At 40.4% G+C, this 57671-nt stretch carries 46 protein-coding genes and 1 pseudogene (1 of these 47 running past the window's edge); 19 read left to right on the top strand and 28 right to left on the bottom strand.

What is annotated here, in order from left to right; all coding sequences use genetic code 11:
• From ACM0OY_RS04155 to ACM0OY_RS04125, 7 genes are all read left to right on the top strand, one after another.
• Window positions 1-550, top strand: partial view of a PspA/IM30 family protein gene (locus tag ACM0OY_RS04155; protein ID WP_414567626.1) — the 3' portion only. Its footprint begins 239 nt before the window's first position; 550 of the gene's 789 nt are visible here — the last part of the coding sequence; the start codon falls outside the window, past its left edge; it ends in the stop codon at window positions 548-550.
• Between the two features lie 843 nt (window positions 551-1393).
• The gene (locus ACM0OY_RS04150; protein ID WP_414567625.1) at window positions 1394-2482 is read left to right on the top strand and encodes a Rieske 2Fe-2S domain-containing protein; all 1089 of its coding nucleotides are present in this window, start codon (window positions 1394-1396) and stop codon (window positions 2480-2482) included.
• Between the two features lie 888 nt (window positions 2483-3370).
• Window positions 3371-4174, top strand: coding sequence for an SDR family NAD(P)-dependent oxidoreductase (locus ACM0OY_RS04145; RefSeq protein ID WP_414567624.1), 804 nt, complete (start codon window positions 3371-3373; stop codon window positions 4172-4174).
• 264 nt (window positions 4175-4438) lie between these two features.
• Entirely contained in the window at window positions 4439-4729 is a 291-nt protein-coding gene (locus tag ACM0OY_RS04140; protein ID WP_414567623.1) for a Nif11-like leader peptide family natural product precursor, read from the top strand.
• A 106-nt stretch (window positions 4730-4835) separates the two neighbouring features.
• On the top strand, window positions 4836-5123 hold the full coding sequence (locus ACM0OY_RS04135; RefSeq protein WP_414567622.1) for a Nif11-like leader peptide family natural product precursor: 288 nt from the start codon (window positions 4836-4838) through the stop codon (window positions 5121-5123).
• 178 nt (window positions 5124-5301) lie between these two features.
• On the top strand, window positions 5302-8610 hold the full coding sequence (locus ACM0OY_RS04130; RefSeq protein ID WP_414567621.1) for a type 2 lanthipeptide synthetase LanM family protein: 3309 nt from the start codon (window positions 5302-5304) through the stop codon (window positions 8608-8610).
• Window positions 8607-8930, top strand: coding sequence for a hypothetical protein (locus ACM0OY_RS04125; protein WP_414567620.1), 324 nt, complete (start codon window positions 8607-8609; stop codon window positions 8928-8930). Before ACM0OY_RS04130 ends, ACM0OY_RS04125 begins: the two co-directional genes overlap by 4 nt.
• 90 nt (window positions 8931-9020) lie before the next feature.
• Here ACM0OY_RS04125 and ACM0OY_RS04120 read toward each other — a convergent pair whose 3' ends face one another.
• The 9 genes from ACM0OY_RS04120 to ACM0OY_RS04080 all read right to left on the bottom strand — a co-directional run bounded on the left by ACM0OY_RS04120 (window position 9021) and on the right by ACM0OY_RS04080 (window position 18989).
• The gene (locus ACM0OY_RS04120) at window positions 9021-10175 is read right to left on the bottom strand and encodes an HlyD family efflux transporter periplasmic adaptor subunit (RefSeq protein ID WP_414567619.1); all 1155 of its coding nucleotides are present in this window, start codon (window positions 10173-10175) and stop codon (window positions 9021-9023) included.
• Between the two features lie 297 nt (window positions 10176-10472).
• Window positions 10473-13097: a DNA mismatch repair protein MutS gene (gene mutS / locus ACM0OY_RS04115; RefSeq protein WP_414567618.1), complete on the bottom strand. Its 2625-nt coding sequence runs from the start codon at window positions 13095-13097 to the stop codon at window positions 10473-10475.
• Window positions 13098-13183: 86 nt separating this feature from the next.
• Window positions 13184-13828, bottom strand: a complete 645-nt coding sequence (locus ACM0OY_RS04110; RefSeq protein WP_414567617.1) for a DUF4276 family protein — start codon at window positions 13826-13828, stop codon at window positions 13184-13186.
• Window positions 13822-14994, bottom strand: coding sequence for an AAA family ATPase (locus ACM0OY_RS04105; RefSeq protein ID WP_414567616.1), 1173 nt, complete (start codon window positions 14992-14994; stop codon window positions 13822-13824). Before ACM0OY_RS04105 ends, ACM0OY_RS04110 begins: the two co-directional genes overlap by 7 nt.
• A 130-nt stretch (window positions 14995-15124) precedes the next feature.
• Entirely contained in the window at window positions 15125-15274 is a 150-nt protein-coding gene (locus ACM0OY_RS04100) for a hypothetical protein (protein ID WP_414567615.1), read from the bottom strand.
• A 51-nt stretch (window positions 15275-15325) separates the two neighbouring features.
• A complete protein-coding gene (locus ACM0OY_RS04095; RefSeq protein ID WP_414567614.1) occupies window positions 15326-15649 on the bottom strand; it encodes a hypothetical protein in 324 nt (107 codons plus the stop codon).
• Between the two features lie 8 nt (window positions 15650-15657).
• Window positions 15658-16914 carry an AAA family ATPase gene (locus tag ACM0OY_RS04090; protein WP_414567613.1) on the bottom strand — a complete coding sequence of 419 codons (1257 nt, stop codon included), beginning with the start codon at window positions 16912-16914 and terminating at the stop codon, window positions 15658-15660.
• Between the two features lie 125 nt (window positions 16915-17039).
• Entirely contained in the window at window positions 17040-17687 is a 648-nt protein-coding gene (locus tag ACM0OY_RS04085) for a response regulator (protein WP_414567612.1), read from the bottom strand.
• A gap of 90 nt (window positions 17688-17777) precedes the next feature.
• A complete protein-coding gene (locus ACM0OY_RS04080) occupies window positions 17778-18989 on the bottom strand; it encodes a sensor histidine kinase (RefSeq protein ID WP_414567611.1) in 1212 nt (403 codons plus the stop codon).
• A 276-nt stretch (window positions 18990-19265) separates the two neighbouring features.
• On the opposite strand from ACM0OY_RS04080, the gene ACM0OY_RS04075 reads away from it, so the two are divergent.
• Complete coding sequence (locus ACM0OY_RS04075; RefSeq protein ID WP_414567610.1) at window positions 19266-19979, top strand: calcium-binding protein; 714 nt, start codon at window positions 19266-19268, stop codon at window positions 19977-19979.
• Window positions 19980-20184: 205 nt separating this feature from the next.
• Here the strand turns inward: ACM0OY_RS04075 and ACM0OY_RS04070 are convergent, their stop codons facing one another.
• Window positions 20185-21765 (bottom strand): alkaline phosphatase D family protein, encoded by a 1581-nt coding sequence (locus tag ACM0OY_RS04070; protein WP_414567609.1) that lies wholly within the window; start codon window positions 21763-21765, stop codon window positions 20185-20187.
• 338 nt (window positions 21766-22103) lie between these two features.
• Here ACM0OY_RS04070 and ACM0OY_RS04065 point away from each other — a divergent pair, with 338 nt between their 5' ends.
• Window positions 22104-22643 (top strand): PEP-CTERM sorting domain-containing protein, encoded by a 540-nt coding sequence (locus tag ACM0OY_RS04065; RefSeq protein ID WP_414567608.1) that lies wholly within the window; start codon window positions 22104-22106, stop codon window positions 22641-22643.
• A gap of 428 nt (window positions 22644-23071) precedes the next feature.
• The gene (locus tag ACM0OY_RS04060) at window positions 23072-24526 is read left to right on the top strand and encodes a sensor histidine kinase (RefSeq protein WP_414567731.1); all 1455 of its coding nucleotides are present in this window, start codon (window positions 23072-23074) and stop codon (window positions 24524-24526) included.
• Here the strand turns inward: ACM0OY_RS04060 and ACM0OY_RS04055 are convergent, their stop codons facing one another.
• The 3 genes from ACM0OY_RS04055 to ACM0OY_RS04045 all read right to left on the bottom strand — a co-directional run bounded on the left by ACM0OY_RS04055 (window position 24527) and on the right by ACM0OY_RS04045 (window position 28283).
• Window positions 24527-25837, bottom strand: a complete 1311-nt coding sequence (locus ACM0OY_RS04055) for a YcjF family protein (protein ID WP_414567607.1) — start codon at window positions 25835-25837, stop codon at window positions 24527-24529.
• A gap of 815 nt (window positions 25838-26652) precedes the next feature.
• Window positions 26653-27204, bottom strand: a complete 552-nt coding sequence (locus ACM0OY_RS04050; RefSeq protein ID WP_414567606.1) for a response regulator — start codon at window positions 27202-27204, stop codon at window positions 26653-26655.
• 371 nt (window positions 27205-27575) lie between these two features.
• Window positions 27576-28283 (bottom strand): rhomboid family intramembrane serine protease, encoded by a 708-nt coding sequence (locus ACM0OY_RS04045; protein WP_414567605.1) that lies wholly within the window; start codon window positions 28281-28283, stop codon window positions 27576-27578.
• Between the two features lie 190 nt (window positions 28284-28473).
• Here ACM0OY_RS04045 and ACM0OY_RS04040 point away from each other — a divergent pair, with 190 nt between their 5' ends.
• A complete protein-coding gene (locus tag ACM0OY_RS04040) occupies window positions 28474-30603 on the top strand; it encodes a tetratricopeptide repeat protein (protein ID WP_414567604.1) in 2130 nt (709 codons plus the stop codon).
• A gap of 322 nt (window positions 30604-30925) precedes the next feature.
• On the opposite strand, the gene ACM0OY_RS04035 is transcribed toward ACM0OY_RS04040, so the two are convergent.
• Both ACM0OY_RS04035 and ACM0OY_RS04030 read right to left on the bottom strand, forming a co-directional pair.
• Complete coding sequence (locus ACM0OY_RS04035; RefSeq protein WP_414567603.1) at window positions 30926-32653, bottom strand: protein kinase domain-containing protein; 1728 nt, start codon at window positions 32651-32653, stop codon at window positions 30926-30928.
• Window positions 32654-32977: 324 nt separating this feature from the next.
• On the bottom strand, window positions 32978-33862 hold the full coding sequence (locus tag ACM0OY_RS04030; protein WP_414567602.1) for a GNAT family N-acetyltransferase: 885 nt from the start codon (window positions 33860-33862) through the stop codon (window positions 32978-32980).
• 597 nt (window positions 33863-34459) lie between these two features.
• On the opposite strand from ACM0OY_RS04030, the gene ACM0OY_RS04025 reads away from it, so the two are divergent.
• Window positions 34460-36706: a DUF1796 family putative cysteine peptidase gene (locus ACM0OY_RS04025; RefSeq protein ID WP_414567601.1), complete on the top strand. Its 2247-nt coding sequence runs from the start codon at window positions 34460-34462 to the stop codon at window positions 36704-36706.
• 157 nt (window positions 36707-36863) lie between these two features.
• Here the strand turns inward: ACM0OY_RS04025 and ACM0OY_RS04020 are convergent.
• A pseudogene (locus ACM0OY_RS04020) lies at window positions 36864-37228 on the bottom strand (ACP S-malonyltransferase).
• Window positions 37225-37599, bottom strand: coding sequence for a DUF433 domain-containing protein (locus tag ACM0OY_RS04015; protein WP_414567600.1), 375 nt, complete (start codon window positions 37597-37599; stop codon window positions 37225-37227). The pseudogene ACM0OY_RS04020 and the gene ACM0OY_RS04015 overlap by 4 nt, the downstream one beginning before the upstream one ends.
• Window positions 37600-37876: 277 nt before the next feature.
• Here ACM0OY_RS04015 and ACM0OY_RS04010 point away from each other — a divergent pair, with 277 nt between their 5' ends.
• Both ACM0OY_RS04010 and ACM0OY_RS04005 read left to right on the top strand, forming a co-directional pair.
• The gene (locus ACM0OY_RS04010; RefSeq protein WP_414567599.1) at window positions 37877-38125 is read left to right on the top strand and encodes a helix-turn-helix domain-containing protein; all 249 of its coding nucleotides are present in this window, start codon (window positions 37877-37879) and stop codon (window positions 38123-38125) included.
• A 44-nt stretch (window positions 38126-38169) separates the two neighbouring features.
• Window positions 38170-39156, top strand: coding sequence for a DNA-methyltransferase (locus ACM0OY_RS04005; RefSeq protein WP_414567598.1), 987 nt, complete (start codon window positions 38170-38172; stop codon window positions 39154-39156).
• Between the two features lie 17 nt (window positions 39157-39173).
• Here the strand turns inward: ACM0OY_RS04005 and ACM0OY_RS04000 are convergent, their stop codons facing one another.
• The 5 genes from ACM0OY_RS04000 to aroB all read right to left on the bottom strand — a co-directional run bounded on the left by ACM0OY_RS04000 (window position 39174) and on the right by aroB (window position 44988).
• A complete protein-coding gene (locus ACM0OY_RS04000) occupies window positions 39174-39767 on the bottom strand; it encodes a restriction endonuclease (protein ID WP_414567597.1) in 594 nt (197 codons plus the stop codon).
• Window positions 39768-39800: 33 nt separating this feature from the next.
• Window positions 39801-41321 carry an acyl-CoA synthetase gene (locus tag ACM0OY_RS03995; RefSeq protein ID WP_414567596.1) on the bottom strand — a complete coding sequence of 507 codons (1521 nt, stop codon included), beginning with the start codon at window positions 41319-41321 and terminating at the stop codon, window positions 39801-39803.
• A 274-nt stretch (window positions 41322-41595) separates the two neighbouring features.
• Complete coding sequence (locus ACM0OY_RS03990) at window positions 41596-41898, bottom strand: threonine dehydratase (RefSeq protein ID WP_414567595.1); 303 nt, start codon at window positions 41896-41898, stop codon at window positions 41596-41598.
• 146 nt (window positions 41899-42044) lie between these two features.
• The gene (locus tag ACM0OY_RS03985; RefSeq protein WP_414567594.1) at window positions 42045-43157 is read right to left on the bottom strand and encodes a hypothetical protein; all 1113 of its coding nucleotides are present in this window, start codon (window positions 43155-43157) and stop codon (window positions 42045-42047) included.
• Between the two features lie 718 nt (window positions 43158-43875).
• Window positions 43876-44988 carry a 3-dehydroquinate synthase gene (aroB, locus tag ACM0OY_RS03980; protein WP_414567593.1) on the bottom strand — a complete coding sequence of 371 codons (1113 nt, stop codon included), beginning with the start codon at window positions 44986-44988 and terminating at the stop codon, window positions 43876-43878.
• A gap of 162 nt (window positions 44989-45150) precedes the next feature.
• Here aroB and petL point away from each other — a divergent pair, with 162 nt between their 5' ends.
• Window positions 45151-45246, top strand: a complete 96-nt coding sequence (petL, locus tag ACM0OY_RS03975) for a cytochrome b6-f complex subunit PetL (protein ID WP_096538651.1) — start codon at window positions 45151-45153, stop codon at window positions 45244-45246.
• A gap of 81 nt (window positions 45247-45327) precedes the next feature.
• Here the strand turns inward: petL and bioB are convergent, their stop codons facing one another.
• Window positions 45328-46335 carry a biotin synthase BioB gene (gene bioB / locus ACM0OY_RS03970; protein ID WP_414567592.1) on the bottom strand — a complete coding sequence of 336 codons (1008 nt, stop codon included), beginning with the start codon at window positions 46333-46335 and terminating at the stop codon, window positions 45328-45330.
• A gap of 299 nt (window positions 46336-46634) precedes the next feature.
• On the opposite strand from bioB, the gene ACM0OY_RS03965 reads away from it, so the two are divergent.
• The 3 genes from ACM0OY_RS03965 to ACM0OY_RS03955 all read left to right on the top strand — a co-directional run bounded on the left by ACM0OY_RS03965 (window position 46635) and on the right by ACM0OY_RS03955 (window position 50271).
• Window positions 46635-47210 carry a GNAT family N-acetyltransferase gene (locus ACM0OY_RS03965; protein WP_414567591.1) on the top strand — a complete coding sequence of 192 codons (576 nt, stop codon included), beginning with the start codon at window positions 46635-46637 and terminating at the stop codon, window positions 47208-47210.
• Between the two features lie 86 nt (window positions 47211-47296).
• On the top strand, window positions 47297-48754 hold the full coding sequence (locus tag ACM0OY_RS03960) for a protein adenylyltransferase SelO (protein WP_414567590.1): 1458 nt from the start codon (window positions 47297-47299) through the stop codon (window positions 48752-48754).
• Window positions 48755-49095: 341 nt separating this feature from the next.
• Window positions 49096-50271, top strand: a complete 1176-nt coding sequence (locus ACM0OY_RS03955; RefSeq protein ID WP_414567589.1) for a TIR domain-containing protein — start codon at window positions 49096-49098, stop codon at window positions 50269-50271.
• Between the two features lie 401 nt (window positions 50272-50672).
• On the opposite strand, the gene ACM0OY_RS03950 is transcribed toward ACM0OY_RS03955, so the two are convergent.
• The 5 genes from ACM0OY_RS03950 to ACM0OY_RS03930 form a co-directional block, all read right to left on the bottom strand.
• Window positions 50673-51938 (bottom strand): site-2 protease family protein, encoded by a 1266-nt coding sequence (locus ACM0OY_RS03950; protein ID WP_414567588.1) that lies wholly within the window; start codon window positions 51936-51938, stop codon window positions 50673-50675.
• A gap of 237 nt (window positions 51939-52175) precedes the next feature.
• Window positions 52176-53900 (bottom strand): ABC transporter ATP-binding protein, encoded by a 1725-nt coding sequence (locus tag ACM0OY_RS03945; RefSeq protein WP_414567587.1) that lies wholly within the window; start codon window positions 53898-53900, stop codon window positions 52176-52178.
• 225 nt (window positions 53901-54125) lie between these two features.
• Window positions 54126-54647, bottom strand: a complete 522-nt coding sequence (locus ACM0OY_RS03940; RefSeq protein WP_414567586.1) for a hypothetical protein — start codon at window positions 54645-54647, stop codon at window positions 54126-54128.
• 450 nt (window positions 54648-55097) lie between these two features.
• Complete coding sequence (locus tag ACM0OY_RS03935; RefSeq protein WP_414567585.1) at window positions 55098-55721, bottom strand: exopolysaccharide biosynthesis protein; 624 nt, start codon at window positions 55719-55721, stop codon at window positions 55098-55100.
• 281 nt (window positions 55722-56002) lie between these two features.
• Window positions 56003-56608, bottom strand: coding sequence for a DedA family protein (locus ACM0OY_RS03930; protein WP_414567584.1), 606 nt, complete (start codon window positions 56606-56608; stop codon window positions 56003-56005).
• Window positions 56609-56746: 138 nt separating this feature from the next.
• On the opposite strand from ACM0OY_RS03930, the gene ACM0OY_RS03925 reads away from it, so the two are divergent.
• On the top strand, window positions 56747-57529 hold the full coding sequence (locus ACM0OY_RS03925) for an ABC transporter permease (protein ID WP_414567583.1): 783 nt from the start codon (window positions 56747-56749) through the stop codon (window positions 57527-57529).
• Window positions 57530-57671: the final 142 nt, after the last annotated feature.

Raw genomic sequence — 57671 nt, 5'->3', positions numbered from 1 at the left:
AAAAGGTGATGAAAATCTAGCACGACAAGCCTTAGAGCGCAAGAAGACTTATACTGACACTAGTGCAGCGCTCAAAGCTAGTTTAGATACACAAACTACTCAAGTTGAAACCCTCAAGCGCAATTTAATCCAGCTAGAAAGCAAAATTTCTGAGGCCAAGACCAAGAAAGAAATGCTCAAAGCTCGGATCACCACTGCCAAAGCCCAAGAGCAACTACAAAATATGGTGAGTGGGATGAATACCAGCAGTGCGATGTCTGCCTTCGAGCGGATGGAAGAAAAAGTCTTGATGCAAGAAGCCCGTGCCCAGTCAGCAGGAGAGTTAGCAGGAGCAGATTTAGAAACCCAATTTGCTCGGTTGGAAGGTAGTAGTGATGTTGATGATGAATTGGCTGCTTTGAAAGCGCAGATGCTACCACCCGCCACGCCAGTAAGTCAACCACAACTACCGCCTCAACAGCCATCCCAACAACAAACCACTGCTCCTAAGTCTAATGATGTAGTTGATGCCGAGTTGGATTCCCTACGCAAACAATTGGATCAAATGTAAAATTGGCAAAAAACTTATTTGAGCCAGTCCCACGCCAGTTGGTTGTGGGATTTTACGTTTTTAATGGGCAATGGGGAGTGTGGGAGGGGTGGGAGGTGTATGAGGATGGAAAGAAATCTTTCCTCCTTCTCCCCACACTCCCCCATCTCCTCATCTCCCTACACTCCCCTTAAAAGCAGTTTGTTATCCTGAGCTAACACGGTAGATTTCCCTTTTTTTGTGATGATTATTACATAATTGCAATATTTAATTGTCGAATAATTTAGCAGTTCATAGGTAACATTGCTGCACCAGAACCTTGTCATTCAAATTAAAAGTTATAACAGGGAACTGGCAATAGGCAATAGGCAATAGGCAATAGGCAATAGGCAATAGTTAACAGACTTGAAAGTCTATTGGTCTATGGATTTTACGGTCGGCGTCCTCAACTATGCTTTAACTACATATATAGGACTCCTATTTGATTTTTGAGAAGCTAGGTACACTTAATCTTCTAGAATCCTTCTGCCTGTTGCCTTTTGCCTCTTGCCTATCTACGCAAATAATTTCAGTAATCAAACCGGATTCCTATATATAGCAAAATCTCACAATCAGTAGCTAAAATTTTTATCTAATCAGAAATTGTACTGTGTTGGGATCTTAAAAATATTTATCGTGAGTCTATTGCAGCTTATGTAAGCTTCTATTGAGTTGCCATAATTTTAACATTTTTAACTTTAGATATTCAATATTTAATTTCAATTTATTGAGTAATTCCTTGACCTAGTACTGAAAGTAACTGTTTGTTTATAGTTCTCATGTTACTTCTAGATCAACCGCTTCACTGCAAGTGAAATTATAAAAATGAATCTCAACTCGCAGACTTTTAACTCAACCCGTAAACCTAAAAATTTTAATAATCCCGAGCGTTTTATTGAAGGATGGTATTGGGTAATGCCCTCTCAAAATCTGCGGGTAGGTGAAGTAAAACCTGTCACAATTTTGGGCAGAGAACTAGTAATTTATCGTGGTAAAGACAAAAGAGTAGTGACCTTTGATGCCTACTGTCCCCACATGGGTGCTCATCTTGCTGAAGGGAAAGTTGAGGGTAATGCACTACGTTGTTTTTTCCACCACTGGAAATTTGATGGTGAAGGGATGTGTATTAATATCCCATGTTTAGATACGCCGCTTTCTTTGAAGTTACAATCTTGGCCGACTGCTGAAAAGTACGGGATGATTTGGATTTGGACTGGACAAATACCACAACAACCTCTACCTTTTATTCCAGAATTAGAACAAAAAGAGTGTGAGATTGCCGTCCATTCTTACTTCTTAATGAATTGTCACCCTAATGTGGTGATGATTAATGCGATTGATGCTCAGCACCTGAATACAGTTCACAAATTGCCTGTAGAAGTTCTTTTTGAAAGACAGCAGCTCAACGAAAATGCAATTATTTTCACCAACACTGCGCCTCTCAAAGAAAATTTATTTCTCATCAAGCTCATCCGTCTTTTCTACAAAAATACCATTACTTACAGTATTTGCTATTGGTACGGCAGCATCGGTATTATAACAGTTGGCCCCGATTTTCTCCATGTTCACATGATGTTTGCTGTGCGCCTTCATGAAGAGGGAAAAGCTGAAGGTCAAATTCTGTTGATGGTTAAAAAACGTAAGGGGTTTTTTGGTTGGTTATACAATCGAGTTGTGCTGTGGTTGACTAAAATTGCAGGTAAGTACTTTCTTATGGGTGACATCAAAGTTGTGCAAACTATTCAGTTTGATTTGAAAACCCCAATTAAGGCAGATCATTCAATTATGCAGTTCATCAATCATGTTGAAAAACAGCAGTCTCGAATGTGGGGGACTTGGGAAGAAACGCGATCGCACGATGCTGAGAGTAAGGCTAAACGTGAACGATGGCGAGATAGTATGAGTAATGACTAATTTCAGAATTCAGAATTCACGAGTCAAGAGGGAAAAAAGCTTTAGGTCTGATTTTCAGAATTAAGCATTTTACTTCATTTGGTTGCAAACTTCTAGAATAGCTAAATAAAAGTTAAAAGTTGAAACGAATTACTTTTAACTTTTAATTTATTTTCTGCTGGACTACGATATAAATAAAAAGAAGTGGCAAAGCCACTTCCTAATTCCCAGGTAGAACCTAAGTCATGAGTATAACGACTACAAAAAATTGAAATAGTATAAACAAACACCAATTTGCTGAAGATCTCTGTTTTGCTAGTTTTCTGAGTTAGAAAATTCTGATTTATATCATGCAAATAACAGCATACTTAACTGGGCAATGATTTTGTCAAAAGCTGCGAGGATGTGTTGCGGATTTGCATAAATTTTGATTAGCAGTGTAATTTGTTTTGGTGGATAGGTGGTGCGATCGCCATTAATAGTCTGTCCTTTATTCTTGTTTACATAAGTTATATTTTAGGCAATTCCTGTAGAATATTTTTGGAATCTAGTTTTCTTAATTTTGAATTTTGTTAGCGTAGCGTTAGCGAGTCCGCGAGCGTCATTTTGAATTTTGAATTGGTATTACGTTCCCTTTGACATATTCAGCTAGTGACCTAGCCCCAATTTATGATGTTAATTGATAATAAAAGCTAGAGTCTGCATGAACAGGAAAACAGCGGACACTGAACTAACAAAAGTAAGCTAAAAGACACAAACGGCGATACTTCCTCGGAAAGAGGTAATCAGGCTATTAGCTCCCTAGAATCAAAAGTGTTGAAAAGACACATTCCATAGAAGACGCTGTGTTAGCAATACATCAATAAGCTACAGCAACTATGGAGTTATTACATAGGAGTTTGAACGGTTATGAACAAATCCTTAACCCGACCCTTAGCTGTGGTGACGGGTGCTTCTAATGGCATCGGTTACGAACTCGCCAAACAGTTTGCTGAAAAAGGCTTCGATCTGGTAGTTACAGCGACTGGACAGAGTATCAATCAAGCCGCTCAAGCTTTTGAGAATTTAGGTGTCCAGGTTGAGACAGTGCAGACAGATCTCGCTACGTATGAGGGAGTTGAAGCACTCTACAACCAGATTAAGGCAACTGGGCGACCAGTGGATGCGATCGCTATTAATGCAGGTGTCGGTGTCGGTGGTGAATTCGCTTCTGAAACCGACTTGAAAGATGAACTAAATTTGATTGACCTGAACGTTGTGTCATCTGTACATTTGGCCAAACGAGTAGTAAAGGATATGGTCGAGCGCGGCCAAGGTAAGATCCTGTTTACATCGTCAATTGCTGCCTTAATGCCTGGTCCGTTTGAGGTAGTATATGCAGCTTCCAAAGCGTTTATACGCTCCTTTTCTCAAGGACTACGCAACGAGTTGAAAGACACAGGCGTGACTGTTACCGCACTGATGCCAGGACCTACCGATACAAATTTCTTTCATCGCGCAGGTATGGACGACACCAAGGCAGCGACAGACCAAAAGGATGACCCAGCTCTTGTCGCCAAGGAGGGTTTTGAAGCACTAATGGCAGGCAAGGATGAAGTGATTGCAGGTTCCCTGAAAACAAAGCTTCAAGGTGTCGTCAGCAGGGTATTGCCTGAAACTGTTAATGCTCAACAGCACCGTCAACTCACTGAGCCAGGATCGGGTAACAACTAATCGCTGCAAAACAGTCATACTAACCCTAGCTTTTCCACCCACCACGAAAAGTCAGGGTGGACACAGGTAAAAGCAGAAAGTAAAGCTTGCCGGTTCTAGATTCGGCAAGCTTTTACTTTGTGCCAAAATATTTTTCTCTAATGGTAGCAATCTCCCCTAGTTTTCCCCTATTACTCTCTAAATTGAAATCATAAGAGCAGAGAACACCGCACAAAACAAGCGTCAAATCTCTAAATTCAATTAAACAAAACAGAGGATACGGTTATGTTACAACAAATCAAAGAATTACTTCAAAACGCCCAACTACAACAACAAGTAAAAGCAGCAGCTAACCAAGCAGAAGCCATCAAGCTACTAGCGATCGCCAGTGCAGAAAAAGGTTATAACTTCACAGTAGAAAGCATATCTCAAGTAGTGAGAGAGTTAACATCTATGGAATCTGGCGAACTGAGTGAAGAAGAATTACTCAGCGTTAGTGGAGGGATGATGGCTGACACCGGTCATGGCCACATGTCATGTTGTACTGATTGTCCAGCCGGAAATGGTCAATGTTGATATTTGAAGACTTAGGCAAAAATTTTACAAATGCAGAGAACAACGCATAATACAAGCAAAAAATCTCTGCCAATTAATTAAGTAAAGTAAAAAGGAGAAGACAATTATGTTACACCAAATCAAAGAACTGCTGCAAAACGTACAACTACAACAGAAATTAACAGCAGCAGCTAACGAAGCAGAAGCCATCAAACTATTAGCGATCGCTGGTGCAGAAAAGGGTTATAAATTCACAGTTGAAGGGTTGTCTCAAGTACTGACAGAACTAACCTCTGTAGAATTCGGCGAACTGAGTGAGGAAGAATTACTCGGCGTTAGTGGAGGGTTGATTAACACCGGTCATGGCCACGCGTCATGTTGTACTGATTGTCCGGGAGGAAATGGTCTTTGTTGATATTTCAGGACTTAGCTAACAACATTCTTCGTTGAACTTGGGTGTAGGGGGAGGCTTCGCCGAGAAAAGGGGAAGAAATCACTAACTCCTACTCCACGGCAGTTGCACTCAATGAGGGAACCTCACCACAACTGCCTCCCCTGCTATCTTCCTCTTCTGCCCTTGTCGAGCCAGCATTATGAAAAATCCAGTTATAGCTAGACCAGATGTCCCTTCGTCTCAAGCGAATTTCACAACTATTGTTGCCAATGCCAGTTTTCTTTGGGAACGTCTCCATACAGAACGATTTGTAATTGACATTAATTCAATTAACGAAACAGAAATTCAGCGTCGGCTTGATCGCTGGTGTCAAATCGTAGGCGACTGGAACACTTTAGATAAACGCTTACAGTGGGAAAACTTAGATCTGGCTAGCATTCGTCCTCGCTTGGGAAGCATCGACTGGAATGTGCAAGCAGCATTGCCAGCATGGGCAGAAACTTTGCAACAGATTATGCAAACGGCAAAGGAATTTGAGCTTGCACTGGAAAAAGATTTACCAATTAATCCAGAAAATCCTATTCCCTTTGAAGATATCTTGCTGCCTGCGATCGCAGTTGCCAGACAGCAACTTTTGACTCAACTTGGTTCTGGACAACTAACTTCAAAAAGCTTACCTTTATCAGTTATTTCCAAAGCTGCTTATGGAGAATTAGAGCGCAATTTGCTCCAGCGATTGGCAGGACTTTGTACCAAGACGCTGAATTTTGAATTTTCTCAAGTTCGTCCATTTGGCGAAAATTTGCTCAACTTGTTAGGAGTAGGAACCCAACAGAGCAACAATAAAACTCATTATAATAAGTTTGTCAATCAACTCCTAGAAGATGGATTGTTGACTCTATTTAATAAATATCCAGTACTCGGTCGATTAGTAGCAACAGCAGTCAATTTTTGGGTAGAGTCTGCGGCTGAATTTCTCCAACGTCTGGCTAAAGATAAAACAGATATTCAACGAATCTTTAGCTCAAAAATTGATAGCTTAGGCAAAGTTACCGAAATCCAAACTTCCCTTTCCGACCCACACAAGCGTGGGCGAACAGTTATTTTGCTCACCTTTGAGTCTGGACTCAAACTCGTATATAAACCCAAAGATTTAGGATTAGAAGTTGCTTATAACCAATTTTTAGATTGGTGCAATCAACACAGTCAGCTTTTAGATTTCAAAGTTATCCAGGTGCTGAACCGAGATAATTACGGTTGGGTAGAATATATTACACATCAACCCTGTAATGATGAAGCCGCTGGAGAACGTTTTTATCAGCGAGCTGGGATGTTGTTGTGCGTGATTTACGCTTTGCGGGGAACAGATTGTCACCACGAAAACTTAATTGCCAGTGGCGAACATTTGGTGTTAGTTGATATGGAAACATTGCTGCACCATGAAGCCAATTTGATTGAAAACTCACCACATAGCCCAGACTTTGAGACAGCCGCAGAACAACAATTCTGGGAATCGGTGTTACGCACTGGGCTTTTACCGCGTTGGGATTTTAGTAGCGATCGCCGCATTGCCTATGATGTTAGCGGACTAGGTAGTACAGATTCTCAAAAAGTTCCTCATAAACGACCCAAATGGCTACGTATCAATACCGATGATATGCAGCTGCATTATGAGTCTGTCAGTATGTCCGTGGGAAAAAATGTGCCGCGCTTAGGTGAGATAGCTTTGTCAGCCAGCGATTATCAAGCACAGATTACTGCCGGCTTCGAGGTGATGTATCGTTTTTTGATGACACATAAGGATATATTACTGCTTCCTGAAAGTCCTTTAACTGCGATGCAGAACCAGCAAGTCCGCTTTGTTTTCCGCAACACTCGCATCTACAGTGCCATCTTCCAAAAAACTTTATCACCCGATTACCTCAAACACGGCGCAGACTATAGCATCGAATTGGATCGCCTCAGTCGTGCCTTTCTAGTTGCTCAAGACAAACCCAATGCTTTGCCGATTTTGAATGCAGAACTGCGAGCAATGGAACAACTGGATATTCCGTTTTTCACGGCGAATACTGCTAGCGATGAACTGAGTGCGAGCAATGAGGTATCGATTGGGCAATACTTTAAGCAACCTAGTTACCAACACGCCCTGAATCAGTTGCAGGCAATGGATGAAATTGACCTAGCTCGACAAACGGCGATTATTCAAGGCTCATTCCATGCTAAGGTAGCGCAGACTCCTAGCCAAGACATTCAGCAATGGAATGCTGAATCGTTACCATTGCTGAGTTCGGCAGAATTAATTGCCGAAGCCAGAGCGATCGCCACTGACTTGGAAATGACAGCCATACCAGATCCCGATGGCAGTGTCAACTGGATTGGCTTAGGTTATGTGCATGAAGCAGAGCGATTCCGATTGCAAGTTTTGGGCCACAATCTTTATGAGGGACGCACTGGAGTTGCCTTGTTTCTGGCAGCACTCAGTCAGGTAACTAACGACTCACGTTCCCGTGATTTGGCATTAAAAGCACTACAACCGTTGCGTCGGCAGATTCAAACCCTGAACCTAGAATCTCAGCAACTTATGGCTCGCCTCATGGGTATCGGTGGCGGAACGGGTTTGGGTTCGATAATTTATGGTTTGGTGAAGGTAAGCCAATTCCTCAAGGATAAGACGCTGTTGCCAGATGCTCAAGCATTAGCAGAGTGGATGACACCAGAGTTGATTGCTGCGGATAAAAAGCTAGATATCATCAGTGGATCAGCTGGAGCCATTCTGGGGCTATTGTCCCTTCACAGAGTAACAGGGAATGCAACAGTTTTAGAGAAAGCGATCGCCTGTGGAGAGCATTTGCTCAAGCATCGAATCAGCTACGAAAATGCTCCCAAAGCTTGGCAGACCGTAAGCGAAAAGCCCTTAACTGGGTTCTCCCACGGAGCAGCTGGGATTGCCTATGCTTTGCTACAACTCTACAGCGTGACTCAAAATCAAGCTTATTACGAAGCAGCGATGGAAGGCATCGAGTATGAGCGCAGCGTCTTTAGTGAAACCCATGCCAACTGGCCTGATTTTCGCAGCCTGGAACCCAATCAGCCACCAAGCTTTCCGGTTGTGTGGTGTCACGGTGCAGCGGGGATTGGCTTGGCGCGTTTAGGTTGCGTCAGACTTGGAGAAATTCCCGGAATCGAACGCGAAATTGAAATTGCCCTGCAAACCACCCAGAACTATGGATTAGAAGCCAGTGACCATTTGTGCTGTGGCAATTTGGGTCGAATTGAAACGCTGTTAGTCGGGGCGCAACGCTACTCGCGCTCTGATTGGCGTCAAACTGCCCTCCAGAATGCCACCAATGTCGTAGCTAAAGCCAAACGAACTGGAGCATACCAAATGTTCGTTAATTTACCTAGTTCAGTATTCCACCCTAGTTTATTCCGGGGTACAGCCGGAATTGGCTACGAGTTTTTACGGTTAGCTACCGATGATTTACCTTCAGTGCTGTTGTGGGAATGAGCCTACTCCCCTATGGCGGGAAGGGATTACTAACAACTGAAGAGATAGAATCGCGGCTGTTTGAGTTAATCAGTCCGGGTACATTTGCCAATCTCAAAGGGGTAAAAGACAAAGAACGTAGCTTACGCGATGCCTACGGGGGGCTATGCCTACGTGTACTAACTCTACCAGTGATGGCAGCAATAGTATTAAGTCTAGTGTATCGACAAATACAGCATTTAACGGATGTGCTGCGTTGCTTGGAAGTTGAAGGATTGTTGTGGGTTGGCCCATCCCACAAAAGTTTCATCAGTCTATTAGTTTCATTTGAAGTTAATTAAAAATTGTTGTGGGTTGGCCCATCCCACAAAAGTTTCATCCCATGTTCTACTGATTATTAGCTATTTTGACTCCTGAATTCAGAATTTTCATTAACGAATTTGAATCGATGCTCTTACCTGTAGCTTATTTAATGTTCTCACTCGCTCGCTGTCATTTGGATGGAGACGAATTTTCACTTTCACAATTCTGACATCTGCTTTAGCAGAGGGGTCATCATTCACGATTCCTGGTTTGTCAATTTGCAATCCAATGCGATCGACAATTCCTTTAACTTCACCAGTGAAGCCTCCATATTCACTGACAATGATTGCTGGCTGATTTACCTTAATATATTGAATATCGCTTTCATAAACTTCAGCCATCACATACATTTGTTGTGTTTGGCCAATGTCAACAATGCCACCACTACCAACAACTTCACCAGCTTTCGCGTTGACACTTAAGATTTGCCCTGCTACTGGTGCTTGCACATAGGTAGATTCCATGTCAACTTTTGCTTTTCGCAATTGAGACAACGACTCATTCAACTCTGCTTTGGCTACAAGAATATCCGTTGGCTTCACATGCTTGACACTTTCGAGAGTTGCTTGGGACTCTTTAACACGTTCTGAGCGTGTACTAACTTGTTCGCTCAGGTTTGCTTTTGCTTCCTGCAACTTTTTTTTCTCAATCTCTACTTGCAAACGTCTGGTTTCCGTGTCGGCTGCGGAAACAGCGCCTTCTTGCGAGAGAACCTTATACCGTCGATAATCATTTTCGGCTTTACGTAGTTCCACTTGCTGACGGGCAATAATCGTTGTTTGAACCTTTACGCCTTCAACTAACTGAGCTTCCATTTCTGCAACTTTCTTGCGTTGGGCTTCAATTTGGCCAAACTCTTCACCAGCCTGGACTTGAGCTAAACGCGATCGCGCCACAATCACTTTCGCTCTAGCATTTTCCACAGCTGCTTGATGCTGGTTCAAGTTGTCCATAATCGCGATGATTTGGCCGACTTGAATGCGATCGCCTTCTTTGACACGCAGTTCTGCCAAACGCTGGTTAGATGCCGGAGCAGACAGATGAATGATATCTCCTTCGGGTTCCAAACGCCCCAAAGCTGTTACATGACTTATAGTCTGTTGATTACTTGAGATTTCCTGGAGGTTGTTTTGGTTGGTGCTGAAATATCTATGTGAATTCAGGGCAAAAATAGTAGAAATACCAGCAACACCAATAGATAAAAGTAAAGCGATCGCTTTCATGTTAAGTATAGATTTAACTTACCGAGGTACTTATTTTGCCCATTCTGTTTACAGAAGATAAAGGCAAGCATGAAAGCCTATCAGTAATATTATGTCCGCTTGATTACTTATTAAACCCGAACAACCCCACCCCTTAATCCCCTAAGAGCTTGCGGGGCTACGGTGTACACACAAGTCTGATTCAGTTTTATCCTAATACACTTGGGATTAGCGAGAAAGCCCTCATGTAGAGACGCGATTTATCGCGTCTGATAGACCAAGTATCTCCAAGAATAATCCTTACTAGTCAATCAACATTTATCCATCCAAATTTTGCAAACCCATCGCAATCTTACTATGTTTCTCAATTTGCCCCATCACTTGTTTTGCTCGTTGAATCACTACTGCTGGTAAACCCGCCAATCTTCCCGCTTCAATTCCGTAAGATTTATCTGCGCCTCCTGGTTGAACTTGGTGCAAAAAGATAATTTGGTCGGGTAATTCTTTCACTGTCACTTGATAGTTAGCCACATTCGGCAAAATACTAGCTAGTTCATTTAGCTCATGGTAATGAGTTGCAAAAATCGTTCGCGCCCGAATTTCCATTGCGATATATTCTGCCACCGCCCAAGCAATAGAAAGACCATCAAATGTTGCCGTTCCCCGACCAATTTCATCTAACAATACCAGCGACCTAGATGTGGCATGATTGAGAATATTTGCCGTTTCATTCATTTCCACCATAAATGTAGATTGACCCGTTGCCAAATCGTCCACTGCACCGACGCGGGTGAAAATGCGATCGCATATTCCCAATCTGGCAAATCTAGCTGGTACAAAACTACCAATTTGTGCAATTAACTGAATTAATCCCACCTGACGTAAATAACAACTTTTGCCGCTGGCGTTTGGCCCGGTGAGGATAATCAAATCGGGATTGTCCTTGGTCATTTGTCCTTGGTCATTTTGGTCTTCTGCTAATGACAAATGACTAATGATTAATGACTCTTGACCCAATTGCGTTGAATTCGGCACGAAGAACCCCGCAGGTAAAGACTGTTCTACCACTGGATGACGACCATCAACAATGTTGATTTCTCTTCCTGACAACATTTCTGGACGACAGTAACCTTGCTGCACCGCCAATTCAGCTAAGCCGCACAACACATCTGCGGCCGCCACTGCACGGGAAAGATTGCGAATTACTTCGGCTTGTTCTGCGACTTCTTCCCGCAACGCCGTAAAAATCTCGTATTCCAATTGATTTAAATCATCCCGCGCTGTGAGAATTCGGGCTTCCCGTTCCTTCAAATCTGGGGTGATGTAGCGTTCCTCATTGGTCAAGGTTTGCTTGCGAATGTAATTAGTGGGTACTTGGTCGGCTTTGGCGCGGGAAATACTGATATAGTAACCAAAGGTTTTGTTAAATCCTACCTTTAATGTGGGAATTCCCGTCTTCGCTCTTTCGTCAACTTCCAAATTAGCAATCCATTGCTGGTCTGCTTCTACAGTCGCTTTCCGGTTATCTAGCAGGGAATTCACGCCAGGACGAATCAATCCGCCTTCTTTTATATGTATTGGTGGCGACTCTACAAGATGGGTATGTAATTTTTGTGCCAATTCTTCTAAAATTGACGGTACTTTTTGTAAAGCTTTCAAAAATGGCGATCGCGCATCCGTAACTAAATGGGACAATTCCGGTAAGCGCGAAAGAGAATCTGCCAATGCTGCTAAATCTCTAGCATTAGCAGTACCAGAACCCGCCCTTCCCGTCAGCCTTTCCAAGTCATAAATTTGTCGTAATAGCTGTCGCAAATCCTGACGTAGCGGTGTATTTTCCATCAATTCTTCGATGGTATCTTGTCGCGCCCGAATGCCTTTAATATCGATTAATGGTTGCAATAACCACCGCCGCAAGGCACGCCCACCCATCGCTGTACTCGTTCGATCTAATGCCCAGAGTAGGGAACCGTGATATGTGCCATCGCGGACAGTTTGAGTAATTTCCAGGTTACGGCGAGTTTGATTATCTACAATTAAATAGTCAGTAACTGTGTAAGTACGCAGTCTTTGGAGGGAAACTGTGTTTTCTTTTTGAGTATCTTCTAGATATTCGAGAAGACCACCAGCCGCACGCACAGCCAGGGGAAGATGATCGCAACCGAGTCCTTCGAGCGATCGCAGTTTAAATTTCTGCAATAATCTAGGTCTAGCTTCGCCTTGAGAAAAAGGAACTTGCGATCGCAAACTATAACAAAATGATGGTGGCAAACACTCCGGTAAATGCGGCGAAGTTTCTCCCGGACGCAGCAAACTACCCAAATCAGGCGCATTTGTGGGAACCAACACCTCGGAAGGTTGCAAGCGCATTAATTCTTGTGTCAGATGTTCTAAATCACTGCCTTGAGTGGTGACGAATTCCCCTGTGGAGATGTCTGCATAAGCTAAGCCCCAATGATTTGCGGCAATTACTACTGCTGCTAAGTAATTATTGCGACTTGATTTGAGCATTCCTTCTTCTAGCAAAGTGCCAGGAGTTAGGATGCGCGTTACCTCCCGCCGCACCAATCTTCCGGTAGCTTCGGCTGCATCTTCTACCTGGTCGCAAATTACCACCGCATAGCCTTTTTCCACTAGCATCGTGGCGTAGCGTTCCCAAGCGTGGTGCGGAACACCGGACATGGCTACCCGTCCCTGGTCTCCAGCTTGTTTACTGGTGAGGACTAATTCTAATTCTTGCGCTAGTTTTACAGCATCTTGGAAATAGCATTCAAAGAAATCTCCTACCCGATACAGCAATACCGCGTGAGGATATTTATCCTTCGTCTCGACATAATGCAGGTACATTTGACTTAGCTTACTGCGATCCACCTGTTGATGGTCAGAAATAAAAGTACTTGCATCAGGCTTGGTAGATGGAGTTTCAGGGTGAGAGGCGGTCATAGATGCTATCGAGTTACGCACGGAAATTCCACAATATCCGATGATAACGTGATGTTAGAGGCAAAGGGCGATCGCTCAAGATTTTTTTACTCTTGGCTGGGGTTGTTGGTTGATACAGCCATTTTTGCTGTTAGTGTGGTAAAGAGGCGATCGCAGTATGGCGAAGCTTGACGTACTTTGTCCACGTCCAACAATTCTAAAAGCTTCGAGGCATGTTTGATTTTGTGGTACTCCCCCTTTGTAGTGCTACGAGTGGCGGCTTTTAAGCTTGGTTCTAAACTATCTTTGTCGATACTCTCCACATTAGCATTCTTGGAAATAGCATTTTCTTTAAATCCCTGTCCGTAAAATGTTTTGAGAGTTGCCATATCACTCATAAACCAAGCTTCCATTGCTTGTACCATTAAATGGCAATGGCTATCATCAATACTTGGTGGTGTATCCCAATTATCCCTAGACTTGAGATGTTCCCAAGGAGACTGTGTGGTAACAGATGCTTCTGCATCAACAAGCAACACATTAAAGGCTTCTGGATGAGATTTTAAAGCATTCCTAAAATCACGTAATGCATTATTACGAGAACCGCATATAGTAATATCCCATTTAATTTTTTGACTTTTAGCTATTTCCACAACTGGTTTGAAAAATTGGCTAAATCCTTGCCTAATTAAAGCTTTCGTATTCTTTCCATCTCCACCACCTTCTATATAAATTCTCACCTCTTTTACCATCGATTTCCCCCAATTTCACCCATTCGCCAGAGGTCGCCAAGAGTATAATTTTCTAGCCAGTTTTTCAGTTTATCAGGTTCAAGGCGGCGGAGGTGAGAGCCTTTTTCATCGCGTTCGCATACCAGTACTGATTCAGGATATTCACTCAAAGCAGAAACTAAAGCATCAGAATGGGTAGTGACTATGATTTGAGTTCGCCCTGATGCTTGGATTAACATTTCTGCAATAGTAGGTAGAATATCTGGATGTAAACCAATCTCTGGTTCTTCAATACATATAAGTGGCGGTGGAGTTGGATCGAGTAGTAAAGCCATTAAAAATAAATAACGGAGTGTACCATCAGATAAACGATTTGCGGGAATTGGTTGAATAAGACCCTCTTCACGAATAAATATCTGTACTGTACCGCCATATATTCTTACATCCAATTCCTCTGCTGTTTCATAAAATTTATTCAGGTTTTCTATAATTTTTCGACTACCAATTTTGTATTCCAAATCTTTTAAAAACAAACCTAAATTACTTCCATCTTCTAGTAAAGGATGTTCGGGTAAGTCAGTTTTTTGAGCATTTTTTGGTTCTGAATATCGCCCTATTTGCCAGTGACGATATAAACAAATTCTTGAAAACTCAGTGCTGAGATAAGAGAGTTCTGGATATAAATCCGGGTCTGTTTTCTGAGATAAAATAGATTGGTCTAACTTCACATTAATTGGATTAATATATAATTTTCCTCTACGCAAATCTGGGTAGCCGCTGTTATAGCGATAGTAAGGGATTACGCTATTTTCAAGAGAAGTTGGGAATTTATTTTCTATTACTTCATCTATCAAATCTAGCCTTTGTCTCGTAGCTGTGAAACTCAACTCATAGCGTAAGGGGTGGGATATTTGAGGATAATTTAAATTAGCTTCTATTTTGGCTATTGGATTTTCTTGTCCACCCTTCCACAGAAACGCGCTAATCCCTCCCCCTTGCCGAAATGGAGCGGGTAAATCTTTTGCTGTCGCCCGTAAAATACCCATTGCTTCAATTAAATTAGATTTACCTGAAGTGTTAGCACCAATTAAAACATTAAGTGGTTGCAGTTCAATTTCTTCACCTTCATTTCCATAGGAAAGAAAGTTTTCTAATCGAATAGAATGGATAAATATTTTACCGTCCATTATATTTACCTATTTAGGTAATCATTTATATTTTATTAATGTCATAGTTAGTAGTAACTATGCAGACAAATTCTATAATATCCGATGATAACGTGATGTTAGGAGTAAGGGGCGATCGCTCAAGGTTTTTTTACTCTTTTTTGCGACTGCTTCGACGCGTAGGTGCTTGTGGTGGCGGTGGTTCCTGTGATTTTAGCTTGTCATCATCAGTCAGAAACTCTACATGGAAACCCTTTTGGTGATAGTGCCAACCCAAGATGACAATACTAGCATCACCCATAGAAGTCTTTTCTACAGCTTGATTGGGGAATTTAGCCGCTAACTCTTTTAATTATTCTTCTTCCCAAAGAACAATTTGCTCGCGGAACTTAGCCCAAGGTGTGGTTTCATCAGCTGCATAAGTTATGATTTCGGCAAATTTTTGAGCTGCTATACGTTTACTTTCTGAATTTGCTGTTTTAGCCTGTGCAATGTGATTACCTGTTTCTATAACAGCAGCTAAAGGAAGTACCAGGGTTGTTCCTGTGGCAATTTCTGCCTCAATTTTTTGATTTACACGCTGATAATCCCAATCATTATTACCAGCAGTTTCTCTACCTGGAACTTGTAACCAAACACATAAAAGCGAGGTATCAATGAGTAGCACCTTTCTCATATTAGTAACTATTCATTACGAGAAAGGCTTCTTTCAATTGCACCCTTAGTTGTCATATCGCCTAAAGAATATGATGCGAACAGCTTAGAAAAATTATCAATATCTTCTAAAAGAGTAAGTTTGCTTTCTCCAGTTTCTTTATCGCGGTGTGCAACAACCACAAAAGGAACTATCTCCGGGCCTAAAGCATCAAGCAAAGCTGGGTTATGGGTAGTAAGTAGAATATCAATTTTTCTTTTGCTACCAATTTCTCTTAGTATTCTCACAAGTAATTCTGCACGCGAGGGATGAAGACCATTATCTATTTCTTCAATTACTATTTGGCTACCTTCTGGTCGCGTAAGTAATGCTGTGAGTATTGCTATAAAACGGAGAGTTCCATCAGACATGGTTTTAGCATCTATTAATGTTGTTTCTCCAGGTTTCCATTCTTCTTCACAGTAGAGCATTGCATCAGTTTTAAGTCTTCCGACTGGTTCTGCAAATACTTTTTTAATATCACCTTCTGGGAAATGTTTAATATACGCTGATAGAGCCGATTCAACTTCGGCTTTTTGTCCACTATCCAATGCCGCTAGTACACCTGCAATATTTGAACCGTTGCTTTCTAGTTTTTCATCAAGACGTGAATAATCACGCATTCTATAAGGTATGGGATTTAAAGTGAAAAGATTTTCTAGACTAACAACAATAGCGTTTTTAGCATTTTTGGTCACAGATAAATAGTAATTTTTAATATCTTCTCGATTGTTTATATTTACTTTTGTATTCTTAATATAAGAATTGCTATTCAAACGAATATCACCCCAAGAGATAATCTCCGAACTAGTTAATCCACTTTTATTAGCAAAACTGAGATTTTCAATCGTATATTTCTCTTTAATTTTATTTTCATTGTCTTCATTGAAAAATTGTATTTCAATATATTCTTCTATAACTCTTAATTGAGGTAGTGTCTGTACTTTAATAACATACAAATAATCTGTCTTATCATTTTCGCCTGCAATCAAAATTTTTAATGTAAATTCTTTTTCCGGTTTAAGTGCAGCCCATTCTACACCACCACGAATAGATGAAAGTATTTTATCTCCAGCTAAAGCAGCTTCAATATTCTCACCTCGTGCTATTCTTTGTAAGAATTCTAAAGCTTCAACTACATTAGATTTACCACTGGCATTTGTGCCAACGATAACAGTCAAAGGGTCAAGTGGAAGCTCTGCATAACGGAAACTTTTCCAGTTTTCTAAGATGAGTTGCTTAAGCATGACCAACTCCAAAACTCTACCTACTTAAATTTAGCTCTTATCAATGGCGATCGCTCAAGTTTATCCTCTTACTGCGATCGCCACTAACAAGAGCTTTTAATTATCAATAAATTATCCAAAAAAATTTAACAGGTATAAACAGAATTAGCATAAATCGCCATCTGCGATCGGTTACGCAAATTGAGGCGGCTTAAAAGGTGAGTCACATGAGTTTTCACCGTCCCTTCGGCAATATAAAGTTCTTGAGCAATTTCACGGTTGGTTAAGCCTCGGCCAATCAAGCGCAACACATCTCGTTCGCGGGGGGTTAACTCAGTTAATTCTTTCTTTTCTGGCTTGGATTTAACAGGCTCTGGCTCTGGGACATTAGCCATCAGCTTTTCCATTAGCCCTGGCCCTAGTTGAGTATATCCCGAATGCACAAACCGAATCGCCTGTGCCAACTCTTGGGAAGGCATATCCTTGAGCAAATAGCCCCTCGCTCCTGCACGGATGGACTGAGCGACATACCTATCATCATCAAATGTACTTAAGACTAAAACTTTGGTTTCTGGATACTGCTGACAGATAATCCGTGTGGCTTCTCTACCATCCATCACAGGCATCCGTACATCCATCAATACTACATCCGGTTGTAAAGCAGCTACCTGCTCAATGGCTGTTTCACCGTTATCAGCAGTTCCTACCACTTGCAAATCTGGTTCCAGCGTTAGCATGGCTTTCAGACCTTGGCAGATTAGACTTTGATCGTCCACTAGTAACAAACGAATCATGTCAAGTGCAACTTTACTTAAGTAACAACTATTTAATCTACCAACGCGAGGAGTAGAATTTCTGATTATTTTTCAGATATCTACGTGTCGTTAAATACTTACTGATTTATCTGGCGATCGCAATGGCAGTTCAACTGTTATCCTACAACCACAACCAGGCTGGGTTTCTAGATGGAAGTAACCTTCTAAAGCAGCGACTCGTTCTTGCATTCCTTGGATTCCAAATCCAGTAATTTTTTCGTTGAGATCGAATCCCCTACCGTTATCCTCAACTCGCAGGTTTATCCTGTTGTCGGTAGCAACAATCTCAATTTTGACTTCTGTGGCTTGTGCATATTTGCAAATATTAGTCAAGGCTTCCTGAACAATTCGGTATAAGGTTCTGACCACAGGCAATGGTACAATTACTCCCAAGTTGATTTTAGTACTGGGAGACAAACCAGTGCCTTGACGAAAATCTTCCACCAAAGATGCGATCGCATCTTCTAAAGGTCGCTCATCTCGTACATCTTCTCGCAATGCCCTAACAGATTGGCGCACCTCCTTCATGGCCATTTCTCCTAGTCGTTGAGCTTGGGTCAAAAATGACTCAGCTGAGACAGGGTTAACAGACCAAAGTCTGATTGCCGTTTGGATTTGCACGTTGAGAGCTGTCAGCGCGTGACCTAAGGAATCGTGAATCTCGCGGGCGATGCGGTTACGTTCCTGCACTGCTGCGAGGTCTTCTATTTGCAAAGCATACTGTTGCAGTTGCTCGTGGGCAACAGTGAGTTGTTTGCGCGTCTTTTGCTCCACTAGCAATATATTTACCAATTGCAAAACCAAGAATAATCCTAATGCAAACATCAGCATCTCAGCTAATTGATGCATCCAAAATCGCTGTTGTTGTTCCGGTGGCACCACCTGGACAACGGTTTGCAGATATTGTCCTTGATGCACCAAAAATAGAATAAAGCACAAACCTGCCACAACTAAGCGCCCGCGTGATGCAAACAAAAAGCAGCTGCGAATCAGCACAATTAAATACAGCGTGGGTAATATATGGAGATATCCCAATACTGTGCCGCTAAAAATCAAAATCATGGCGATCGCAGTATAGAACACTTTGACCCAGAAATGACCGCTTGGTAATCTCAAACCCATTAAACCAAGCAAGACCAAGATTAGCACATGTTGAACTGGTATACTTCGATTTTCCAGACCTTCAATTACAGCGAGTGAACCGCAACAAGTGAGCATCACCCATTCGGTATAAAGCAAAAAGCGAAAAGGATTAGGGCGGATGGGAAGTAACAGACTCATAGGAGTAGCTGGATGCAAAGCTTTCTTTTATTAATACTCTTAACTGTATCTTTAACACCACAGCAATTCATAGGTTTATAACTTTCGTTGTGGCAAATGTTTTAACCCACGACTAAAGATATAGAGATATTTACTTAGAAAAAAGCAAAGGTCAAAAAGAATTTATCTAATTAGTTGTGCTGGTATTCGAGACGTTTTTCAGATGTTTATCTTTTGTGAAACCTCTACGATAAATGCAGTTCACACAACATGAATTTGCAATTATCAAGGATAAGTATGGCAAAGATTATTGGAAATGACGGCAACAATATCGCGTTTGGTACAAACTACAACGACTTTATTGATGGCAAGGGAGGAAATGACTTTCTCTATGGATTTGGAGGTAATGATACTCTTGAAGGTAGAAATGGAAACGATAACCTTTACGGTGGTAACGGCAATGACGTTTTAAGAGGTGGAGCCGGCAGCGATTTCTTAGATGGTGGTCGAGGTGTTGATGTACTCACAGGCGGATTTGGTAGAGATACTTTCGGCTACTACGATTCCCCGTTTGCTAATGGTTATACAGTGAAAAGTCCCAACGGTATTAGTGTGTTGAATCAGCCAGATAAAATTAGCGACTACCAAATCGGTTTTGACAATTTCGTCTTTGAAACTGGGCAGCTTGGGCTTGATTTTGGTGTTCAGGTCAAATACAAGGAAGGGGTTAGCTCTAAACTATCTGGTAATGCGAATGTATTAGTATTGCTCGATGCATTTCCAAATGCTGCCGCTGCTGCTAAAGCGATTGCTAATAATAATGCGATTACATCGGATGAAGGAATATTTGTTTATTACAACTCTACACTTGGCATTTCAAGAGTAGTGTATTCTAATGATTTAGATGACGGCGGAGCAATCAGCGTTCTGGCTAATCTGACTAATCTTACAAGCTTGTCTAACCAAGCTAAGTTTTCGAGTGCTGACTTTTCTTTTATCACCCTTACTTAACATTAACAATCTCTAATTTAGGCGAACTACCTAGAGCTTTATTCATCGTCTAAACCAAAAAATGGTAAAGCCAATTAGATAGAGTAAAAAACTGGCTGATTACTCTATCTAACTGGCTATATTTCACTCAAATTTTGATAATGTATTAAGAAAAACTCAGAATTAAAGAGCGTATCTGGCTCCACTCCTGAATTCTTCTGAAGATTTATTTTTCTGGTGGCAAATCTACTTTGTAAACTGTTTCCCCTGCTAAGTTACGCAGTGTGACTGTCATCACTTTTGTATTTGCGTTAATTTTAACTCCTCCAAAGAATTGCAAACCTTCACTTGGAGGTCGATTTGCTTTTGTACCTGGAGGAAGGCTTTGAAATACCAATTGTGGACCAAAAGTATTTTCCAATTCGTTAGGGCCAAATGTACCAGAGTTCAAAGGGCCGGCGACGAATTCCCAAAAAGGTTTAAAGTCAGTAAATTGTGCTTTTGCAGGGTCATAATAGTGGGCTGCTGCATAATGTACATCAGCAGTTAACCAAACAACATTCTGGATATTTTTGTTTTTGATAAATCGTAGTAAATCTGCAAGTTCTAATTCTCTTCCTAAAGCTGGACCGTTTCCGTTAGCCCAAGCTTCAAAATCTGTGCTACCGTCTCTAACTATCAGTCCTAGAGGCATATCACTAGCAATCACTTTCCATGTGGCTTTCGATGATAGTAATTGTCTTTTTAACCACTGTATTTGTGTTCTGCTTAAAAATTCCGTTTCTTTACTTGGTAGCGATTGATTATTAGGAGTATTTGGCCCGCGGTAAGTGCGTTCATCGAGCATGAAAATGTCTAATAATGGGCCATAATTGAAGGAGCGATAAATTCTTGTTTTATCTGGATTGTTTGTTTCATACCCAATAGGTAGATATTCTAAAAACGCTTGCCTTCCCCTTTGGGCTAGTAAGTTAACATCTTTAACTGTATAGCGACTATCGCTTAAAAGAACTTCTCCAGGATACCAGTTATTTGTGACTTCGTGGTCGTCCCACTGTGCCAATATGGGAACTTCAGCGTTGAAACGTTTAATATTATCGTCAAGTAAATTGTAGATGTAATTGCCACGATATTCTGTCAATGTTTCTGCAACTTTGGATTTTTCTGGTGTAGTAATATTTTTCCAAGTTGTGCCGTCATCTAGGATAACTTCTGCTTGAATCGGCCCATCAGCATAAATATTATCACCAGAATGAATGAAAAAATCTGGCTTAAGTTGGCGCATGGTTTCATAAATTTTCATGCCACCAAAATCAGGATTAATTCCCCATCCTTGACCAGCGGTGTCACCACCCCAAACAAAGAATATATCTCGCGCATATTTGGAGGGAGTCCGAAAACTGCCTTTAACAGCTGCGCTATAGGTATTTTTATAATTTAAATCTTGAAAAATCACCCGATAAAATATTTGTTGGTCTGGTGGTAAATTCCTCAAAAAAAGTCGTGCTGTGAAGTCACTATCTTTTAAAGCATTTGGCCCCACAACTCGCTGCACATTTTTAAAAGATTCGCTGGTAGAATATTCTACGATCATTTTGGCAGAGCGATCGCTCTTACTCCAAATCACAATGCTATCGTTGGATATATCTCCGCTAGCTACACCATAAGGTATATCAGGACGCATTTTGTCAGAGGTGATAATTGCGGGTGCTTGCCCAAAAACTTGTGATTTTGATACAACATTTGTGGTAATAATTCCACCTGCTGTGACAGCTGAACGTAGCAAAAACTGGCGACGGTTTACCATATTAAATAACATCAAGCCTAAAAAGTATTATACGATAAGTGTCTACCATATCTTTCTTTGGCAATAAGTAAAGATTGAGTTATCGAATGGTTAATAAAAAACATATTTATTTTTTGTAATAACATTTAATGTTTGTTCAATTTAAATATTATTTTTACCTAAAATTAAACTTTATTTAAACTGATAACTGCAAAATAATAATTTAATTCCAAATTATCACTGTTGTAATTGCTGAAATAACTTTTGCAAATCACAAGAAAATTAGGTAGTCAGAGTTAGTTTATTTATAAATTTTATAGTCTGGATTGCTTGTACAAGTTTATCGTGAGGGAAAAAAGATGAAATCGGTTCCACAAATAGTGCTTGCTGCTAGTCTTGCTCTAGGTTTAGCTACCATAGATATCAAGTCTGCATCTGCGGCAATTCTTAATTACGCTTTCACCGTTGATAGTCCTATAAATAAAGGACAAGGCTTTTTTAGTTTTGATGACTCAACTTTTAGTAATGATAGCATTCCAGAGGCGATCGCTAAGTCACTCTCTTTTCAATTTGACGGTGAATCGACAATTTACACCGAACAAGACGATTTAAACTATCCAGATTTTCCCATTGTATATTCAATAGGACAGACAGATTCTGTAGGATTAGAATATACATTCAACGATAAACTCAATCCTGATAACTTCATCACTTATGAAATCGTTGGGGAGAGTTTTACCGCTCTTTCTAGCAGTTCTCCAAATACTGAACTTTTTTCTGGTCAAGTTTCTTATAAAAAAGTACCTGAGCCTACAACCTTAGGTGCTATTCTGTGGGTTTCTGGTCTTGCTTGGATATTAAAAACAAAAGCAACCTCCATGAAAAAGGTTAAAATTTAACCTGATTTTAGGGAAGCTAAAAAATATAGTTGTTTATTAACTGAGTTTAAACAAGAGATAAATGAAGTATGAGTAATTCATGCTTCATTTTTATTTTTCCTCTCCATGAATAAAATTTTAATAGATTGGTTATGCTCTGCTTCTTTACTTGATGTTACAGGTAAAGGGCGATGCCTGGGTTGGGCTACGTTTACGCTCAAGTTTTTTTGCTTGTCATGCAAATACAACGCTGAGAAATTGTTACAAATAATACATTTAAACCAGTAATCCCTACTTTGGCATACCTGATTTTTCGGCATCTAACTTGTGAATTTTGGGTAGCAATTTGGGAAAAATAAGTTTGTAACAATTGATGAAGTTTAAAATTAGCGAGATGGTTGTTCAGCATGTTACCAGAAATATTACCTCAACAGTGGAGCATTGAGAGTATGATGGCTACAAGTGGCATAAAAAATGCTAATCAGCCGAACTTGCGATTAGAGTCAACTTTACAAGAATTACCCTTTTGGCAGGTTTACATCGAAGTAGAGTGTCCAGGCAATGATTTAGCTACGCTTTTTAAGCAAGAGCCTTTGCTACCAGGAATTATTATTAATAATCATCAAGAACATGTGGGGATGATTTCACGGCGGAAATTCTTTGAGCATATGAGCTATCCCTATAGTTTGTCACTATTTTCTCTCAGACCAATTAAAATTCTCTACAAGTTTTTTGAGAGAGACATATTAGTACTTTCTGAGGATATGCCAATTGTCAAAGCTACTGAGGTAAGTTTGCAACGACCACATGAAATTGCCTATGAGCCGATTTTAGTTAAAAGTATATCTGGAAAATATACGTTGATTGATTTCCATCAATTACTTTTAGCCTACTCTCAAATTCATGTCTTAACACTAGTTCAATTACAGCAGGTAGAAGAACAATCGAGAGTTGCTAAAGCAGGCTTTCGCGATCTGCAAGAAAATTATACCAGATTAATTCAGAATGAAAAAATGGCTGCCTTGGGGCAACTTGTGGCTGGAATTGCTCACGAAATTAACAACCCCGTAAACTTTATTGCTGGTAATCTTGTCCACGCCATCGAGTATAGTCAGAATTTACTGAGTTTAATTAGATTGTACCAACAATGTTATCCTGAACCAGAAGCGGAAATTAAAACTGCGATCGCTCAAATTGAACTCGATTTTTTAACTACAGATCTCCCGAATCTTCTCAATTCTATGAAGGTGGGTACAAGTAGAATCGAGGAAATCATTCTTTCATTGCGAAATTTTTCCCGCCTTGATGAATCTGAGAAAAAATTAGTTGATATCCATGAAGGTATTGAAAGTACTTTGTTAATTTTACAAAGTCGTCTCAAAAATCATCAAATCGGTAAAAACATCAACCTGATTAAAGAATACGCAAATCTTCCTCTAATTGAGTGTTACCCTGGGCTACTCAATCAGGTATTTATGAATATTTTGGCAAATGCTATTGATGCTATAGAAGAGGAAATATGCAGTGGGGAATGGGGAGTGGGAACTCAGGAAAGTGGGGAGTGTGGAGAGATTAGAAAAAAGCTTCCCACCCCTCCCCATGCTCAGTGCCCAATGCCTCATACCCTATCCCCAATGCCCCAAATTTGTATTCGTACTGAACTCATTGACGACAGAGAAGTAATTATTCGCATTGCCGATAATGGTTCCGGAATTCCAGAAAGTTTACAAAAGCGATTATTTGATCCATTTTTCACTACTAAACCCGTTGGTAAAGGAACTGGATTAGGGTTATCTATTAGTCATCAAATTATTGTAGAAAAACATCGTGGTCAACTACAATGCATCTCTATTTTTGGTCAAGGAACTGAGTTTATTATTAAAATTCCAGTTCAACTTAGTTAATTAACCTTTAAAACGTTCTTGTGCTGCCTGAAAAGCTTCTTGCATTACTGACTGAATTCTCTGGGGATCTGGTTTTTTACCTCCCATTAAATCACCAAAGTAAACGCAGGCTGCTTCTCCTAATGCCCAGGTGTAGGCGGTTGCCCAAGATGCAGCGATCGCACTGCCAAAAACTGGTATAAATTTGACTAATTCCCGTCCGATGGCTTGTGCCAGGAAACCACCGGCGATGGCACTCACAACGCCCCCGGCTTGGGATGGCGTTAGTGTTTGCCCATATAATTTTCCTAAAAGACCCACCATCGAAACTTGTAGTGCGGTTAGCACCGGCATTGTGGCAAACGGTAATGGCACAGCAGCTAGGGTTGCAGACATAATCGCAAAAGGCAAAATGTAACGGCGTGCTGTATCACGGTAAAGGTTGCCAATTTGCTTACCGACTTCTTCCCGATTCAATAGCTGATAAATCGCCTGGGCTTCTGCTTGTGGGAGTAGTTCTGCAAGAGAATCTCTCAGGGCTTCCAAACCGTAAAATACTGGGTTGTAGCCATCTTCTTCTAAAGTAAAGTCAATGAGTACACAGCGATCGCTTAGTCCGGCAAAAGCTTCTCGTATCCCAGTGAACGCACGGTTGACTTCCTCAAAGTCTGGTGGATAAGCAGGATGATCGACAGTATTGGGGGGATAAACTTCGTGTAAGCACGTAACCGCTAACAAGCAAGGAATATCTGGATACTGCTTGCGCAGTTGTTGAGCAATTTGCCGTAGGGTATCAGTTGCAAAATCATTGATTTTGACCGTCAAAACTAAGATTCTGGCGGAACTAGTCTTCTGTTGCAAATCGCCAAGTAACTCTTGAATAATTGCTTGAGTATCCTGATTTACATCACCTAACCCTACCGTATCAGTAAAAATCAGTAACGGCAGGTCATTAGAAGGATAGGCATACCGCTGGGTGTGTTGGGTGTGGGGACGAAATCCTTGACCAACAATTTCGGCAGAAACTCCCGTCAGTCCCCTTACAATTGAGCTTTTACCGGCTTGGGGTTTACCAACTAACAGGGCTTGGGTAGTTGGCAGTTCGGCTCGAACTTTCTCTAAAATCTCTGCAACCTGACCCTCACTGACACTAAACCATTCAACAACAGTGTGTGCCAGTTGTTCTACGGGTAAGAGTTGCGTCAAACTTGTTGTTGCTTTGTTCCAGACACCAGCAATGCGATTTTGCCAGGAATTATCCACCGATTTGTTGGTTACACTATCGGTGAGTTCACTTAATTGTTGAGAGTCAGGATCGTGTTGCTCAGTCATTCCCATGAAAACGGTAGATAGAATTTAAATCCTGTCTATACTTATCCTACCGTTAAACTTGGTTCAGCTTGGGTTAATTTATTGAAGAAGCGGAAGGTTCAAAGCTTGTTTTGTTGTTTGAATGCGTTCTCGTAGCAAAAATGCCAAGGCTGAATGAGGAATAAACGAAGCCTCTGCTTTAATAACTGTGCAAAAAAATACGCGATGCTAGGGTAGACTACGCTTAAGCTAATCACCAAAGCCTGGAAAGACGAATAATTTAAGCACTCAAATTCTTTCATCAAAATTCAAGTACTATATCCAATTGTTGGCTAACTCCTGGTTATTTAAATATCTAGGTACGAAGCTTTTACAAAAATCAAATAGAAGTTCTAGATATTATTAATATAGAACTTTATTTTTATCGATAAAATTGACTTGAGTTTTGGGATAAGGTGTTTGTTTTAAAACTGGCATTTCTAGCCAGCATGTCCGACAAAAAAAGTAAATTTCCTGACGCCGGATATGCCGCAGAAGCTGATGAGAACAGCAAGGACAATTATTCATTGGTTTTTCAATTTATCAAAAGGTATTTAAAAAAATGTTAGATAATTAATAAATTAATAACTTATTTATCTAACTATTTAATAATTATGGTTTTGCTAAATAATATCTTCTGTAAAAACACTTAAAATAAGTAGAGGATTTCTCTGGAGGAGAAATTTCACGTAGATTTACTTAAGTAAATCCTACATAGGTTAATTTTCCTATCAAATATATAGCACTGAGATAAAAAATAACTTAAAGTTAACAGCTATTGACAGTCTTTTAGAAGGCTATTTACTATCGGTTTGGGCCATCAAACCAATGATCGCCTTTACTAATTGATCTGGATCTATTGGTTTGGCGATATGCATTTGAAATCCTGCCGCTAGTGCTTGCTGCTGATTAATTTCCCCAGCATAAGCCGTGAGAGCGATCGCTGGTACGTGTCCACCTTGTTGAGGCGATCGCTTTCTCACTTCACGCATCAGCATATAACCATCTGTCTTTGGCATTCCAATATCACTGATCAAAACATCCGGTATCGACTCAGACAGTGCTTGTAATGCTTCTTGTGCTGATGCGACAGCCGTTACATCTACACCGTAATCTTGCAGAATAAAGGTTACTAAATCACGGATATCTGGTTCATCGTCCACCACCAAAACTTGAGTGTCTTTGGAAAATGGAGTATCAGACTCAGAAACTGAAGACTCATCTTCCTCATACCCAAACTGTTCATTTGCGACTAAAAGCGGTAATCTGGCACTGAAAGTTGGATTCGATTCTTCTGGAGGACTTTCGGCTTGAACTTTTTCTGCGTGAATTATATTAAGATTTAGCATCTTCCATACCGTTCATAACTAAACAATACCGACTTGAAAAGTAGGCATCCGCTAGTGTGATGAGTATCGATTTTTCAGGTAGAAAATACAATCTATCAAAAGGCACAGAAACAACTTAAAATTTAAAATTGTAAAGTTTTACTACAGCAATGATTCTGTTTGGTGATTATATGATTTTTGGGAAGCGAGGTATCTGAGGAATTTCAGCCAAAAGACATATAGGAATCATATTTAATTTGTGGAATGAGCAAGCTCTAGATACTGAAACTTTAGATTTTAAATTTGGGATTTTGGATTGAATAACAGAACTCCAATAAATAAATTATTCAATTCGCCAATCTAAAATCTCAAATCCTAAATCTAAAATTGAGTCACCTGACAAACGTCCTAAATCGCATGAAACCCGCACCAAAAAGCAATCCTACAACCTGACCCCAGTAAATAACACTAGATTGATTCACACCAACGGGGGGAATATTTAAACTACCTATACCATAAAATAGCTGTTGAACAAACCACCAAAAAATATATATATACGCTGGGAGTTCAATGGGGATATACAAAATTATTAGCGGCAAAACTGAGTAAATTTTGGTTTTGGGAAACTTGGTGATATAGGCTCCTAAAACAGCTGCGATCGCCCCATTTGCACCAATCAATGGTACCCTCAAATCTGGTTGAGCTAAAATTTGTGCCACCCCTGCCACAATGCCAGCCGCTAAGTAAAATCCTAAATAGCGTCTATGTCCAAGAATATTTTCTACAGTCTTACCAAAAACCCATAAAAATAGCATATTTCCCAATATTTGACTAAAACTTCCATGCAAAAATATGCCAAAAATTAGCGAAAATATACGCCAAACTACAACTACCCAAGCGGCAAAGTTCACAAAAATAGCATTTGCGATCGCCCCACTAATCTGAGCAGGAATCAACCCCCAACTATTGACAAAATAGCCTAATTCATCGGTAAAATCTAGTTTAAGCTCCCATAAAAATACGGCAATATTAATGCCAATTAACCAGTAATTAATTATCGGCTTATTCCAAGAACGAAGATTATCACTAATAGGAATCATAGATTTTGCAATGGTTATTAGTCATTTGTTATTTGTCATTAGTCATTGGTCATTAGTCATTCCCCGCGTCTCCCTCATCTCCCTCATCTCCCGGTCGGTGAGCGGAGCCGAACCGCATCTCTCCACACTTTCCCTTAACCTGTGGCAGAATCAAAATCAGATCGCATCGCACTTATACTAGGCAAACGAGATGTTGGGAAACACACTTGTTGGAAGATACCAAATTATTAGTAACTTGGGAGGTGGGGGTTTTGGCGAAACTTTTGTTGCTTATGATACTCAATTACCTGGTTCGCCTCAATGTGTGGTCAAGAAACTCAAGCCCCAAGCGAATGACCCAGTAACTTTGGAAACGGCGAGACGTTTATTTGATACAGAAGCCCAAGTTCTGTACAAATTAGGCACTCACGATCGCATTCCCCAACTTTTAGCTTATTTTGAAGAAAACACCGAGTTTTATCTCGTACAAGAATTGATCGAAGGTCATGATCTGAGTGAAGAATTAATATCAGGGAAAACCTGGAGTCAAGACCAAGTGATTTCATTTCTAGAAGAAATTTTGACAATCTTAGAATTTGTCCATCAACAGAATGTAATTCACCGTGATGTCAATCCCCGAAACATTCTCAGACGTGCTGCTGATGGCAAGTTAATCTTAATTGATTTTGGTGCAGTTAAACAAATTGCTACTCAAATTATTACTCCTCAAGCTTCAACTCAATGTACTGTTGCTATCGGTACACCTGGATATATTCCTGGCGAACAAGCTCATGGTACGCCCAAATTAAGCAGTGATATCTATGCTACAGGGATAATTGCTATTCAAGCTCTGACTGGATTATCTCCTGAAGAAATAGTCAAAGATCCCGATACTAATGAAATTATTTGGCAGGATAAAACCACAGTAACACCAGAATTTGCTCAATTTTTAGATAGAATGGTGCGCTATGATTTTCGACAACGCTACCCTTCGGCAACGGTGACATTAAAAGCGTTGCAAGAGTTAACAAAACCCCCGGCTGAAACAATAGCGTTGACTCCTATTACACCACCAAATAAGATAAAAAATCCTCAACGGAAAAAAGGTTTATTAGGTAAGTTGCTATTAGGAATATTTTTTTTCGGTGTGACTGGAGTAGCATCAATATTAATTTTGAATCATGTTAATTCAAATAATGCCATAGAATTATCTAAACAAGGAAATACACTTTTTGATTTGCAACGTTACCAAGAAGCATTAGCAGTATATGAAAAAGCAGTTAATATTAGACCAGATTATGCTCAAGGATGGAATGGTCAAGGCAAAACCCTTTCGCAATTGAAAAAATATAAAGATGCTCTAGCAGCATATGACAAAGCAATCCAAATCAAGCCAGATTATTTAGAAGCTTGGATTGGACGAGGTTTTGTCTTGGGAAATTTACAGCGATATCAAGAAGCGATCGCTTCTTTTAACAAAGCCTTAGAATTAAATAATGAAAATTCCCAAGTCTGGAATGCAAAAGGAGAAGCTTTAAGTAATTTAGGGCAATACGATCAAGCAATTGAATCTTATGAAAAAGCGCTGGAATTTAAACCAGATGATTTTGAAGCTTGGTACAAAAAAGGATTAGCTTTACAAAATATAAAACGATATAGTGACGCGATCGCAGCTTATGAAAAGGCAGTTGAATTCAAACCAGATTATGTGTCAGCTTGGTACAATTGGGGTAATGCTCTAGTCAATTTACAGCGCTATCGAGATGCGTTTACAGCTTATGATAAAGCAGTAAAATACAAGCCGAATTTTTATCAAGCTTGGTTGTCTAGAGGTAATATCCTCATGAATTTACAACGTTACCCTGAAGCAATTGAATCTTTTAATCAAGTAATAAAATATAATCCCGGCAACTATCAAGCATGGTATAATATGGGCTGGTCAATGCATCAAACCCAACGCTATGAAGCTGCCATAGAATCTTATAATAAAGCAGCGAATTTTAAGAAAAACGATTATCAACTTTGGTACAATTTGGGGAATTCACAATATATTTTGCAAAAATACGAGGACGCGATCGCATCTTATGATAGAGCACTTCGTTATAAACCAGACCATTACGAAAGCTCGTATAGTAAAGGCAATGCTCTATTAAATTTGCAACGCTATCAAGATGCGATCGCTTCTTACAACCGAGCAATAAAATATAAGCCTGATTACCACCAAGCAATAAACGCCCGCGACCAAGCCCAAATTCAACTGCAAAGCCAAAAATCAAAGCCTGTAATTGTACCAATTCTCCCTACTCCTAATTCCACCAATCCACCACAGACAAGACCTTAGTTAGGAATAACCCAGCGAGGTTGGCATATATAAAGACAGGGTGTTTCAGGTAAATGAAGCACACGGGTAGGGGCACAACATGTTGTGCCCCTACGATTATCTTTACCTCACTCCTTTGCAATTTGCTGTAATTCCCGCCGATTTTTTTGATTAAATAACTCTAACCAATACTTGTCGGTTAAGGGGAAAAGGAGAAGGGGAAAGGGGGAAAGAAAAAACCTTTAACCTTTACCCGGTTGGTGAGCTTGTCGAACCATTAACCTTTTCCCCAAATCCAATGCCGAGTTAAAAATGCACAAAGCGAGCAGTATTGTAACTCTAACTACCGAATATTTAACTCTTGCAGTTGATTTTTTAACTGAAAATATTCAATCTTAGTAGCTGAATTTCTAGAGAGGGATAGATTTGTTCTTTTTGTAGAAGCTAACTTTTTATGAGTATATTCATTCAATTTCGCTTGAGCTTCAGCATAAACTAAAGTATCATTGGGAATATTTTTTAGTAACTTTACAGCGCTATCAAAATTACCAATAGATGCTTGATGATAAGCTTTATTCAAAAAATAAGCTGCTCTGATTTGCCGTTTGCGATTGTATTCAGCTAATTTGTCTTGAACTATAGCACCAGCAGAACTTTCTTTAGGAATTTGACGTAAATATTGTAATGCTGTAGAAAAATCTTTTATACTGGCGCTTTCGTAAGCTTTAGCTAATAAATCTTGAGTTTTTGCTTCAATATTGATGTATGCTTTTTGAACTAATTTATCTGTTTTAGAACGCCAATATAAAATATCTGGAACTTGATGAGCCGCATCTACCACATCTGACCATCTACTTTCATAAAAAGCTGTTAAAGCTATTTGGTATTGTTGTGCAGCTACTTGCCATTGACCTTGCCATTCTTCGATTGTGGCTTGAGCTTCTGGATAAATATTGCTGTGGGAGGGAATTGATTTAACCAGTGCGATCGCTTCTTCTAAATCCCCTGCTTGATATTCTTTTTTTGCTTGATATAAAGCCTCTGTTTCTGAATAGGCAGGTGAAGTATTAACTAAAGAATATACACCAACCCCCATCAATAAAGAATTAGCCGCTAACCCTACTTTCATTCCTGTGAATAGCGGCAATAATTTTCCAGAAGCAGAATTCTGAGAATCATCTTCAATGTTTGTTTCTAAAGAAAATTGATCATCTGCTGGCTGAGGTTCCCAGATCATTTGTTTGAGAACCCGCAGAACTTCATCCGCAGACTGAAAGCGGTCTTGGTAATCGTAGCGGATCATTTGGCTGAGAACAGCAGCTAAATAATCATTAACTGGCGTATTTGGAGAACGCCAAATAATCTCATTGGTATAAGGATCGGCCTTTAATTGTAGTGGCTCTAGCCCTGTTAAAGCCTGGATAGCAATCATTCCCAAAGCATAAATATCGCTGTTGGGCTGTGTTTCGCCAATAAATTGTTCTGGTGGTATGTACCCCAACGAAGTCACAGGAATTCTATGAATAGGCAATTCTGCACCTATACCAAAATCAATAGACTGGATTGAGCCAAAATCAATTAAAACTAACTTGCCATCGACAGTACGTCTAATTAAGTTTTCTGGTTTGATATCGCAATGGATAACACCTTGAGAGTGAACAAATTCCAGAATACCCAAGACATCCAATAAAAATTTTACAACTTCGCTTTCACTCCACAGAGACCCCCACTCTTGATTAATGGGCAATTCCGCAGTTAGCGCATGTCCTTCAATATACTCTTGCACTAAATAAAATCGCTTGTTTTCTTCAAAGCAGGCGATGAATTCAGGAATTTGCTGATGGCTTCCTAGAAGCTTGAGAGTTTCAGTTTCAGTTAAAAACAGTAGCCTCAGTGTGTCCAAGTAGTTAGATTCAAAACTGCTAGCTTTGATCTGTTTAACTACGCATTTAGCATTGTCTGGGTAATCTACATCTAGGGCAATGTATGTTTGTCCAAACACCCCTGCACCCAGACTTTGGACAATTTGGTAACGCCCTTGTAATAATTTACCAATTATGTGGTGGATCATGACCTGGTTACTCAGTGAGTCATTTTATTTAGTTTTTCTGACATTACCTCCTAATTTCCGGAAAGCATGAGACAATAAGCAATTTAAAAAATTTTGGACAACCTGTACATCACTGCCCCATCCGTCCATCTGTGTCTGCAAAAAAACTTGCAAACCCGCAGCAGTCAGGGAAAAATCCCGAACTGATATTATTTTAAGTTTTGCGGCGGGGTTGATGCTGCTAAGCTAATCGCCATTCAAATTGCATCTCCGTATCCCCGCGTCCCGTTGTCTTTGAATCTTTCTAGCGAGTTGAACTATGCAATTTAAAAGCGCATCAGCTTATTAATAGAGGGCGGATGGTAGAAAAGCTCCTGCCGGTTCGTTATATAGTCCGAGGCTCATTAATGTTGCAGTCTGGGTGACACGCAGGCTATGGTTCAAACACCAACGCAACAGCTCGGCGTTACGCATTGGAACATAGAAGCCAAACTCAGCGGACGCTGGAGCCGCCCCTATAAGCGCCTTTAAGTCCTCATTGTTCTCGCCAACAGCGTGGCCGAAGAAGCCAACTTCGCTAGCATAGCCCGATACGCGCCCATTACACTCGATAAGCATTGCAGTGCCCCGCCCGACAGCTGCTTTTAGTTCGCCCGTCCTGTGATGACCATGAATGCGATAGCACAGTTGATTACACGCAGCAAGGTCGGCCTCAGTTACCAGACGAACGGTGCGGCCGGGTATCGTCAAGCCCAGCGGTTCTCCTTGAAGGTTCGCCAGTGGCTCACGCACATCGAAGCCAAGTTTTGTATACAGGGAAAGCGAGCGGCTGTTATGCGCGGCTTGAACGAGCCGCACACCGGCGTACTGTTTTTCGTGTGCCCGCTGTAAAACATGTTCCATTAGGCGGCGACCAACCGACCTATTTTGTGCGGCGGGGTCTACCGTAGTCGGACCGACCCCGGCGATAGTGTCACCTTCCCACAAAAAGTTGCTGCCGATGACGCGCCCATCAGATGACTCGGCCACGACCGAATAAACCGCCGGGTCTGCTAAAATTTCGGTCAACATACCCACCCCAAACTCCGCAGAAGGAAAGTCGGGTACTAAGCCATGCTGTTCGGCAATGGCACGGAACCCTACATACAGAATGATGCCACAGGGGAGCGCGTCGTCAGCCCGTCCAGCACGCAGCATCACCGAAGATGTTTGTTCAAATGCTTTGTCCATGATAAAAAACCTTTCAAGTGTTCCGTTCGCGCTCTCGTTGCGAACGGTAGGTCGAACCGAAATCAAGGCTAAAACGAAAATAAGAGTTGGAAATGGTTGATTTTTCGTTACTTACAATCAATTTACGTATAATAGAGTACCAACTTTTCAAACCTATGTATAATAGCGCTTTTCAGTCTGAATTTCCGGATAAACAGCTATGACAAGATGACTTTACTAGAGTTTTACTAAAATTACCTAATTTATCCTGTGAAGAGTTGTTAGCAAAGCTTGATTTACAAAGATAATGAATATGATGGATAAACCAAATTTTACCTTTCATTAAAGATAGCTTTACTTTTAATTAAACAAATATGATTTGTGGTTGTTATCATCGACAAAAGGGTAATTATAATATCTAAAAATCTGTTAAAATCGTCAATCTATCCTAAACATTCCTATCGAATATATTATATATATTAACAAGGCTGTCAGGGCATAGTAACTCTGAATTTTGGAATTCAGAATTGCTCTTAAGATTTCTATATGATATTGTCAAATAGCTTTCGGTATTCACTTTCGATCTGGTTTCGTAATATTTAAATCAGGGAAAAACTTATGTATCGATTCCAGATCAGTGCATCTACCCAAACTGGTGAATTTATCGGTATTGTAGGTTCTACTGCAAAGTTGGGGCTGTGGGATATCAAAAAATGTCTCCATCTGCGTACAAGTCCCGATCGCTATCCTTTATGGTGGACAGATACAGAAATCAATTTTTTGGAGTCAGGCGATCAGACAGTTGAATATAAATACATCCGTATAGACTCCAACGGCAGCGTCCGTTGGGAAGCTTTCGGCCCCAATCGCTGGCTACCAATTGACCCTGAAGATCAGTCGAAAACAATTGTTGTGGATGATGGCGCATTCGGTTATTTACAGCCTTATCCCTTCGGATATTTCACTGAAGAACCTGCTGTGAGGATGCCCAAAAACGAAGAGTCTGAGAAGCTGAAAATCGCGGTCATCGGCAGTTCTGTTGCCTTAGGTCATAAAGCTTGGCTCTTAAGAGGTTGGACTTGGCTATTAGCACAGGCTTTGCAGGAAAAATATGGACATGAACTCATAAACGTGTCTGAAGTCGGGGCGAATGTCACCAGAACAATCAATCGGTTTACCTCAATCGTCACACCAGAAAAACCGGATATTGTGATTATTGCCCTGTCTTTGGGTAACGAAGGGTTAGCCTACTGTCTCCCCCACGAACGACGGGCAATCCAGCGGCGGTTTGAAAGTGGTTTACAGCAGCTCGTGAAAATGACGCGGGACATCGGCGCACGTCCGATTCTCGGCGGAGTCTATCCTAATAACGATTACTCCTTGGAACATCACTGGCTCTTACAGGACACACACAACCGGATGGTGAATTGGGGCGTTCCTGTACTCGATTGGTTGGCAGCATTGGATAATGGTCAGGGACGCTGGAAAGACAGGATATCCTTCGATCCGGCTCACCCGAACACCGTCGGACATCAGCTGATGTATGAGGCTATTAATCTGGATTTGTTTGCGATCAATAAAAGGGAATTAGCAACAGAAAAACAACGTTTCCAGCAGCCAAATGAAGTTATCGTCTACCTTGACAATGCTGGCTTTTATATCTCTAGCTGTATTGAAGAGAAGCGTTTGCGGATAGTCAATCCATCACAATACACCTACACCATAGCTCCCTATTGGCAGGGACTCCAAACTGCACTGAAAAACAAGGCAGGATTGATTCCAGGTATTTACATTGCCAAGTCTGCTCAGGTTGGGACACTGCCATTCTTTGCCGTCCAAGAAGATAGAGCGATCGCCACCACAGTAGACATCCCCCCTGGTGCAGATTTAGAATACAGCGCCGCCTTCAATCTTTTTTCGCCCAGTAACTCAAAACTTTTATTCTATGACGGGCATCTGGGGATTTTACAAGCCGACAACCGCCAGATCTGGGTGATTAACGAATCAGACAACGAGTACAACATCCATCCCATGTGGAAGGAGATTCGGGTAGCACTCAAAGCCGTGCCTTCGGGTGTCTATGAAGATCCGCTGCATCCTGATATCCCGTTCCGTACCATGATGATTGGTAACAAAGGGCTGGAAAGTAGAGTGAAAGCACCACCAAAGTCAGCGGTGCTGTTTCAATATAAATGTAAATTATCAGATATTAGTCGAGTTGCAATTCTGCCACTAGGCGATCGCTGTGCTGTCAGGATGATGCTATATAAAATGGAGTACGACGGTCCTGCCTTTCCCTTTGATTTAACACGTACTACCAAGATTGCAGACATCGCCGATATCATCGAAAACCGTTTTTATGATATGTGGAACCCCGCCTTTTTGCATTACAGTGCAGATGCAGGCAGAATCTACCACAGTAGATGGACGGGTTTATCCTTTGCCCATGAAGTTGAGGATACAGACGACCCTATTAATGATATGTCTCCCGTCCACGAAAGAATGCAGGTTCGCTACAGCGCACGCTCAGAAAGGTTTTGGTACACCCTGGAAAACTGCGATAAAGCGCTTTTTGTCCGTACAGGCATTGCCGATCGCTCTGGTGCGATGGATTTAGTCAACAAGCTGCAAAAACAATGCCAGGGAAAGCCATTTCACCTGCTCCTGCTTTCTCCCCAATCTAGTAATGAATTTTTAGACCTTCCCAATGTCCTGCATTACAACGCAGATTTTAATCCCGATCGCATGTATGACGATTTAGGTCACTGGATGTACTGCACACAAGTGATGCGGGGAATTTTGGAATCCCTTGGTGTATCCAGCAAAAATCTTTTTTGGTGCCCGCCGAATCCTCTGAAGGGATGATATCATGTTCCGGTGAAGGCTTATCATTAGGACTGACGCGGGGACGCGGAGAAATTTTAATAATAAGTGATTATCCGAACTTGATATGAGGTAAAAAGGTAGGGGCGATCGTTCAATACTCTAGACCTTACGAGATGAAAACCCTTCTTGCGCCTATCTAGTTGTTAATGTAAACGACAATTTCAACAAGGCGATCGACGCAACGTTCTCGATAACTGGAGTCAGTTAACACTTATTGGGATTGCCAATTGTCACTACGGGTAATGAGGTCTGAGTGTTTTCTTCACGCATGACTTGTTCAAGCGAGTCTTCACCTTTCATGCTTCGATTAGCTGTGAGCAAAATCATTTGATTTTCCTGAGCCAGCCTCCAGACTACTCTATCGCTGCTATCAATTGACAATCCCATCGTTTCAAACGTAACAAAACGAATCGGCACAGAATCAAGCCAACCAAGGCTTGCAATACTCCCAAGAAGGATTCGTGTATGTCCCTTGAGGTTATGATCCACTAAAAAAATCATGGCTGAGACTGATGCCGTGCCTTCGATGCCTGAAGTTTTTCACAGGCGGCTTCCAGACCAGGTGGTGGTGGGAGAGTTCCAATTCGGGCAACGCGCTCACGATTTTGTTCTTCATAGTATTGCCGAAGTTCCTTAGCTTCCTTTAGAACAACTTGGTACTCAGCTTCAACTTCCGCCCGATGTCCGTCTATGTAAGAGAGGGCAGCATCGATTTGTTCTTCGGTCAGGTCAAATAGGGAGCCAATAAACTTGGCAGGGTACTGGGCACTCACATAGTCCATTACGTCGTAAAGGGTGATGCGTGTTCCTGCGATCGTCAGTCCGCGCTCTGTGCGGATGATGGCTGTTTGTCCATTTGATGCCAAAGTCATATCTACTAGCTTCTGTGAAACTAATTCTATACTATATCTCTGCAACAACCTCTTTTGGTGTCCAACCAAAATACCGAAGGATACTTCAAAGGCGTGAGGAACTAGTTAAAGAAAAGCGATCGCTATTTGACCAATTAAGCCCTTCAATATCCTTCAATAAATATAAATAATGGGGGTTGGCTGGCACTTTTTGGTGTCTCTGTGACAAAATTTTCGTTACCCTTGAATATGCAACGCCGAAAAAGATTCGCTTTGATGATTACAGCACTCTCATCGTATGACAGACTCCGGATCGAATGATAACCCTGAATTACTTTCTGTAGCTCAAACTGCCAAATTACTTGATGTAACTCGTCAGCGAATTCACGACCTAATTAAAAATGATCAAATTATAGCTCGCAAACTTGGCCGTTACTATTACATAGAAGCTGCTGAGGTAGAGAGGTATAAGAATCAACCTACTGGAAAACCCTATCAGCCGCGTAGTACAACCTCTCAAACAAAGTCTATTGACAAACGTCAATAGAAAATCTAGACTCAAGCTATATTAAGGTACTAGAGGTTAAGTCAATGCTCCCATTTCAAGCGATCGCACCTGATGTTGCAATTCAACAAGGACTGCAACAGGTTTACATGAGTGAGCATGGCATACTCTACCAAGGGGACTGCCTTAAACTTCTGTCAGCTTTGCCTGATGAGTTTGTGGATCTGGTATTTGCCGACCCACCTTTTAATCTCGGTAAAGAATATGGTGAAGGTATAAGCGATCAGATGGAAACAGATCACTATTTAAGCTGGTCGCAACAGTGGCTTGATGAAAGTATTCGCGTACTTAAGCCAGGTGGTAGCTTATTTATCTTCAATCTGCCGAAATGGTGTATAGAGTACGGCGCATACCTCAATCGGAAAGGAATGTGGTTTCGGCATTGGATTGCTTGTAGAATGCCGAAGGCTTTTCCTAGAGGTAAAAAGATGTCTCCGGCTCACTACGGACTGATCTATTATACAAAAGGAGAGCCAGCCGTCTTTAACAAAGTCTACACACCCATTCAACTATGTCGGCACTGTGGCAAAGAGATTCGTGACTATGGTGGGCATCGAAAAAGCCTCAATGAAAAAGGCATTAACTTAATGGATGTTTGGGATATGCCAGAAGATGTGTGGGAGGATGCCCCAGAAGCTTCCAATAGTGAAGTTTCATGGACGTTAACTGAGGAAATGTGGACTGATATTCCACCCGTTCGGCATCGTCGGCACAAAAAACGAGTCCCCAATGAACTAGCTCCCATTATGCTGGAGCGGATTATTGCAATGGCATCTCATCCAGGGCAGATTGTGGTTGATCCTTTTGGAGGTTCTGGTACTTCCTTTTACGCAGCAGAAAAACTACACCGTTACTGGATTGGTTCAGAAATTGGAGATACAGAACCAGCAGTAGAACGCTTGACTGATTTGGCTGATGGAATTGTAGAGCAATGGGAATCGGCAAGGGGAAGCAAGAAATTGAAACAATCGAAAACAACTGCATTACAACTGCCCATTCCTTACTCGACATAGCTTCCATGCAGGAAAATTTAGACTAATGCACGACCATCTGTTCCTTTGGTAATCTTTGGTACGTTTTCATCTAGGCGATCGTGTTCAATTACGAAGATTGCTAGAAAGCCCTCTTCAATGCGGATTGCCCGCCAAATATCAAAGTATGGCTCTAGCTCTTCATAGTTGCCAATCCGATCGGTTAGATAAGGATAGAGTTTTCTACTTGGGAGTACCAAGACAGCGCCTAGAAAGACACCACGTAGTAATCCAAGACTGAGTTTATTGACTGCTCGATGGCTTGAAGATATATTGCCCGTTTCCCACTCAAGTGCAAAAAGATAGTTGTCAATTACTTTTGTTGCGTCAACCTTTCCTGGCGATCGTGTTGCATAGGTAATCGAAGTTTCCAGACTCCATCCAAATTTATCCCTCAACGCAATCATACAAGCATCTTTAATTGGCTTGACGCCATTACCGTGCTTTGATGGATTGATGGTAAAACTAGATGTACCGGGAGGATGAACGATTAAAGAAATAGCATCACGAATTTCAGCCCGAATGATAGACCAATCGTTTGATTCTTCAAAATTCCCAACACTGATCAAAGAAACTTCTTGAACAATTTTCATACTAATTTTAAAACTTGAGGTCTAGCTCAGCATTTACGCTAAAAATGACCGAAATAACTCCACCACCTTCGGTTTAGTCACTTTTCCCATCGCGTTGCGCGGTAATTCTTCAACTATTAAAATTTGAGTTGGCACTTTATAGACAGCCAATTGCTCTTTTGCCCAACTCCTCAGGGATTCTAATTTCAAAGTTTGCGATCCTTGCAATACTAACGCCGCACAAACTCGCTCACCCCACTCTATATCTGCAACCCCAACCACTGCACATTCTTGAATATCTGGATGGGTTCTTAACACTTCTTCAATTTCCAAAGCTGAGACTTTATAACCTCCGGTTTTGATGATATCTACACTCATCCGTCCCAAAATGCGATAGTTGCCATTCTCAACTACAGCCAGATCTCCAGTACGAAACCAACCATCTTGGAAGGCTTTGGCGGTTGCTTGGGGGTTTTGCCAATATTCCAAAAACACTGTCGGGCCTTTGACTTGGATTTCTCCTGGTGTTCCTAGTGGAACTAACTCTCCACTTTCATCGACTAATCTCACTTCCACTTGAGGTAACGGCTTTCCCACATATCCTGATAAGCGTTCACCATGTAAAGAATTCGATAGCGCCATGCCAATTTCCGTCATCCCATAGCGCTCCAGTAGAAAATGTCCGCTGATGGTTTGCCACTTTTCTAAAACTTGAACTGGCAAGGCTGCTGAGCCTGAAACCATGAGGCGCATTTTCTTACAGCCTGCTGACATGTTTTTCTGACGTCCGCTCTCTGCATTTTCCCAAGCAGCAATCAGCTTTACATATATTGTCGGTACTGCCATAAATAAAGTTAAGTCACCGTCGCAAATTCGACTCCACACAACTTGGGCGTCAAACTTGCTCAACATGTGACACTCTGCCCCAGCCCATAAAGCACAAGTTAATATATTGACAATTCCATGAATATGATGTAAAGGCAGCACATGTAAAATGCGATCGCTTGATGTCCATTCCCAAGCTGTAACTAAGCTAGTAACTTGCGCTTGAATATTTTCATGGGTTGTAACGACACCCTTCGGTTTACCTGTTGTACCGCTGGTGTAGAGAATTAAGGCGCGTCTAGTGATATCTATTTCTGGGAGGTTAGCAACATTAGATGGGAGGGTTTCTGAGGTAAGGATAAATCGCAAATTTTGTGCTTTGGCGATCGCTTGCAGTGTATCCTCAAAATCAGGATGGGCAATAAGAATCGATGCTCTGGAATTTGCGATCGTATACTCTAATTCTGGGCGTGGGTGGGAAATACACAAAGGTACTGCTATTCCACCAGCACGCCAAATCCCCCACTGAGTGGCTACATACTCAAATCCAGGCGGGATGAGAAAAGCAACTCGCTCCTCATGCAAATCATCTGCATTCTCAAGAAGACTGGTAGCAATTTGACTGGAGGTGTGAAGTAAATCCCGATAAGTAAATATTCCTTGAGTTGTAGCGTTGGCGCAGCCTGCTGGAACGATAATCGCTATTTTCTCATTGTGTTCTTGAGCGCGAGTAATTAATGGGAGATTCACGTTTTTTTACTGATTTAGAGTTGATTTAATGAAAGCATATAGCAATTTGATATAGGGATTACTAAGAAATAAATTACTACTATTTGTGGGGTGAAGTAGAAAGTCCACCTTTGCTTACGGGCGGGCGAGACGCCCACCCCAGAAGAAAAGTTAAATGTTTTTTTACGTAGAAATTCTATCAATCATGACAGTAGTTTGTAACTGATATGATTTCACGAAATATCTGATAAAGATAGATTTGTAGGGGCGTAGAGCTACACGCCCCTACAACGGATTAGTTGTTTTTCACGTCACGCACCATATTGATATAGTAATCATCAATTTTTTTGGTATTGGGACGACGGCGGGTAGTGGCGGGAGTTTCGGGAGTGGTATTCTCAGCCGTTGGAATCGGCTCTTTATTTATATCTTGCGCCCCATCGGATTCCAAGAAATAATTAGAGCTAGTAAATCCGAACACCCTGGTAAAAAAGCCAAACAAATTTCTGACAAAATTCAACAAAGGTTTGAAAACAACAGACAAAAAACCTTCCAAACGAAGGAAGAAATTGCGAATAATTTGAGTTACAGGAAGCATAGTACTATCCTCTCTGATTGCCTATTATTATTGTGACTTAATTCCCAAGCCTAGATGAAATTACTGCTATAGCAATCATAAATGAGTCGTAAACAAAATTTATTGCCTATTGCCTATTGCCTATTGCCTATTGCCTTTTTAAATACTTAGAAGCATTGGTTTTTTAGTTTACCAATAAGAGAATTCAGATTGATTTGGCTAGGCCAGCCTTGAGGAAGATTTGCTGAATTATATCCCCTATCTCTCAAATCTTGGATAAATTGGTTACGGGTATAGGTTGTATCAAAATTAGCCAGACCATCAAAATAAACATCAGTCAAATGAGCGGGATCTAAAGCCATTTCACCTTTGTATACTCCACCATCATTGGAGTCATCCCAGCCCCAAGGCGCATTGGCAGAATCTGTACTACAAGTTGGTGCACCAGCACCACATCCAGCACTAGAATCTCCTTTAAAAGTTCCCCAACTAGCGAAAGTTAAAGAGGAAGAACTTGGCAATGCAGCTTCATTTAATTGATGTTGCCACATTCCATTTGAGGCAAATACATTCAACAATAAGTATTGCACATTGCGATCGTTTCCAGAAGCAGGAACTTCGGTGATAGTTTTAGAAGGATAGTAAATAATTCCATCTTCATTACTAGCTCCTTGAAAATCTCCAGCATTAGGCCAAGCTTTTAAACCATGACCTTTAGCTTCTTGAGAGGTCAAGGGATGTTGGGAACCACTATAGCTGCTTGTAGTCAATGTTCCATCAATATTTTCTGTACCATTGCTTAAGGGACTACCAACTGGTGTATACGAGTAAAAATCTCGATGAAATACAGTTACGATACCTTCGAGTTTGCCAAAATTTGAACCATCCTTACGAACAATTGTCAGCAAGCCTTCTAAATCATTTTCATGTTCTTGGTCGAAGGGGATATCAGTCCAATCTTGAGGATGGAAAAAGGAATAGGTGATGAACCAATGAGTGCAAGTTTCAACTACAGAATAGTAACCATGAGCATTCAAAGCAAATTGAAAAAGGTTGTCCCAGTTATTTGTTCCCCGCCAATCATTATCGTAATCAAACCGCGTGATATAGTCTCCACTATACTTAGTGCTGTCTGTGTCTTGATAGTGAATTGGAGCATAATAAGCAGCTAAATCTAAATCTGTGAGAGATTGGGCAATTGTTTTTAACTGTGTCAAACTGCCAACTACTATTGCTAAAATTATTCCAATAGCAACCAGAAAAATTCTTCTAAATATCATTTGAGTCACTCTAAAATGAACAACACAATTTAGAATAAAGCGTGATATTTAAGAATTGGTAATGAGATAGATAAAATATTAGTTGCGAGAATAGGAGGTTGCGTTGAGAAACCTAGATGCGGTGAGGACAGCTTCCCAAAGGGTAATGCAAAAATTAATACTATATTAGCCGCAACATTAAGTGCTATACCAAATATTCCGATTTTGAGCCAGAACTCTATAAAAATAATTGTCCCTATTGGTGCAATGATCGTAGCGATTTTATCTGGGCTTCAAATCTTCCTTAACCCGTCATAAATTTCAGATAAGTTCAGGGTTAAGTCTGATGAGTTTGAAAGCCTTAGACATTATGTTGAAGAGATAATTGAATTTCACTATGACGAGCAATCTCAAGAAGAAAACAAAAAACTTCTTGGAGATGTCAGAGAAAGATGGCACAAGCTAGGGTCGCTAAACATGTCCAATGAAAATTTCACAAAAGCAGATAAAACTATAAATCAATTAAATAAATATCCAAAAGATATTAAATTCTAAAATCAAAGGTAACTGTTATTACAATTGCGATCGCCGTAGCGACTTAAGGACTTTTATTCGTTAATTTTCAGTAATTACCGATTGTGGCACTATTACGTGGGCAATGTGGGTTACCACTAGCCTCTGATTTCTGCGATAACACCAGCCAACCCCTCTGTGCCCCTTTGTTCCCTTGCTTCTTTGATCACATCCCCCGCAGGACTTGGCGAATAACATCTGATGGTACTTCATCAGTAATTGTCACTATACCAATTTGTGTTGGCAAAATAAACCGCACTTTCCCATCTTTGACTTTTTTATCTAATTGCAAGGCTTCAATAATTGCTTCAATATCTACCCCAGCTGGTAACTGAGTCGGTAAACCTGCTTTTTGAATTAAAGCATTTTGACGTTCAGTGTCTTCCTTTTTCCACATTCCCAGTTCCACAGCAATTTGTCCAGCCGCTACCATACCGATCGCCACTGCTTCACCGTGATTCACTAACCGATAACCAGTCAAACTTTCCACTGCATGACCGATGGTATGTCCATAGTTGAGAATCGCCCTTAATCCACCTTCTTTTTCATCTTTGCTAACAACATCAGCTTTAGCTTGACAAGAACTGATTAATATGGTCTTTATCAATTCAGGTTTAACACAGCGGAGTTGGTCGAGGCGTTTACTTGCTTCCAACTGGGCAAATAATTCGGCATCCCAAATCACACCATACTTTATAACTTCTGCCATCCCTGCCCGAAACTCGCGCATCGGAAGAGTTTTCAAGACTTCTGGGTCAATCAAAACCAAGCGTGGTTGATGAAATGCCCCAATTAAGTTTTTCCCGTGGGGATGATTGACGCCAGTTTTGCCACCAATTGCCGAATCTACCATTGCCAATAGAGAAGTAGGCACTTGCACGACATTAATGCCCCGCAGCCAGGTTGCAGCGGCAAAACCGGTCATATCACCAATCACGCCTCCCCCCAAAGCCACCATAGTCGAAGAACGTTCTAGGCGGTTTTCTAAGGCAACATCGTAGAGTTTTTGGATAGAGTTGAGGGTTTTATAGCGTTCCCCAGGTGGTAGGGTGCAGCTAGCAACATCAAACCCAGCAGATGTCAGCGATGCAATGGCTCTTTCGCCAAAATGCTTAAAAATCGTCGGATTAGAAACCAGCAGTACTTTCTTGCCCAGCTTCAAATTGGCCATGTGTTGACCGAGTTGATCCAAATTTGAAGGTGCGTTAGCGTGGCTCACCGAAGGTATCGCAATCTCATAAGACTGCTCAGGTAAATTTACATTAATTACAGAAGTCATTGCCCAATCCCAAACAAGCGCTCGTGGGCTGTATTCTATCGCAATCTGGGGAGAGGGGGGAGGCGGGGAGATGGAAAGACAAGGAAAATGACTAATGACTAATGTCCAATGACCAATAACTAATGATTGAATAGATTTAGGAAGTATTGTGGAGAAAAGTAAATGTTTGCAATTGTAGCTTACATCGGGTTCTTGGGTTTATTCTTTGGTATAGCTCTTGGTTTGTTTTTCGGTCTGCGGACTGCCAAGATAATTTAATTTAGATTCTTTCTTGTGGGGCGGGCTGGAAAGCCTGCCCTTGGTTTAGGGATGGGCGAGAGGCCCATCATACAAGATTATTTATCCGACAACTGCTGGAGTTGCGGCTTTCTCTTGTCTTTGGGAAGGCGGACGCATTCCTAAACCGAGTAAATTCAGCATTTGGCGATCGCTATCATAATCTGGACAGGGAGTTGTCACCGTCAACATTTTGTTGTCGTCGCTGGAAAAGATAGAATTGGCTCCTGCCATAAAGCAAAAAGCTTGTTCGACTTGAGAAAGTCTCGCCCTACCAGCGCTGAGACGCACATCGGAACCTGGCATGACAATTCTGGCTGTGGCAATCATCCGCACAACATCCCAAATCGGGACATCAGGCTGATTTTCTAAGGGTGTGCCTGGTACTTGGGAAAGAATATTAATTGGTACGGACTCTGGGTGGGGGTGTAAGTTTGCTAGAGTTTGCAACATGGCAATGCGGTCATCCACAGTTTCGCCTAAACCAAGAATACCGCCGGAACATACAGTCACATTTGTTTGCCGGACATTCTCAATTGTGTTGAGGCGATCGCCATAAGTCCTTGTGCTAATAATTGTGCTGTAATATTCTTGGGATGTATCCAAGTTATGGTTATAGGCGTAAAGTCCCGCATCTTCTAATCGCTTGGCTTGATTTGGTGTTAACATTCCCAGAGTGCAGCATACTTCCAAACCCATTGCCGTCACATCCTTGACCATTTCCAGGACTTCCTCAAATTGTGAGTTATCCCGCACCTGACGCCAAGCTGCACCCATGCAGATGCGACTCACACCAGTTTCTTTCGCTTTTTGAGCAATGCTAACTACCGTTTCCTTTTCTAGAAGTGCTTGTGGCTTTACCTCTGTTTGATAGCGGGAAGATTGGGCACAGTAGCTACAATCTTCTGGGCAACCTCCGGTTTTAATAGATATGAGCTTACAAACTTGGATTTTTGTTGGGTCATGATATTGGCGATGCACGCTAGCAGCTTGATAAATCAGCTCTAGCAAAGGCGTATTGTATATCGCCCGAATCTCTAATTCCTGCCAATCGTAGCGTATTCCCGACATCACTATCCTTCTTGTAGACTAAGTTTATCAAGAGCTGTCTTTTGGTTGAATTTCCTCTGGTACAGCGTTTGGGCAAAGGAATTTTATTGAAGTTCTTAATTACCCATTAGCTCTCAATCCTTCGGCTCTAGATATTTAGACATCAGCTTACCAAGATTTTGGTTGAATGGCAGATTCAGAGCAAAAATACTCAGTTTATTTTGTGAGGGAGAGTGGGAAGACGCGGGAACGCTCTTACGCAAAGACAGGGAGAAAAACAAATGACTAATGACAAATGACTAATGACAAATGAGTAGTGTATGAAATTAGAACTGCCATTAATTAGAAGCGATCGCTTGTTGTTGCGATCGGCGATTCAAGAGGATATACCCCAAATTATTAAATACTTTACTGATAATAAAACCTATCTGACTCCATTCTACCCTCTTTGGGCTGATGGTTTTTTCACTGAAGAATATTGGCAGTATCAAATAGAGAACAATTTTCTTGAATTTGTCAATGGTCAGTCCTTAAAGTTATTTATTTTTAATAAAAAAAATCCAACTGTAATTATTGGGACTATCAATTTTAGTAATTTTGTTCGAGGAGCTGCTCATTTTTGTTACGTGGGATATAGTCTTGCCGAAACAAAGCAAGGCAAAGGATATATGACAGAAGGACTCCAAGCAGCGACTCAATATCTCTTTCAAGAGTTAAATTTTCACCGCGTCATGGCTAATTATATGCCTCACAATCGGCGTAGTGGAAATGTTCTCAAAAGACTAGGTTTTGTCATTGAAGGATATGCTAGAGACTATTTATTAATCAATGGACAATGGGAAGATCATATTTTGACAAGTCTCACCAATCCTAATTGGCAAGCACCCAAATCTTAAAATAATTCGTAATTGAGAATATGTCGATACTGATGCTGAAGCCAGAGGTAGTATTAAGGTAAAGAATGAATTAAGTTTTGCTCGTAATGAATCTGGCCCAAACTTCAAACTACAAAAATTCTAGTAATCCTTTTCTCTCCCTGAACTACGAAGCCGCCTTGGAATCTTTAGGCGATGACTACTACGACGAGGTTGCAGCAGAAGAATTTCCCCAACACATCTTGCGTTGGCGTAACAATGCACTATTACCGCGTTTAGGTCTTGACCCCCAAGTAGTTAAAGATGAAGATTTCATCACAGCTTTTGGCAAATTTGAGGGGCGCAAACCCTTTTTGGCAATGCGTTACCACGGGTATCAATTTGGTGAATATAATCCACTATTGGGTGATGGTAGAGGTTTTCTCTACGGACAAGTACGCGGCACTGATGGTCAATTATACGATTTTGGCACGAAAGGTTCTGGGAGAACGCCATACTCTCGTGGAGGCGACGGTTTACTAACGCTTAAAGGTGGAGTGCGGGAAGTTCTGGCTGCCGAAGCACTGCACCACCTGGGTGTGCGTACCTCGCGCTGTCTCAGCATGATTGAAACAGGCTTATCACTGTGGCGGGGGGATGAACCTTCACCTACTCGTTCGTCTGTAATGGTCAGGATGAGCAATTCTCATATTCGCTTTGGGACTTTTGAGCGCCTACACTATTTGCAGCGTCCAGATTTAACTCGGAAGCTTTTAGACCACGTAATTAATGAATATTATCAAGACTTGGCGGCTGAACAAGATAAATATGCCTTGTTTTATGCCGAATTAGTTAAAAGAGTTGCAGAACTAGCAGCACAGTGGATGGCTGCTGGTTTTTGTCATGCAGTTCTCAATACTGACAATATGTCGATTACGGGAGAGAGTTTTGATTATGGCCCCTATGCATTTATTCCTCACTATAATCCATACTTTATTGCTGCATATTTTGACTATTATGGGCGCTATTGTTACATTCATCAACCAAGCGTTTGCCAGTTAAATCTAGAAATGCTCCAGGAACCTTTCAAGGCAATTTTTGATAAAGATGATTTGAAGTTTGGATTAGCAAAGTTTGATGAGTATTATCAGGCAGAATACAGAACTTTAATGTTGAAAAAGTTGGGTTTTGTAGAGTTGCCACATCCACAGGCTAAAGAACTATTAAATTTAACCATTGAATTTTTAGGCAATAGCAAAGTTGGTTATCACGAATTTTTTTATGAGATGGCTCGCACTTTTTCAGCTAAATGGCGAGATGAACCAGGTTTTGTGATGAATGCTTCTGATGTTGTACCAGTACCAGGAGCGTCAGGAATTTTTGATGATTGGTGTATATTGTACCATAAAATATTGAATGATTTGGATCGCGATCGCCTAGACATAATTTCCCAAACTCTAGCTGTTCATAATCCGAAAACGGCATTATTAAGACCTGTGATTGAATCTATTTGGGAACCAATTGTTCAGGAAGATAATTGGCAACCTTTTTATGATTTAGTCCAGCAAATTCAATCTAGACAATAGAAAATTTAATCAGAGGCGTTGTATTGCAACGTCTCTACAAACAATACTGGACTGAATTATATAGATATAGCAATCAGAATCAAATTACGAGAAAATACGTAGGTTATATATCAAATATAAAAGTAAAATTTTAGTCAGTATTGGCGACTATAAATCCTGTCTATACATACATACTAAACTTTGAAGTTCTGATGGTTGGAAACCTCACCTCAGACTTATCTTTATCTGCGCGGATTATTTTTTAAGTCCAGGTAGCTAGACTTTGTTTGTGTAGTAGTAAATTATATTTGACCAATGGCTTGCAAATTTATCACCGTAGCATCTAAGAAAATCTTAAAAAAATGAATCAAATATACATATCATATGCATGGAAAGACAACACTAAATTAGGCAGTCAACGCGAAGAATTAGTTGATAAAATTTGTGAAGCACTTATTTCTGAGCGTTACAACTTAATTCGCGATCGCAATTACTTAAAAATAGGCAAAAGTATACAGAATTTCATGCAAGAAATCGGGCGTGGTAACTATGTGATTGTTGTTATCAGCGACAAATATTTGCGTTCCGAATACTGTATGTTTGAAGCTGTTGAAATCATGAGACGCAAGGATTATGAACAAAAAGTTTTTCCTGTTGTTTTACAGGATGCTAATGTCTATACCAAAGAAGGTAAGAGTGAGTATATCAAATACTGGAAGCAACAAAGCGAAACACTAAAACAACTTATCGGTTATGAACTATCTTCTAATGAAGATTCAGCAATATATGATGTTGCTGAAAAACTCATAGAAATTTGCCAAAAAATTGATGAATTCATGTTTTTTATCTCGGATAAATTAAGCATCGATCCATCTCAAAACTTTGATGGATTTATCAATCAGCTTACTGATGCTATTAGGGATGATGCTGTTAGACTCAGAAGCAAAAAGAGTATTTTAGTTGCCGGGACAGGAAACTTTCAGATTCCCGATCAAGTCAATTGGTGCGCTCAAAAGCTTGGGGAAAAAATATCAGAATATAACTATAACTTAATTACAGGTGGATGGGAGGGAGTAGATTATGTTGTAGCTGATAAGTTTGCCGAAAAAATCGCACAAAAAAACCTACGCTTAACCGATAAGTTAACCCACGTTGTTCCACGAGGAAAACAACCTGTATTTAAGGGTGGAAAAGTCGAATACACTGAGACAGGTATTAATGAATGGCTTGATTGTTTGCGACATTCAGACTTGGTGATTCTTGTAGGAGGTGTTGGCGGAACTTATGAAACTTATCTCTATGCGAAACAGGAAAAAATTCCAGTGATTCCTATTGTATGCACTAACGGTGATGCCAAAAAAGTGTTCGACGAAATGCTGGAAAATTGGGATAGTAAATTAATGGGAAATATATCACCAGAAAAATTTAAGTCACTGAATCAATATATCAATGACCCCTCAACAGCGGAAGATGTAGTAAATGATGTCATGGATATTGTCAACGAAATTATTTTTGCAAAAATTATGTTAAATCCATAAATAGAAATTCAGAATTAAGAATGATATCATGTTCGGTTAAACGCTCTTACATTAGACCTGCATTCAAAATAGGGAGTAGGGAATGGGGAATAAGGAAAATAAATTTTCATTGTTCCTTGTGAGCGCAACTCGTGGACTCTCTTGCAAAAATAGCAGGACTTACGCAATAACTACGATTTTACGTCATTACGAGCGGAGCGAAGTAATCGCCAAAAACTCTGGGATTGCTTCCCTACACTACGTTTCGGTCGCAATGACAATATCGGTGTTGCGTAAGTCCTAAATAGTTTTGTCAGAGCAGGAAAGGCTTCGTTTAAGAGAAAGGGAAAAGGGAATAAACCCTACCTTTTCCCCAATAAAATACTAAAAATATCTTTACTTTGTAAACCTACTTTTAATTGTTATCTGACAATAGAAAAGAGCAATAAAATTATGGCATTATAAATAATTTTTTTCTCTAAAATATGGTCGAATACCAGCCTATGTTCACTAGATTTTAAATCTTGATTATTGTTTATTTTTTGCCAATATTTTTGAGATTGTTGACGATTACCTTTGAGATAATAAGCATAGGCTAAATATAGAAAACCGAGCGCCGGATTTGTAGCTTCATTTATGGCTTGATTAAGGCTAATGTGACCTTTTAAAAGGTTAATTCCTTCATCAAGCTTTCCAAGTTCAATTAACACACAGGCTCTTGTACCAACAACATAAATATGTTGATTACTAATCTTAATGGCTTGTGCAGAGTAATTATCGGCTAAATTAAGAAACTCTCGTTGATTCAATCCTTTAATTAGATAACTCCAAGCTAAGTTATTAAAAATAAATAATTGCATGGGATTTTTATCTGATTCTGTAATAAGTTTGGATAGTAATATGATTGCCTCATCAATTTTTTGTTGACGGATTAGCGCTACAGAAAGATTTATTTTAGGGATTAAAGATGTAGAATTATTAACAAGACATTCACGAAAAATTAATTCAGCTTTTTGAAAGTCATTTTCTTCGAGATATTCCATTCCTTCTATAATCTTGCCCGACAATAAAATTTCTTGTATTTTCTGTTGATTTATGAAAAATATGGTTAGAAGCTGTAAGCCATCGTTAGGTATGGAAACTCCCATCATATTTACCTTAAAAGGAAGCAGGTTAAAAAAAATCAAAATAAAATTAGAAAATAAGAAAATATTGACTATTGTCAAAAATAGAGAAGCATTGTTGAAAGCTAGCGGATAAATACTTTTTATAGCTGAAATAATAACTATTACCAACGCCATCGCCATCACTTGCAATCCAACTCCTCCTAAGGTAAAGAAAAAATAGCGTAGTCGCAAGAAATTAGGGGAAAATATTCCAGGATAAGTTAAACCACCTTGTAGTCCTTGGTTAATGAGTAAAGTTGTTTCATTGAATTTATATTTAAAAATATTGTGTCCGAAGCCGATGGTAATTCTTTTGATAGGAATTTTGACAATCCAACCTGCGATCGCATGACCAAATTCATGAATAATAATATCAATATAAAGAAATCCACAAAAGATTAAAATATAAAGAAAAATCAACAAAAAGCTTAAAGAAAAATCAATATTTCTCGTCAATAAAAAAGAGACAAAACTTGCCAATAATATGCCGAGAAAGAGATTTTGTATGAAGTTATTTTTCATATAAATTACCGACTAAAAAACCAGAAACTTAGTCGGTTAAACCGACTTACGATACATTTATAACACACTGATAAAAAATGCTACAGAAATTTAGTATCTAAATACCATTGCAAAAAATCTTTGCAATACATCAAAAATCTGTAGGGGCGCAAAGTTTTGCGCCCCTAGCCAATCTATCTGTCGGATTCTTTTTTCAAATTGGTATAATTAGCCGAACTTGATATGATACCTCAAAGACTAAAATTTTTCGCTTATGAATTGCTGAGCATAGCAACCCTTTAAGGCTAATAATTCTTCATGAGTTCCTGATTCGACAATTTTTCCTTGTTCGAGAACTAAAATGCGATCGCACTTTCTAACTGTTGATAAACGATGGGCAATAATAAACACTGTCCGGTTATCCATGAGTCTTTCTAAGGCTTCCAGCACCAAAGCTTCTGACTCAGAATCTAATGCAGATGTCGTTTCATCAACAATCAAAATTTGTGGATTGAGGTGAACAGCACGAGCGATCGCAATTCTTTGTTTTTGTCCTGCTGATAAGTTTACGCCACGTTCGCCCACCCAAGTACGATAACCTTCTGGTAATTCGCTAATAAATTCATGGGCGTTAGCAATTTTTGCTGCTGCTTTCACTGCTTGGATATCAAAAAATTCTTTTCCAAAGGCGATATTCTGGGCAATTGTTCCAGAAAACATGATGCTTTGTTGGGGAACAATGCCAATTTGTCGGCGCAGACTATGTAATTTGACATCCCGAATATCAACCCCGTCAATTAAGATTTGACCAGTTTTGGGATCGTAGAAGCGGGGTAAGAGATTCACAAATGTGGTTTTACTAGCAGCAGAATTACCCACAACTGCGATCGCTTCACCCGGCGATACCAAAAAACTGATATCCTTTAATACAGGTTCGCCTGGTTGATAACTAAAAGAAACACGACGATATTCTACTTGGCCTTCGACTCGAGGTAAAGCGATCGCATTTAGCTTTTCTATCACCGTTGCTTTAATTGTCATCAACTCAAAAACCCGGTGAATATATGCTTTACCCCGCTTCAATTCGTTGTAGTTTTTAGTAATGTGACTTATGGGGTCAATTAACAGCGCCGCCGCTGCCAGATAACTAAAAAAATTGGATATTGTCAAATTGTCTTGGGAAATTTGCCACGCCCCAACTATCAATAAAGATAAAACAATTGAGGTTTCTAAAAATCCCACAATGGGAATTTTAATTGCTTTTAGCCGTTGTGCTGAATATTTTGCTTTCAGACTGCGTTCTGCTTCATCACCAAAGCGGGCAATTTCGTAGTTTTCCGCCGCAAAAGCTTGTACCAAACGTATACCGCTAAAAACTTCTGAGAAAATAGCAGATAAACCCGATACTCGATTTTGACTTTTTGGAGAACGTTTGCGTAACTGTTTGCCAAACCAGCTGATTAAAATAGCGATTAGTGGTGCAACTATCACAGTTGCTAGTGTCAATTGCCAATTCAGATAAATCATGTAAATTGGAATTGCCACCAACTGCAAAATACAGGGAATAAACTCGTGAAATATTTTATTTACCAGTTCACCAACCCGGTCAACATCTTCGGTGAGGCGGTGAGATAAATCAGCTGCTTTTGCCGTTTCAAAATAGCTGAGATTTAGCTTTTGGACATGTGAGTATACTTTTTGGCGGAGATCAAAAGCAACTTTTAAAGCAGCTTTCGCCATGTACATATCTTGTATAGACTGGAACAAGGCTCTCACCAGAAAGATTAAGGCACAAATCCCAGTTACTTGGACGATCGCTACTACATTACCTTGTCCGAAGGGAATTGCCAACTTTCCAGCAAGATTGATTAACACTAATGTTGCCAGCACATATCCGAAAATGCCAATAAATCCCTTAGTGATGGTTCGCCACTGGGGTCGGATATAAGGTAGTAGTAGCCAATAATTAGAACGCTTTTTCAAATTCTAACGTCCAGAAGAATATTTTCCTTTGTTTGACGCTATCAGGTTTTGAGAGTTTATGACCAATTTAAGTGAAGTGAGATGAGGGGGATGAGGGGGATGGGGGAGATGAGGGGAGATGAGGGGACAAGGAGACAATGAGAAAACTTGCAATCAGTCTTTCCCCTTGTCCCTAATTCACCTTGTCCCCTTGTCCTCTTTTCCATGCCCTATGCCCTAATCTAATTATTTCTGTTCCACTTCCCACCGAAATAGCCGTGGTAATTGTGATACATCTATGGCGTAATTGACAATCCACAGCACCAGTTGAAAAATTAAGAAATATCGCACCCATAGCAACTTGGTTTCAGAACCTAAAATTGTTAAACCCTCATATAACTGCCAGAAACGGTAAGGTAAGTATATGTAAGGAACCATAACCCATACTACATTTTGCAACTCTCTAAGGGCAACTCTCTCGGAAATAATTTGTAACCCTAATACGATAAAATACCAACCAAGTACAGTTAAAACAGTGCGATCGCTCCACCATACACCCCACAGTAGCATTACTACTAATGGTAGTAGTATTCCTAATACTTGCACTGAGCCAAACCAAATTTTATACCAATTAGGAAACGGTAAAGGCAAAGTATAGGTTTTGGTGTTTTTCCAGCCCCAGTTGACAACCAGAATAAAAAGTGTGGCAATGACGAAAAAAATCAGGTTTTCTAGGAATAGGTAGAGGTTGATGTTTAAGGAAGTCACGTCGCTTCGCTCCCAATTCACGCATTAAAGACACCCATAATTAACAATTCAAAATTCAAAATGACGCTCGCAGACACGGCTTAGCTGCGCTAACAAAATTCACGCATTAAAGACAATTTCAGACGAAGAGGAGTGCGGTCTTGGGGTCTCCCCAAGAGGAGCAACTCCGGGGGATTTAAACCCCGACTGAAACTGGGGCTACCTGTAGAGGTAGGGGTCTTAAACCCTTTTATTTACGATAATGGGGCTTGTAACAAGGACGTAGTATTTCTCTCTACGAGATGCACAGTGCGTTCGCGCTGTGCGTCTGGAAATACATTTTTTTGCTTCTCCATAAACCAATTTAGGGGGTTGTATCCTTTTTGTTTTCGGTCATAAAATCCTGCTACTAGTTTAAAAACCCAAGCCGCTTTATCTTTTAATTCTGACTCCTGAATTCTGAATTCTTCTTCAACGACCTAGCCAAGTCTTGATGATGTCAAGCAGACTGGAACCACCCCAAATCAATGCCAACAGAATTGAAGTAGTCAAAATTGCCCCCATCAAACACATAACTAAACCACCCAAGCTAATGGCACCATCGTCTTCTGATAAGCCAAAGCTAGTGACGAAAATTCCCATTGCTGGTAGGGTATTAGTTCCCGGAATTGGAATCATCATGGAAATTGCCATCAAGGCGATCGCACTACCAATGGTGACTCTACCTGGTAAAGTAGTACAAATATAGCTCAAACGAGGACGAGCGATCGCTTCAATCCTTTTTAACCAAGGAATCCCTGCCTTTAAAAAACCCTGGACTGTTTCGAGTTTGATGGCATGATTCATCATTTTCTTTGGTAGCCAGGGGGTTTTAGCACCACCAATCAGCTGTATTGCAAGTAGAAAAATCAGGATGCCGAAAGGAGTTGAATATCCCGGTGCTGGAACTGGCAAAGCCGAAGGTAGAGATAAAATAATCAGCAAAAACCCAAAAATTCTTTCTTTTGCTAGTAGGAGAATATCTGCCAAAGTTACAGTTTTAGGTCGTTCTTCTTCAAAAAAATAGCGTTGCAATTCGTTAGATAGTTTAGCCATAATTCACCAGAAATTAATCCTAAATTTTGAAGTTTGGGGAGATGCGGTTTGGCTTTGCTCACCGACCGGGAGATGGAGAATGAAAATTTATAAATTACATAAATGATGTAGGACTAGTATTTGATTTTTGGAATTGCTCGTAGAGGCAGGGAACAGGCAATAGGCAATAGGCAATAGTGAAGAAGGGTATTGTGTACGGATTTTTTTCAGAAATCAAACCGGATTCCTATATACAACTTGGTGTTAATTCTGACTTCTTAATTTTGACTATTGAGATATTTTTAACCTTTATTTGCTCTATTTTCTTGGATGAGATGAATAATTGATGGCACTAAGGAAACAACTATAATTAATCCAATAATTGGTAACAAGTACTTATCTACCTGTTCAGGCGGTAAAGATTTTCCTAGGAAAAATCCTAATAGAGTAATTCCGAATGTCCAAACAAAGCCACCAATTAAGTTGTAAGACATAAATGTGCGGTAATGCATTGCACCAATACCTGCAACAATGGGCGCGAAAGTCCGCACAATTGGTAAAAAACGTGCTAACACAATCGTTTTCTTTCCGTGTTCTTCATAAAAGTTTTGGGTTTTAACAATGTGTTTTTTATGAAACAACCACGAATCTTCCTTCTGAAATAGTCTTCTGCCAAATTTATGCCCAGTAAAATAGCCAACATTGTCACCTAAGACTGCACAAACAAAAGCACCAAAAATCAGAACCCAAATATTGAGTAAATTCTGAGATGCAATAAATCCAGCAGTGAATAATAAACTATCTCCAGGGAGAAAAAAACCAATTAACAAGCCAGATTCAGCAAAGACTATTGCCCACACCCCAAAGTAGCCAAGTGATTTAATCAGTTCTGGTAAATCTAGATGCATAAAATTTTTCAGCTTTGAATACATATATCCAGAACATCTTAACGTTCTGCAATTTTTTTGAATAAAAAGTAATATTAAATTTATGTAAAGTTCTTTTGTTATTTTATTTGAAAGTCAGTATTAGCGCAGGGGTGCAAGATGCAAAAATATTGGAAAGTACTAAGACTATTTTGGAGTGCGGCGATCGCATCTGAATTGGAGTATCGCATTAATTTTGTTATAGCTACCTTCAGCAGCTTGGGGAATCTTGTCGGCAGCGTCTTTGGACTATTCTTGTTTTACCGCACCGGCTACACTTTTGCTGGCTGGTCATGGGAAGCAGCTTTAGTAGTTCTAGGAATTTTTACTTTATTACAAGGCTTTTCTGCCACTTTTCTGGCGCCGAACTTAAATCGCATTGTCCGCCATGTGCAAGAAGGCACTCTTGACTTTATATTATTGAAACCTATTCGCAGTCAGTTTTGGCTTTCCACCCACACCATTTCACCTTGGGGACTACCGGATTTAATCTTTGGTTGCGTCATCATTAGCTACGCAGGTCAACGCCTTGGCGTAGGAATAGACAAGTATCTACTTAGTGTAGTGCCGTTGTTGTTTGGCTTGGTAATTTTATACAGCCTGTGGTTTATGCTGGGTTCAATGAGTATTTGGTTTGTGAAAATATACAACGCCACAGAAGTATTGCGTGGTTTATTAGAAGCAGGAAGATATCCAATCACAGCTTTTCCAACTGTTTACCGCTTTTTCTTTACCTTTATAGTGCCAGTCAGCTTTTTAACAACGATACCAGCCCAAGCGATCCTAGGTAGAAGTGAAATTACCTGGTTGATAGGTGCAGGAGGATTAGCACTGGTGTTATTTTTAGTTTCTACTTGGTTTTGGCGGTTTGCGTTGCGGTTTTATACCAGTGCTTCGAGTTAATGGAGATTGGGGACTGGGTAAATTGTCATGTGAATCAGCTTTTGCGACTTAAAAAGCAGCTTTTGTGACTTGAAAAGCAGCTTTTGCGACTTGAAAAGCAGCTTTTGTGACTTGAAAAGCAACTTTTGTGACTTGAAAAGCA

The organism is Nostoc sp. CCY 9925, from assembly GCF_963920935.1.
GTDB lineage: Bacteria > Cyanobacteriota > Cyanobacteriia > Cyanobacteriales > Nostocaceae > Nostoc.
Note: the sequence above shows the minus strand (reverse complement) of the source record. Positions and strands in the feature narration are given on the sequence as shown.

Coding starts and splice junctions, on each gene's coding strand:
- ACM0OY_RS04125 (WP_414567620.1), top strand. CDS start 8,607: ATGAGCCTACTCCCCTATGGCGGGAAGGGATTACTAACAACTGAAGAG.
- aroB (WP_414567593.1), bottom strand. CDS start 44,988: ATGACTTCTGTAATTAATGTAAATTTACCTGAGCAGTCTTATGAGATT.
- ACM0OY_RS04010 (WP_414567599.1), top strand. CDS start 37,877: ATGACAGACTCCGGATCGAATGATAACCCTGAATTACTTTCTGTAGCT.
- mutS (WP_414567618.1), bottom strand. CDS start 13,097: ATGACCGCCTCTCACCCTGAAACTCCATCTACCAAGCCTGATGCAAGT.
- ACM0OY_RS04075 (WP_414567610.1), top strand. CDS start 19,266: ATGGCAAAGATTATTGGAAATGACGGCAACAATATCGCGTTTGGTACA.
- ACM0OY_RS04045 (WP_414567605.1), bottom strand. CDS start 28,283: ATGATTCCTATTAGTGATAATCTTCGTTCTTGGAATAAGCCGATAATT.
- ACM0OY_RS04030 (WP_414567602.1), bottom strand. CDS start 33,862: ATGGACAAAGCATTTGAACAAACATCTTCGGTGATGCTGCGTGCTGGA.
- ACM0OY_RS04015 (WP_414567600.1), bottom strand. CDS start 37,599: ATGACTTTGGCATCAAATGGACAAACAGCCATCATCCGCACAGAGCGC.
- ACM0OY_RS04050 (WP_414567606.1), bottom strand. CDS start 27,204: ATGCTAAATCTTAATATAATTCACGCAGAAAAAGTTCAAGCCGAAAGT.
- ACM0OY_RS03955 (WP_414567589.1), top strand. CDS start 49,096: ATGAATCAAATATACATATCATATGCATGGAAAGACAACACTAAATTA.
- ACM0OY_RS03950 (WP_414567588.1), bottom strand. CDS start 51,938: ATGAAAAATAACTTCATACAAAATCTCTTTCTCGGCATATTATTGGCA.
- ACM0OY_RS04000 (WP_414567597.1), bottom strand. CDS start 39,767: ATGAAAATTGTTCAAGAAGTTTCTTTGATCAGTGTTGGGAATTTTGAA.
- ACM0OY_RS04025 (WP_414567601.1), top strand. CDS start 34,460: ATGTATCGATTCCAGATCAGTGCATCTACCCAAACTGGTGAATTTATC.
- ACM0OY_RS04140 (WP_414567623.1), top strand. CDS start 4,439: ATGTTACAACAAATCAAAGAATTACTTCAAAACGCCCAACTACAACAA.
- ACM0OY_RS03935 (WP_414567585.1), bottom strand. CDS start 55,721: ATGGCTAAACTATCTAACGAATTGCAACGCTATTTTTTTGAAGAAGAA.
- ACM0OY_RS04105 (WP_414567616.1), bottom strand. CDS start 14,994: ATGGACGGTAAAATATTTATCCATTCTATTCGATTAGAAAACTTTCTT.
- ACM0OY_RS04135 (WP_414567622.1), top strand. CDS start 4,836: ATGTTACACCAAATCAAAGAACTGCTGCAAAACGTACAACTACAACAG.
- ACM0OY_RS03960 (WP_414567590.1), top strand. CDS start 47,297: ATGAATCTGGCCCAAACTTCAAACTACAAAAATTCTAGTAATCCTTTT.
- ACM0OY_RS04150 (WP_414567625.1), top strand. CDS start 1,394: ATGAATCTCAACTCGCAGACTTTTAACTCAACCCGTAAACCTAAAAAT.
- ACM0OY_RS04090 (WP_414567613.1), bottom strand. CDS start 16,914: ATGCTTAAGCAACTCATCTTAGAAAACTGGAAAAGTTTCCGTTATGCA.
- ACM0OY_RS03990 (WP_414567595.1), bottom strand. CDS start 41,898: ATGCTTCCTGTAACTCAAATTATTCGCAATTTCTTCCTTCGTTTGGAA.
- bioB (WP_414567592.1), bottom strand. CDS start 46,335: ATGTCGGGAATACGCTACGATTGGCAGGAATTAGAGATTCGGGCGATA.
- ACM0OY_RS04065 (WP_414567608.1), top strand. CDS start 22,104: ATGAAATCGGTTCCACAAATAGTGCTTGCTGCTAGTCTTGCTCTAGGT.
- ACM0OY_RS04040 (WP_414567604.1), top strand. CDS start 28,474: ATGTTGGGAAACACACTTGTTGGAAGATACCAAATTATTAGTAACTTG.
- petL (WP_096538651.1), top strand. CDS start 45,151: ATGTTTGCAATTGTAGCTTACATCGGGTTCTTGGGTTTATTCTTTGGT.
- ACM0OY_RS04070 (WP_414567609.1), bottom strand. CDS start 21,765: ATGGTAAACCGTCGCCAGTTTTTGCTACGTTCAGCTGTCACAGCAGGT.
- ACM0OY_RS03965 (WP_414567591.1), top strand. CDS start 46,635: ATGAAATTAGAACTGCCATTAATTAGAAGCGATCGCTTGTTGTTGCGA.
- ACM0OY_RS03930 (WP_414567584.1), bottom strand. CDS start 56,608: ATGCATCTAGATTTACCAGAACTGATTAAATCACTTGGCTACTTTGGG.
- ACM0OY_RS04055 (WP_414567607.1), bottom strand. CDS start 25,837: ATGACTGAGCAACACGATCCTGACTCTCAACAATTAAGTGAACTCACC.
- ACM0OY_RS04100 (WP_414567615.1), bottom strand. CDS start 15,274: ATGGGTGATGCTAGTATTGTCATCTTGGGTTGGCACTATCACCAAAAG.
- ACM0OY_RS04120 (WP_414567619.1), bottom strand. CDS start 10,175: ATGAAAGCGATCGCTTTACTTTTATCTATTGGTGTTGCTGGTATTTCT.
- ACM0OY_RS03925 (WP_414567583.1), top strand. CDS start 56,747: ATGCAAAAATATTGGAAAGTACTAAGACTATTTTGGAGTGCGGCGATC.
- ACM0OY_RS04110 (WP_414567617.1), bottom strand. CDS start 13,828: ATGGTAAAAGAGGTGAGAATTTATATAGAAGGTGGTGGAGATGGAAAG.
- ACM0OY_RS04085 (WP_414567612.1), bottom strand. CDS start 17,687: ATGATTCGTTTGTTACTAGTGGACGATCAAAGTCTAATCTGCCAAGGT.
- ACM0OY_RS03985 (WP_414567594.1), bottom strand. CDS start 43,157: ATGATATTTAGAAGAATTTTTCTGGTTGCTATTGGAATAATTTTAGCA.
- ACM0OY_RS04060 (WP_414567731.1), top strand. CDS start 23,072: ATGATGGCTACAAGTGGCATAAAAAATGCTAATCAGCCGAACTTGCGA.
- ACM0OY_RS04035 (WP_414567603.1), bottom strand. CDS start 32,653: ATGATCCACCACATAATTGGTAAATTATTACAAGGGCGTTACCAAATT.
- ACM0OY_RS04145 (WP_414567624.1), top strand. CDS start 3,371: ATGAACAAATCCTTAACCCGACCCTTAGCTGTGGTGACGGGTGCTTCT.
- ACM0OY_RS04005 (WP_414567598.1), top strand. CDS start 38,170: ATGCTCCCATTTCAAGCGATCGCACCTGATGTTGCAATTCAACAAGGA.
- ACM0OY_RS04095 (WP_414567614.1), bottom strand. CDS start 15,649: ATGAGAAAGGTGCTACTCATTGATACCTCGCTTTTATGTGTTTGGTTA.
- ACM0OY_RS04080 (WP_414567611.1), bottom strand. CDS start 18,989: ATGAGTCTGTTACTTCCCATCCGCCCTAATCCTTTTCGCTTTTTGCTT.
- ACM0OY_RS04130 (WP_414567621.1), top strand. CDS start 5,302: ATGAAAAATCCAGTTATAGCTAGACCAGATGTCCCTTCGTCTCAAGCG.